The following is a 54,281-nucleotide window of genomic DNA, read 5'->3' on the forward strand; positions in this document are numbered from 1 at the left end:
CGCCAACCCGAAATCACCCGGCCGGTGAATAATCCGGGCCAATTCGCTTCATCGCAAAGCAGTCTGCGAAGACTTGCGTGACAAGCGCATACGGCTTGGCAAACGCCACATCATCGAAGCCCGCAACATCACCGTGACCGATGATGTCAGCATGACCGGCTGTGAAAATCTGATGGGGGCCGATTTCCGCAACGCCACCATCCGCGGCGATTTCCTGATGCTGAAACAGATCGAGGTTCAGTCGGTGGATCACGCGCTGAACATCGTGGCAGTGCGGCCAGCCAAAAGACCGCGCGGGCGCATCAATCTGGAAGGCGCCGAGATCGCCGGCAACTGCAACCTGATGTTTGATGGCGGGATGATTTCAGAAAGCGGCGAAGTGCACACTGCCGAGACCGCCGTCGTCGGGGTCGGCCCCAGCATCGAGGCCAAGCTCGCCCGGATTGGCGGCGAACTGCTGATCGCCGGCCATCCGTCACCCCAATTGACCAATGCCGGCCAATCAGGACAACCCGACAACAATCACAATGTCTTGCTGCACACGCCCGCCCTGATCAAGGCCAACGACGAGCTTGTGAAGGCGGACTGGCTGGCCGCCGAGCGGGCCAGCGCCCGTTCTGACCAGGCAGGGTCGCTCCACACATGGCTGGACGAACGCCGGGCACATCCCAAGATCGATCTGGCCAACGCCCGTGCCGCTTTGTTTACCCACATGCCCAATGCCTGGCCACGGCTGGACCGGCTAGATATCGTTGGTTTCCGCTATGAACGGGCAGGCCGCTTCGGTTCGCTGGCACCATTGCCCTATGTGCCCGGCACCAGCCCGGCCATCGATACACGGCCCCGCAACAGGAGGCGGGTTGGTTACGCCTTTTTTGCCATCGTGGTTTTCCTGGGCTTGAGCCTGGGCTTTCTCGCCGGCTTGGACGAGCTTGTGGGTGCGTCCAATCTGTTTTGGACGATCTTGATTTTCTTGCTGCTGGCAGCCCAACTGGGGCTGCCGATCCTGACCCGGCCATTCCGGCGTCATTCTCGGCCGATTGGTCTGTCATGGCTGCGCCTGCAACGTTTGGCACGCAACGACTCCCGCGTTCAGGACGGCCGCGTCGCTGGATGGCGGGGCCGTCTGCCACGCGGCCCCAATGGGCAAACCGTTGCGCAGTGGCCGGCAAAGTCACCACGCGGTTCCGTGTATCAGTCGCTCGAACCCTATACCATTGCCGCCCGGGCCTTGCGCGAGGAAGGGCGCTGGATTTCTGCCAACCGCATCGAGCAACGCCGGCTGGAAGTGCGCACGGGACAATTGTCCTGGCGGCTTCACCTGTTTGAGAAAGTTGGCTTTTCACTGATTGGTGCCAGTGCGCGCTATGGCTTCAGCTATGTGCGGATGTTCTTCCTTTCCGCTTTTCTGCTGCTGGGCACGGCCATGATTGCCCATAATGCTAACCAACGCGGGCTGATGCAGCACAAGCTGGTAAAGGTTGAACTGCATCCGGCGGCCGGTTTGAACGATGCCCAATTGGCCTATTCGGCAAAGTTTGGTCATCGCGGCCATGTGGCGCTTGACCTGAACATTGGGGGGGCGCCTGCGGGCGATGCGGCCGCCTGTGACAAGCCAGGAGGCCGCTGTGAGGAGTTCAACAGCTTGGCCTTTGCCCGCGATCTGGTGCTGCCGGCCGTGTCTTCCGGTGCAGACGAGGAATGGGAAGCAAAACCCGGAGTGGCGGTGCCGTGGCTGTCGTGGCTGCCGTTCACCCTGCGGGAATTGTTCGATGTTGCCCATCTGTTGGGGCTTGGCTTCTTTGGCTTGCTGTTGCTGGGGGTGTCGGCGCGGATCAGCCTGTTGATCAACCGCTATTCCGAATGAGTATCAATGTGCGTGCCGGTTGGCCGCAGGCGGCTTGCATAAGTGGGTCGCCCTTGGCACTGACGAGAATATGCCAGCCCCGCCCACCCGCCGCTCCGCCAAACAGCGCCCGCTTTCCGGCGTGCTGATCAACGATGGCCGGCGGGAGGCGGTGGTGGTGACGGCGCTGGAAAAGCGGTTGCTGATCAATGTCGAGGCCGACATCAGCGCCATTCCCCTGGCCCGGGTGCGCCGCGATGACGGGCTGTGCCTGCGCCGCACCGACAAACAGGATTGGCAGATCAGGTTCGATGCCATGCCGCCGCCGGACAGCTGGGTGCATGATCTGCCGCTGTTGTCGCCGGCCAATCCGGTGCGCCGGGCGGTGATGATCCTGCTGCTGCTGCTGGGGCTGATCGCGGCGTGGCTGTGGAACAGTGACAGCAAATTGCCGGTTATGGGCGAGCTTCCCAGCCCCGGCGCCATCGTCAAACCGGTGGTGCCGGCGATCCAGCTGGCATGAGCGGACCACGATTTCTTGACCACAAGGGCGTGCGCCTGGCCCACCGCTTCGGGCCGGGCACCGGTCCGCTGATCGTGTTCCTGCCCGGTTACATGAGCGACATGACCGGCGCCAAGGCGCAGGCGGTCAGCGATCATGCGCGGGCCAACGGCCGGGCCTGTTTGCGGCTGGATTACAGCGGCTGCGGGGCGAGCGGGGGCGATTTTCTGGACGGCAGCATCGGGCGCTGGACCGATGATGCGCTGGCGCTGATCAACCATGTCTGGCCCGCCGGCAAGGTCGTCCTGGTGGGTTCGTCGATGGGCGGCTGGATCGCGCTGCTGGCCGGGCTGGCGCTGCAGGACCGGCTGGCCGGGCTGGTGGGCATTGCGGCCGCGCCGGATTTCACCGTGTGGGGCCTGACCGTGGGGGAGGCGGAGCGGCGACAGCTCGAAAGCCAAGGCTATTTCACCCGCCCGTCCGACTATGGCGAACCCTATCGTTATTCCCGCGCCCTGATCGCCGATGCGCCGCAACGGCTGCTGCTCGATGGCCAGATCGGCATCACCGCGCCGGTGCGGCTGTTGCACGGGATGGCCGATGATGCGGTGCCCTGGCGCCTGTCGCTCGACATCGCGGCCCGCATCACCGGCGGCGATGTTCAGGTGCGGCTCATCAAGGATGGCGATCATCGTCTGTCGCGCGAAACCGATATCGCCATGCTTATCGCCACCGTGCAGGACTTGTTGTGAAAAATCTGTTGCTTGTGGGCCTTTTTGCTGCCGCCCCGGCGCTGGCGGCCCCGTCTGACCCGACCCGCTATGCCGCCTGCATCCAGCTGGCGGGCAAGGACCCGGCCCGCGCCCTGCAGATGGCCCACGGCTGGCGGCTGGAAGGCGGCGGCGTGGCGGCGCGGCATTGCCTGGCTGTGGCCCAGATGCGCGCCGGCCATCACGAGGCGGCGCTCAAAAGCTATGAAGCGGCCGGCATGGCCAGCGAGGATGCCCGGGATCCGCAGACGGTGCCGCTGTGGCGCCAGGCCGCCGAAGCCGCGATGATCGCCGGCAAGCCGGCCGATGCTCTTCGCTTCCTCACCCGAGCCCTGGCGCGGCCGGCCGGCAGCGAGCTGTCGCCCCGGGCCGAGGCGGATCTGCTCACCTTCCGGGCCGAGGTGCAGGTGGAACTGGGCCAGGCAGCCCCGGCCATGGCCGATCTCACCCGCGCCACCGAATTGTCGCCGGAATTTTTCATGCCCTGGCTGTTGAAGGCAACGCTGGCGCGGCGCAGCGGCGATCTGGCCACCGCCGAAGTCGCGCTGGTGAAGGCGGCCGATCTGGCGCCGCAATCGGCCGATGTCGAGCTGGAGGCCGGCAATCTGGCGGCGGCCAAAGGCGACACCAAGCTGGCGCGCCAGGCGTGGGAGGCGGCGGCGGCCGACGGGCTGGGCACGCCGGCCGGGGCCGCGGCAACGGCGGCACTGGGCCGCATCGCGCCGGAACTGCCGGAAAAACCCCTGACGGGCGATGTGTCACCTGCTACACCACGCTGATGGCACGCTCTGATTTCCGTTTCGTCTGGCACCAGCGCGCCCGCTATGCCGAGGTGGACGCGCAGGCCGTGGTGTTCAACAGCCGCTATCTTGAATATTTCGATATCGGCATCACCGAGTATTTCCGCGCCGTCGGCCTGTATCCCGAACCGCAGCTGAAGGGCGCGCCCGAACTGCATGTGGTGAAGGCGGAGGTGACCTATCACGCCCCCGTGCTGCTCGACGAGATGATGGCGATCGGCGTGCGCTGCGAGAAGATTGGCCGTACCTCCCTCACGTTCGCGTTTGAAATCCATGGCGAAGGCGGGGAGGATCTGCGCGCCAGCGGCATCGAGGTTTCGGTGCATGTCGATGAACCGCGCGGCCGGCCAACGCCGGTGCCGGATGCGGTGGTGGCGCTGTTTGAAGCCTATGCAGGCAGGGTGCTGAAATGAAATATCTCCACACCATGATCCGCGTTTCGGATGTGGCCGAAACCCTGCGCTTTTTCGAACTGCTGGGCCTGAAGGAACTGCGCCGGTACGACAATGAGGCCGGCCGGTTCAGCTTGATCTTCCTCGCCGCCCCAGGCGATGAAAGCGCCCAGATCGAGCTGACCCACAATTGGGACGAGGCCGGCTACACCGGCGGGCGCAATTTCGGCCATGTCGCCTATGCCGTTGAAAATATATATGAAAGTTGCCAGCGCCTGATGGATGGCGGTGTGGTGATCAACCGGCCGCCGCGCGATGGCCGCATGGCCTTCGTGAAATCGCCGGATGGAATTTCGGTGGAGCTGCTGCAGGCCGGGCCCGCCCCGGCCCCGGCCGAACCTTGGGCTTCGATGCCCAATATCGGGAGCTGGTAAGATGCTGGACGTGATTGGTGTGCCGGTGCTGAGCGACAATTATGTCTGGCTGGCACATGATACGGACACCGGGGAAACGGCAGTAATCGATCCAGCCGTCGCCGGCCCGGTGCTGGAAGTGGCGACAGCGCGCGGCTGGAAGATCACCCAGATATTGAACACCCACTGGCACCCCGATCATGTGGGCGGCAACAGCGATATCGTGGCGGCCACTGGTGCCATCGTCACCGGGCCGAAGGGCGAAGCCGAGAAGATCCCGCATATCAGCCGCGCCGTGGCGGAAGGCGACGAGGTGCGCATCGGCAACCATGTCGGCCGGGTGATCGATTGCCCCGCCCACACCGCCGGCCACAATGCCTATGCCTTTGATGGCGCCCTGTTCTGTGGGGACACGCTGTTTGCCATGGGCTGCGGCCGTCTGTTTGAAGGCACGGCCGAACAGATGCACAGCGCGCTCGCCAAGTTCATGGCGCTGCCGCCGCGCACGCTGGTCTATTGCGCGCACGAATATACGCAATCCAACGCCCGCTTTGCCGTGACGGTGGAGCCGGAGAACCAGGCGCTGCTGAAGCGGGTGGAGGCGGTGGACCGGCTGCGCGCGCGCGGTGAACCCACCGTGCCGTTCAGCCTGGCGATGGAGGCGGCAACCAACCCGTTCGTGCGCGCCGGCAGCGTGGAGGAACTCGCCCGCCGCCGCGCCGCCAAGGACAATTTCCGCGGTTGAGCATGTTCAGCAGCGATAAAGGGGGCGTGTGACACGGATATGGCCATGATCAGAACCGCGCTTTTGCTGTTCGCACTGGTCGTGGCTGTTCCGGCCCGGGCCGATGATGATGCGGCCAAATCGGCCATCAAGGATTGCCTGCCCACCCGCAACATCCAGCAGGCCCAGGCCGGCATCGACCGGCATTGGTATGTGCGGCTGCGCGATGGCAGCTGGTGGCGCAACGCCATGATGTGCCCCGGCCTGGCGCCGCGCAGGGCGCTGGTGCACAGCAGCCCGATTGGCAGCCAATGCCGTGGCGACATTGTTCAGGTGGTGGATTTCACCATGGGCGGGGTGAATTTTGGCGCCTGCGGGCTGGGCGATTGGGAACGCGTGGCCGGCCTGCCAACCAAGCCGGCCAAGCGGGACGAGCGCAAGGACGATTGACTGCCGCTCAACAGCACCCACCGCCGCCGGGGTTGGGGGCCATGGCCGCCAGCGCATCCAGCGCCGGGCTGCTGCCATAGGTGCGGGCCTGTTCCATGGTGTGGAACGCTTCCCACACCACGCCCTACGGGTCGCTGGTCCAGCTTTTTTCCGACCGGGCGTAACAGCAGGTGGTTTCGCCTTCGGCCAGCACCGGGCGCGCGGCCGCGTTCAGCCGGCCGGTCACCTCGGCCAGTTCGTCGGGCGTTTCGGCCTGGATGCCCAGATGCTCGATGCCCGGCGTGGCATGGCCTTGGCTGATGGCAAAATTCACGCGCGGATCATCCAGCATCCATTTGGCATAATCATCGCGCACCAGCGTCGGCCCCGTGCCAAACAGGGCCGAATAAAAGGAAATGGATTCAGCCAGATCGGTCACGCCGACATGCACATGCAAACGCTTCATTGACATGCTCCCGGTTGGCAGGCGCTCTCGGCCGGCGGGGCGAGGCCCCGGCAGCAATCCTCGGTGAGGAAATCGATCAGCGCCCGCATGGCGGCGAAATCCGCCGCATAGATGAGGCTGCGTCCGGCCCGGCGCACCTGCACCAGCCCGGCCTGTTCCAGCAGCCCCAGATGATGCGAAAGGCTGGACGGCGGCACCGCCAGCGCCTGGGCGATATGCCCGGCCGCCAGCCCGTCGGCCCCAGCCACCACCAGCGTGCGGAACACGGCGAGGCGGCGATCATGGGCTAGCGCGGCGAGCGCGGTGACGGCAGTGGCAGACTCCATCGGCTTTCCTTTCGACAAGAATCGAAATATTCGACAATTGTCGAAACGTCAAGCCCGTTCAGGCGCGTGCGTCGAGCCGCGCCTTTATCGCATCCCAGATGCGCGCCGGCGTGTTGGTGCCGTTGAACCGGTCGATGGCGCGGATGCCGGTGGGGGAGGTGACGTTGATTTCGGTGAGGAAGCCGCCGATCACATCGATGCCGACAAAGATCAGCCCGCGCCGTTTCAGCTCCGGCCCCAGCCGGGCACAGATTTCCTGTTCGCGCGGGGTCAGGTCGGTGGGCTGGGCGCTGCCGCCGGCGGCGAGGTTGGAGCGGATTTCGCCCTTTTTCGGCAGGCGGTTGATGCCGCCGGCCGCCTCGCCATCCACCAGCACGATGCGCTTGTCGCCGTCGGCCACGCTGGGCAAAAAGGCCTGCACCATGAACGGCTCGCGCCACACGCTGCCGAACAATTCCACCAGTGCGGGCAGATTGCCGTCCTTCTCATCGATCAGGAACACCGCGGTGCCGGCATTGCCATAAAGCGGCTTGACGACGATGGCGCCGTGGCGGGCGCGGAAATCCATCGCCTCCTCAAGGCTTTTGGTCACCAGTGTCGGCGGCATGAGATCGGGAAAGCGCAGCACGAACAGTTTTTCCGGCGCATTGCGCACCTCGGCCGGGTCGTTGACCACCAGCACCCGGTCCTGGATCTGCTCCAGCAAATGGGTGGCGGTGATATAGCCCATGTCGAACGGCGGATCCTGGCGCATCAGCACCACATCGGCCTCGTCCGCCAGATCGACGGTGCGCGCTTCGCCCAGCCATTCGAAATGCGCACCCGGCTGGTTGATCACCTTCAGCGGCCGCGCCTTGGCCCGCACCCGGCCGTTTTCGGCCGAAAGATCGCCGGCCAGATAATGCACCAGCGTGGCGCCGCGCGCCTGGGCTTCCAGCATCAGGGCAAAGGTCGAATCACCACCGATGTTGATGGTTTCGATCGGGTCCATCTGAACCGCGACACGCAAGGTCATGGCTGTTGCTTTCTGTCAGCTGTCGGAACGGGCGAGGGCGGCGAGCATGGCGCGGATGCGCTGGATCATCGCCGGATCATGGGTGGTTTCCAGCATCGCGGTCAGGCTGGCGCGGGCGGCGGCCATGCGGCCGATGCGCTGTTCCAGCTGCGCCCGTTCCCACCACAGGGCCGACAGGCGGGGCGCGATCATCGTCATGCGTTCATACAGGGTCAGTGCGCGCAGCACCTGGCCCGACAGGCGTGCCCGGCTGGCCTGGTTGGATATCAGCCGCACCAGCATCTGCCGGTTGCTCATCGGCGGAAAGCGGCCGGCAATGTCGCTGCTGCCGCCGCTGCGGGCGATATCGGCGGCGCGCGCGGCCGACACCGTGGCGCCATGATCAAAGGGATCGATCAGCGCCGCCGATCCGCCGCCGTGCACCGCCACCAGCACATGCCCGGGCAGGGCCAGCGCCTCGGCCCGCCAGCCGACCCGGCGGCACAGCGCGACATAGAGGATCGACAGGCTGATCGGCAGGCCGCGCCCGCGTGTCGCCACGGCCACCAGATCGGCGTTCAATGGATTCTCATAATCCTGGGTGTCGCCCGACAGGCCCGCTTCGCCAGCGATCAGGCCAGCCAGCCGCAGGGCGCGGCCCTGGCCGGTGGCCGGCGCCAGATCGCGCTGCAGCGTGATGGCCCAGCCCTGCACCAGCCGGCGCAAGCGCGGCGCATCGGCGTTGGGCCGATCGGCCAGCGACAGGGCGATGCCGGCTTCGATCAGATCGATATCCGCATCATCCATCAGCCCGATTGTGGCAAGTTCCATCATCACTCGTCCCGCCAGATGCCGATCAGGTGCCGGGGCAGGGCCCAGGGCCGGATCAGCACCGCATCATGCCGGATCGCTGCGCCCGGCCAGCCGAATCGGGGGCTGAGCCAGCGCGCCGCCGCCTGGCACCGCCGCTGCGCCGCAGGATGCAACGCCGCCAGCACGGAGTCGAGCGTGGCCCGCGCCTTCACCTCCACAAACACCAGCGTGTCGGCGGTGCGCATCACCAGATCGATTTCCCCACCCGGCGTCTGCACACGCCGGGCCAGCAGGCGATAGCCCTTTGCAATCAACCAGATGGCAGCAATCTGTTCCGCCCGGCGGCCCCAGCGTTCGCGCGCCCGGCGATCAGCCATGGCGGATGGCCAGCGCCCGGGCATAGACTTGCGCGCGCGGCAGGCTCAGCGCTTCGGCCACCTGGCGGGCGGCGTCCTTGACGCTCAGGCTGGCCAGCGCAGTGCGCAGCGCCGAATCAATGTCGGCAGCCTCCGGCGCGGCGGCCGGCAGCGGCGGGCCAACCAGCACGACCAGCTCGCCCTTGGGCGGCGCATCGGCCCAGCGTGTGGCCAGGTCAGCCAGGTCGCCGGTCACCATCTCCTCGAACTTCTTGGTCAATTCCCGCCCCACCGCCGCCGGCCGGTTGCCCAGCCCGGCCAGCAGATCGGCCAGGCAAGCCGCCAACCGCGGCCCCGATTCGTAGAAGGCCAGTGTGGCCGGCACGGCAGCCAGCTCGGCAATGGCGCTGGCGCGGGCGCCGGCCTTGGCGGGCAGGAAGCCGGCAAAGAGGAAGCGATCCGTGGGCAGGCCGGCGATGGACAGGGCGGCAATCACCGCCGACGGGCCGGGCACCGCCACCACATTCACCCCGGCGGCGCGGGCATCGGCCACCAGCTTGTAGCCCGGATCGGAAATCAGCGGCGTGCCGGCATCCGAAACCAGCGCCACCGGCCCGGCCAGCGCATCGGCGATCAGGCCGGGACGCACGGCGGCGGCATTGTGATCATGATAGGGCGTCAACCGCGCCTTGATCCCGAAATGATTGAGCAGCTTGGCGGTCACCCGCGTGTCTTCGCAGGCAATCCGGCTGGCGCAGCGCAGCACCATCAGGGCGCGCGGGCTGATATCGCCCAGATTGCCGATCGGGGTGGCCACGATATAAAGGCCGGCAGGCAAGCTGGCATCGGCTGGCGGATGGGAACTGGAATCGTGCACCACAGCATCAAGAGCGTGAACCGGCGCGGCTGGCAAGCCTTGCGCGCCGCCAGCCTGGGCCTGGCCCTGCTGGTGGCGGCCTGCTCCACCCCCAAGAAGGCCGCTCCGGTGGTGGCCCCGCCACCGCCGCCGGTGGTCGCGCCCAAGCCGGCGCCGCTGCCAGAGGCGCGGCTGAACAAGGTGGCGCTGCTGGTGCCGCTGTCGGGCGCCAATGCGGCACTGGGCGAATCCATCGCCAACGCCGCCGCCATGGCCATGGCCGATCTCGGCAAGCCGCAGGTGCAGCTCGTCACCTACGACACGGCCGCCGGCGCCGGCGAGGCAGCGGCGCGGGCCATGGCCGATGGCGCCGGCCTCATCCTGGGGCCATTGCTGGGCAGCGAGGTGCCGGCGGTGCAGGCGGCGGTGGCCGGCCGGCCGGTGCCGATCCTGTCCTTCTCCAACGATGCCGCCGTGGCTGGCGGCAATGTGTTCGTGCTGGGCTTCCAGCCGGGGCAGGCGATTGCCCGCGTTGTCAGCTATGCCCGGATGCGCGGTGTGGAGCGCTTTGCCGCGCTGGTGCCGCAGGGCGTCTATGGTCAGCGCGCGCAGCTGAGCTTTGTGAAGGCGGTCAATGATGCCGGTGGCCGCTCCACCGCCGTCGTGCCCTACACCCGCGAGCCGGCCAAGCTGCTGGCCGCCGCCCGCCTGGTCACCAATTATGATGCGCGCGTGCGGGCCAGCGGCAAGCCGATGATCCGCCCCGATGGCACGGTGGCGCGGGTGGCCGGCGCGCTGGCGCCGGTGCCGTTCCAGGCGCTGCTGGTGGCTGATTCGGGGGCGGCCACTGCGCGCTTCCTGCAGCCGCTGTCACGCTTTGGCGCCGGGCCGGGGCAGGTGGTGATCCTGGGCACCGAATTGTGGAACAACGAACCCGGCCTCGCCGCCGTGCCGGCGCTGAAGGGCGCGCTCTATGCCACCGTGCCCGATGCCCGCTTCAACAGCCTCGCTGCCCGCTATCGCGCCAAGCATGGCGGCAACCCCTCGCGCCTGGCTTCGCTGGGCTATGATGCGGTGCTGCTGGCGCACGGGCTGGCAGCGCGCTGGCCCTATGGCCAGGCCTTCCCGCGCGCCAGCCTGCTCGCCCGCGACGGCTTTTCCGGCATCGATGGCGCCTTCCGCTTTACCGCCAGCGGCGTCGTCGAGCGCGGGCTGGAGGTGGACCAGCTCGGCAGCGGAACCGTGTCGCCGGCACCGGCGAGCTTCTGACCCACAAGATCCTCCCCCTCTGGGGGAGGTGCCGACCGCAGGGAGGCGGAGGGGGCCTGCAAGCGCGGTCCTTGCCGCCCCCTCCGCCCTGCGGGCACCTCCCCCAGAGGGGGAGGATGTCTAGCGCGCAATCTGGGCCAGCACGGCATTGGCCAGCGGCCAGCCGGCGCGGGTCAGGCGGATGCCGGCGTCGCTCACCGCCAGCAGCCCCTGATCAGCCAGCCGGTAGGCGGCGGCCATGTCCACCGCATCCGCGAGCGCCGTCCCGGTGCGCACCGCAAAGCGGGCGGCGTCCAGCCCTTCGGCCAGCCTGAGGCCCATCACCAGCGCCTCGGTCGCCCGCTCCGTCGCGGTCAGCGCCGTCTCGCTTTCCATGCCGTGCCCGGCCTCGCGCACGCCGGCCAGCCAGGCTTCCGGCTTCTTTCGCCGAAGCGTCGCAACGCCCGCGCGGCGGCCATGGGCGCCCGGCCCGATGCCGGCATAATCGCCATAGCGCCAATAGGTGAGATTGTGCCGGCTCTCACGCCCCGGTGCCGCGTGGTTGGAAATTTCATAGGCCGGCAGGCCCGCCGCTGCCATCATCTCCTGGGTGATGGCGAACAGATCGGCGCTGGTGTCCTCATCGGGCATCAGCAACTCGCCGCGCGCGAACAGCGCGGCAAAGCGGGTGCCCGGCTCGATCGTCAGTTGATAGAGCGACAGGTGTGTGGTGCCAAAGCCGAGTGCGCGGGTGAGTTCGGCCGCCCAGGCCTCCCGCGTCATCCCCGGCCGGTCATAGATGAGGTCGAAGCTGACCCGGCCAAAGGTCGATTGCGCCACGTCGAGCGCGGCGAGCGCAGCGGCCAGATCATGCGGCCGACCGAGCAGCTTCAGCGCCGCATCATCGAGCGCCTGGACGCCCAGCGACAGGCGGTTGACCCCGGCCGCCGCAAAGCCGGCAAAGCGCCCCGCCTCGACGCTCGACGGGTTTGCCTCCAGCGTGATTTCCAGGTCGTCGGTGGGCGGCCAGTGCCGCTGCGCCGCCGCGATGATGGCGGCCACGGTTTCGGGCGGCATCAGGCTGGGGGTGCCGCCGCCGAAGAAGATGCTGGCCAGTTGCCGGCCGGGCAGGCGCGCGGCCTCGAAGGCCAGATCGGCCAGCAGCGCGTCGCGCCATGCCGCCTGGTCCACGGATTCGCGGACGTGGCTGTTGAAATCGCAATAGGGGCATTTGGTGACGCAGAACGGCCAGTGGACGTAGAGCGCGACGGGGGGGAGAGCGGCCATGCGTGCGACCATCACAATCCGCTCATGCCGAGCTTGTCGAGGCACCGGCCACGTGCGGAGCGTGCCTCGACAAGCTCGGCATGAGCGGGTTTGGACATGGTGGCGGGTCAGGCCGGACGCGCCGGCAGCAACGCCACCAGCTGCCGGAAGGCCCGCGCGCGGTGGTTGTCGGCCTCCTTCTCGGCCCGGGTCATCTCGCCATAGGTCTGCGCCTGGCCGTCCATCAGGAACATCGGGTCATAGCCAAAGCCATTGCCCCCGCGCGGCGGCCATACCAGCGTGCCATCCACCCGGCCTTCCACCACCTCGCTGTGGCCATCGGGCCAGGCGACGCACAGGGCGCAGATGAAATGGGCGGTGCGGGATTTGTCGCCCAGCTCGTCATTCACCCGCGCCATCGCCACCGCGAAGTCTTTCCCTGGCCCGGCCCAGCGCGCCGAATAAATGCCGGGCGCGCCGCCCAGACCATCGACACACAGGCCGCTGTCATCGGAAATCGCCGGCAGGCCGCTGGCGGTGGCGGCGGCCAACGCCTTCAGCCGGGCGTTGCCGATGAACGTCGTTTCCGTCTCATCCGGCTCGGGCAGGCCCAGGCTGCCGGCCGAAACCACCTCCAGCCCATGGGGCCCGAGCAGTTCGGCCAGTTCCACCACCTTGCCCGGATTGTGCGTGGCCAGCACCAGCTTGCCCGGCGCCAGCTGCCTCACCGGCCCACCGCCTGCAATTGCGCCGCAAACACCTGGTTGCAGCCGATGCGGGCGAGGCGGAGCAGGCGCAGCAGCGTTTCCTCGTCGAACGGCTCGCCCTCGGCGGTGCCCTGCACCTCGACGATGCCGGCCTTGTTGGTCAGCACGAAATTGGCATCGGTGCCGGCGGCGCTGTCTTCGGCATAGTCGAGATCGAGCACCGGCGTGCCGTTGTAGACACCGCAGCTGATCGCCGCGACCTGGGTGGCCAGTGGATCACCGGCCAGCGGGGTCGCCTTGTGGATGGTGTCGATGGCCAGCCGCAACGCCACCCAGGCGCCGGAAATGGCGGCGGTGCGGGTGCCGCCGTCGGCCTGGATCACATCGCAATCCAGCGTGATCTGGCGTTCACCCAACAGCGTGAGATCAGTGACGGCGCGCAGGGAGCGGCCGATCAGGCGCTGGATTTCCTGGGTGCGGCCCGATTGCTTGCCCTTGGCGGCCTCCCGGCTGCCGCGGGTGTGGGTGGCGCGGGGCAGCATGCCATATTCGGCCGTCACCCAGCCCTTGCCGCCGCCGCGCAGCCAGGGCGGCACCCGCTCTTCCACGCTGGCCGTCACCAGCACATGGGTCTGGCCGAATTTCACCAGGCACGATCCTTCGGCATGGGCCGAAAAACCGGGGATCATCTCGATCGATCGCATCTGATCGGGGGTGCGGCCGGAGGGGCGCATGGACACTGCCTTTCGTTTGAATGTTGCAGCTGGCCATATGGCGTGGGCCGAAGGAAGGGAAGCACCCATTGCGCAGCACCCGCGCTGTGCATAAATTGCCCTCATGCAACAGGCCCCGTCGCTCACCGAACTGAACGACCGCGCGCGCGAGATTTTTCGCCAGATCGTCGATGCCTATCTGGCCTCCGGCGCGCCGGTGGGCAGCCGCACCCTGTCCAAGGGCGGCGGCCTCGGCCTGTCGCCGGCGTCCATCCGCAATGTCATGCAGGATCTGGAGGAGCTGGGCCTGCTCGCCGCGCCGCACACGTCGGCCGGGCGGCTGCCGACCGAACTGGGTCTCAGGATGTTCGTCGATGGCATGATGCAGGCCGCCGAAGTGTCGGACGAAGACCGCGCCAAGCTCGAATCTGGCCTCGCCCCCGGCATGGCGATGGAGGAGGCGCTGGCCCGCACCACGGCGGCGCTGTCGGGCCTGTCCCATTGTGCCGGCCTGGTGCTGGTGCCGGCGCGCGAGCTCATCATTCGCCAGGTCAGCTTCGTGCCGCTGTCGCCCACCCGCGCGCTGGTGGTGCTGGTCGGCGCCGATGGCAGTGTCGAAAACCGCCTTCTCGATCTGCCGCCCGGCGTGCTGCCGGCCACGCTGGAGGCTGCGGCCAACTATATCACCACCCGGCTCGCCGGCCTGACGCTGGGCGAAGCGGCCCAGCGGCTTTCGACGGAAATTGCCCGCGACCGGGCCGCGCTCGATGCCCTCACCCAAAGTGCGGTGTCGGCCGGGCTGGCCGTCTGGTCATCCGATGCCGCCGCACGCCCGGTGCTGATCGTGCGCGGCCAGGCCAATCTGGTCGAAGGCCAGATGGACATGGACCGGGTGCGGCAATTGCTGGACGATCTCGAAGACAAGGCTGAACTCATTCGGCTTCTGGATGGCGCGCGCGGGGCCGAGGCAACGCGCATCTTCATTGGCGCTGAAAGCCGGCTGTTCTCGCTGTCCGGCTCCAGCGTGATCGCCGCACCCTATCGCGGCAATGATGGCAAGGTGATCGGCGTTGTGGGGGTTATCGGGCCGACCCGGTTGAACTATGCGCGTGTCATCCCCATGGTGGATTACACAGCCCGAACCCTGAGCAGATTGGCATCATGACCGACGTGACCGAGAACAACGAACAGCCCGAAACCAGCGAGACCGCCGATGCCCCCGAAAGCCAGCTTGATCTGGCCGAAGCGCTGCTGGCCAAGGATCAGGAAATCGCCGATCTGAAAGACCGGGTGATGCGCGCGCTGGCCGATGTGGAAAACACCCGCCGCCGGCTGGAGCGCGACAAGGCCGAGGCGATCCAATATGCCGTCACCGGCTTTGCCCGCGAGATGCTGGCCGTGGCCGACAATCTGCGTCGTGCCGTCGCCGCCCTGCCGCCCGAAGGCTTTGACCAGGTGCGCACCGGCATCGAGGCGACCGAGCGCGAGCTGCTGGCGATCTTTGGCCGCCAGAACATCGCCCGCATCGAGATCACCAGCGGCGAGCCGCTTGATCCCAACCGCCACCAGGCGATGATCGAGGTACCGAGCGCGTTTGATGCCGGCACCGTGGTCGCCGAGCTGGCCAGCGGCTGGACCATCCGCGACCGCCTGCTGCGCCCGGCGATGGTAAGCGTGGCGCGTAGCTCGGATTGAGGCCCGGAAGCCTCTCCTCCCGTCAGCGGGAGGGGAGGCATCCGCTCACAAGGTCCAGCTTAATTCCTTCTCCGCCGCGCGCTTGTCCAGCTCAGCGCGGCTGATCTTTTCGGATGCCGATTTCAGCTGGCCGCAGGCGGCCATGATGTCCCGCCCGCGCGGGGTGCGCACCGGGGCGGAGATGCCGGCCTTGAAGATGATGTCCGAAAAGGCCTTGATCCGCTCGTTGGACGAGCATTCGTAGAAGCTGCCCGGCCACGGGTTGAACGGGATCAGGTTGACCTTGGCCGGCAGGCGATATTTGCGGATCAGCCGCACCAGCTCGCGGGCATCCTCGTCGCTGTCGTTCTTGCCGGCCAGCATGACATATTCGAACGTGATCCGCCGGGCGTTGTTGGCGCCCGGATAGGCGGCGCAGGCCTCCAGCAGCTGCTCGATGCCATATTTGCGATTGAGCGGCACGATCTCGTCGCGGATTTCCTTGGTGACGGCGTGCAGCGACACGGCGAGGTTCACGCCAATCTCGTTGCCGGCGCGCACCATCATCGGCACCACGCCGCTGGTCGACAGGGTGATGCGCCGCTTGGACAGGCCCAGCCCCTCGCCATCCATGACGATCTGCAGCGCCGCCTTCACATTGTCGAAATTATAGAGCGGCTCGCCCATGCCCATCATCACGATGTTGGTGAGCATGCGGCCTTCCGGCGTGTAATTGTTGCCGGGATTGTGGGCGCCAGGCACCCACACATCATCATCGTCATCATCGGCGACATCGTTGGCGAGCGGGCGCACGATCGGCACCGGCGTGGCGCCCGGCCATTCGCCCAGCGCGTCGCGCGCCAACATCACCTGGCCGACGATCTCGGCCGGGGTGAGGTTGCGCACCAGCTTCATCGTGCCGGTGTGGCAGAAACGGCAATTGAGCGTGCAGCCAACCTGGCTCGACACGCACAGCGTGCCGCGCGTCGCATCCGGGATGAACACGCATTCGGCTTCCTCGCCATCGGCAAAGCGCAGCAGCCATTTGCGGGTGCCGTCGCTGCTGGCCTGCGCCGTCACCACTTCCGGGCGACCAACCACGAAATGGGTCGCAAACAGCGCGCGATGATCCTTGGCGATATTGGCCATGGCGCCAAAATCGGTGGCGCCACGGTGATAGATCCAGTGCCACAGCTGGCGGCTGCGCATGCGGGCGGTCTTGGCATCAAGGCCAATGGCTTCCAGCGCGGCGGCAATCGCCGGCCGGTCCAGCCCGACCAGATCGGTCTTGCCGTCTGGACGTTGCGGCGTCTTGCGCGGCACCACCAGGGGGTCCGACGGGCCGGGAACATGACCAATGATCTGCATCGCGCGGCCTATAGGCCACAACGGCCGGGTTGCAAAGCCATGGGCGCCAGGCGAGGCTCGGCGATGTTACCACTTTGACAGAAAACGCCGGGTGGTTAAGAACACGCATCATAGCAATGGAGGGTTCATGTTCGCTCGTATTGCCGCTGCTTTGCTTGGTGCCGCAATTGTGTCTGGACCCGCGTTTGCCACCAGTCCGCTGCCGTCGTTCCGCTTCACCAGCCTGCGTTCGGGCACGTTGGGCATGGAGTTTGTGAATGGCATCAACAACAATGGCCTGATTGTCGGTTTCCGGGCCAGCACGCCGCAGGGCGTGATCCTCTCTCAGAATGGCACCCGGACGCTGGTGCCTGATGGGTCGTTGCGGCCAGATTCGCTCAATCTCTCCGGCCAGATTGCCGGTACCCAGTTCACGGGCAACGGATTTCGGGCCTTTGTCCGCAATCCGGATGGCAGCATGACCTTCATCGAAGACCCCCAGGGCCGATCAACCGACGCATTTGGCATCAATGATGCGGGTAAGGTCCTGGTCAACGTCAGCGGACCCAATGGCTCGGCCGGTGCCATGCTGTGGCAGGCAGGCAATGTCACCCCGATCATCGGACCCGGCGGAAACCAGCCAACGGCGACAGACGTGAACAACAGCGATGTCGTTGTTGGCAACGTCCGCACGCTGACGGGCGAGACGCAGGCCTTTCGCTGGGAAGCTGGCGCCATGACCATCCTGGGTTCCCTTGGGAACAGCGACTCCTATGCGTCCGACACATCAATGACCAGGGCGATATTGTGGGTGTGACGACCACCAATGCTGGCGTCTGGTCAGCCTTTGTGTGGCGCAATGGCGTGATGAACGCCCTGTCACTGCCCGGCATGGCCACTTCGGCCAGCGCCATCAACGCCAATGGCTGGGTGGTTGGGTCTTACGACCCCGATGGCTTCAGCAGTCGCGCCCAGCTGTGGATCAATGACCAACCGGTTGATCTGATCGGGCTTGTGCCGGCCTTGGCAGATTTCAGCAGCAGTTTCGCTGTTGGCGTGAATGATGCCGGACAGATCGTGGGCTATGGCTATCGCAACGGCCGCGAAACGGCCTTCTTGCTTGATCCGTCAAGCCACGGCGCTGTCCCCGAGCCGGCAAGCTGGGCGATGTTGATCGCCGGCTTTGGCCTGATCGGCGCTCTCCAGCGTCGCCGGTCAGTCCGCCTTCATGTGATGCAATCCCTGCACCATGGCGCCGGCGGTGCGCATGCGTTCCACGGCGGCGCGGCGCATGATCTGGCGCGGTGAGTGAAAATAGGCCGAAGGCGTCATGCCCATATAGGCCTTGAACTCACGGTTGAAGTGCGGCTGGTCGAAGTAACTGCCGTCGAGCAGCGTGGCCAGCGGTTGATCCAGCCGGTCGCCAATATCGGCCAGCGTGCGCAGGAAGCGCTGGCGGCGCAACAGCCGCTTGGGGGGGAAGCCGAACACCCGCTGGCACAGGCGCGCCAGGGTGCGCTCGTTCAGGCCCAGGCTGGCGGCGAAATCATGGGCGGTGCCGATCTCGCCATCCACCAGCGCCGCCTCCACCGCGGCGATCAGCGGGTCTGGCGGCGGCGCGGCAGCCGCGCGGCCGGTGAAAAACCCATCGAGCAACGCCACCGAAGCGGACCAGTCCGCTGTTTGGAATTGCTGCCACAACTGGTCAGCCGCCGCCCCATACACATGGCCCAGATCGCACACCCGGTTGGCATGGCGGTCCGCCGGCTCGCCGATCAGCTGTGCCCAGCCAAGCGCGGTCAGCCCGATCCCCAGGCTGGCGGCATCGCCCGGTGTGCGCACCATGCCGGTGCGGTCGGTCGGCCCGAACAGGCTGGCGCGTTCCGGCATCGGATCGTTGCAGCCCGGCCGTGTCACCGTCCACTGGCCGCGGATCGAAAAGCGGATATTGCCCCATTCGGGGTGCAGATAATCCTCCAGCGGGGCGGGGGCGACCACCCGGTAATAGGTGGTGATCAGCGGCCGCAGCGCCGGCGCCGGCAGGGCAAAGCACACCTGTGGTTCGGCTGGCGCTGCCGCCAGCGGCTGGGATTGCCGGGCCGGCGCAAGCGCCGCCCCTTCGTCAAGCGCTCCACGCGCCACCCGTGCCAGCATCATGTTCATCGCGACCCCCCTTGTTGATGCAACACTGGGCGTCCGGGTGGCGGCTGCGATCCCCCTTTTGATTACTCCTGGCTCACATCGCGCTGATGCCGCCATCCACATAAAGGCCATGGCCGGTCACCATCTTGGCCTCGTCACTGGCCAGATAGACGGCGGCCCAGGCAATATCATCGGGTTCGCCCACGGCCCCCAGCGGGATCTGGCGGCCCAGCTTGGCCAGGCCCGCCTCGCGGCCCAGCGCGCTTGTGATGCCATCCAGGATCGGCGTGTCGATGAACACCGGGTGGATGCTGTTGCAGGTGATGCGATATTGCTGCTTCGCGCAATGCAGCGCCACCGATTTGGTCAGGTGGCGCACGGCGGCCTTGGCGCTGTTGTAGGCGGCCGAATTGTGCGCCGCGATCACGCCGGCGATGCTGGACAGGTTGATGATGCTGCCGCGCACCCCGGTTTCGCGCACGGTGCGGGCCATCACCGGCAACGACAGCTTGCAGCCCAGGAACACGCTGTCCAGATCGATCGAATGCACGCGCTTCCAGGTGTCGAAATCGGTGGCTTCCACGGTCGATCCACCCGCGATGCCGGCATTGTTGACCAGCACATGGAACCCGCCCCATTTTTCTTCGGCAAAGGCGATGGCGGCGGCCCAGTCATCCGGGCTGGTCACATCATGGCGGCAGGCCACGGCGGCATCCCCGATGCTGGCCGCCACCGCCTTCACCCCGGCCTCGTTGATGTCGGTCAGCACCAGGCGGGCGCCTTCCTGCGCCATGCGCCGGGCCATCGCCTCGCCCAGCCCCTGTGCGGCGCCGGTGATCAGCGCGATCTTGCCTGCCAGACGGTTCATGCGTGTCTCTCCCCAGATGGTCTTTGCCGCACGCTGCCCCGGCTGGCGGCCCGGCGCAACCTCTCAACTGCACTGCCAGTGTGACACGTGTGCAACACAGGCCGATGTTTGCGTGCGCACGCAAATGTCGCACTTTCACAAGCGTGCAAAGTGGGTTAGCATTTCCTGTCACAAATTTGAGCCGGACTCCACCGGCCAGTCGCATCACCACTTGGGAGATTGTCATGCGCCAATTGCTGCTTGCCACCACCGCCGCCCTGCTGCTGCCTGCCGCCGCCCTGGCGCAAGAGGCGCAGCCGGCGCAGACCGCGCAGGACGATGTGGTGGAATCGGGTGAAATCATCGTCACGGCCACCCGCCGCTCCGAAGGCCTGTCGAAGATCCCGATCGCGGTCACGGCCGTCACCATGGAACAGCTGCGCAATTCGGGTGGCAACGACATCCGCCAGATCGCCCAGCTGGCGCCGTCGCTGCTGGTGTCGTCGGCCACCAACGAATCCAACGGCGCGGCGCGTGTGCGCGGCATCGGCACCGTCGGCGAGAACCCGGGCCTCGAAAGCTCGGTCGCGGTGTTCATCGATGGCGTCTATCGCAGCCGCACCGGCGTTGGCCTCACCGATCTGGGCGAGCTGGAGCGGATTGAAATCCTGCGCGGCCCGCAGGGCACGCTGTTCGGGCGCAACGCCTCGGCGGGTCTGATCAGCATCACCACCGCCCAGCCCAAGTTCGAATTTGGCGGCATCGTCGAAGCCACCTACGGCAACTACGACAACAAGCGCCTGATGGGCAGCCTGACCGGCCCCATCCTGGGTGACAAGCTGGCCTTCCGCATCGATGGCCTGTGGAACGAGCGTGACGGCTTCCTGCGCGATGTCGTGTCGGGCCGCACGCTCGCCGATCGCAACCGCTGGCTGCTGCGCGGCCAATTGCTGGCCAAGCCGACCGAGGATCTGACCATCCGCATCATCGGCGATTACAACAGCAAGGACGAGGAATGCTGCGGCGCCGCCTTCCTGCCGGCCAACAATCTGGTGCGCGACGCCCAGGGCAATGTGAACACGACACCCAGCACCATCCTGGGCATCGTGCGCGGGTTGGGCGGCACCATCCCGCTGCCCACCGATGGCAGCCGGTTTGTCCGCGACACCGCCATCACCCGTGGTGAAGGCTATTTCCAGGCCACGCGCGATTGGGGCCTGTCTGGCGAAGTCAACTGGGCGCTGGGCGGTGTGAACCTCACCTCCATCACCGCCTATCGCCAGTTCAAGAACAAGGCTGGCCAGGATCTCGACTTCAACAGCCTCGATATCCTGCGCCGCCGCGATCAGGACCGCAAATTCAGCACCTTCACCCAGGAACTGCGTCTGCAGGGCACCGCCTTCAACGATCGGCTCGACTGGCTGGTGGGTGCCTATTACGCCGATGAAATCCTGTCGGCCGATGATGATGGGAAATATGGCAACGACTATGAACGCTATGCCAACTGTGTGCTGGCCGATACATTTGCCCGTGCCACCGGCCAATTGGGCCTGATCAACACGGCGGACAGCAGCTGCTTCAACCGGCCGCTCGCCGCGGGCCTTGCCAGTGCCATCGGCGGCTCCACCGGTGCCCAGATCGCGGCGCTGTCGGGGCAGGGTGCCCTTATCCCCGGCCGGCCGATCGATACGCGTGGCGGCTTCTACAACATCGCCTCGCAGATCGGTTATGTCACCCCGGCCGGCCAGAATCTGATGAATGGCACCGGCGTCGTGAACAATGAATTCCGCCAGCGCAGCCGCAACTATGCCTTCTTCACCCACAATGTGATCAAGCTGATCCCGGACAAGCTGAGCCTGACGCTGGGCCTGCGGTACACCAACGAGCAGAAGTTCCTCGACACGCGGTTCAACGCCAACAACGGCTTCTGCGCCGCCCTGCGCGCCTCGCCGCTGGCGGCGCTGGCCAACCTGCCGTGCGTGGTCAATGGCACCGCCGGCCCCGGTTTCAACCGCACCGCTCCGGGCGCCACCCTGAACGAGGATCGCGTGACCGGCACCGCCGTGCTCACCTTCACGCCCAGCCGCGAGGTGCTCACCTACCTGTCCTACTCGCGTGGCTACAAGGCGGGTGGCTTCAACCTCGACACCTCGGCACTGGTGGCCAACAATCCGCGGCCGACCGATCTGCTGTTCAATGCCGAAGATGTGGACGCCTATGAAATCGGTGCCAAGCTGAACTTCAAGGGTTTCCGCCTCAATGCCGCGCTGTTCTATCAGGAATTCAGCAATTTCCAGCTGAACACCTTCAACGGCGTGAACTTTGAGGTGGCCAATGTCGGCGGCTGCCAGGATGATCTGGGCGGGCGGGATCGCGATCTCACCGCCGGCAATTCCACCTGCCCGGCCGATCGCGTCGGCCCCGGCCTGATCTCCAAGGGCATCGAACTGGAAGCCTTCCTCAACCCGGTGCGGCACGTCAACATCGGCCTTGGCTATACCTATGCCGAAAGCCGCTATGCCCGGAACATGACCGGCACCAACGGCAGCAGCCTGGCGCCCACGCTGTTCCAGCTGCCGGGTCAGTTGCTGTCCAATGCCTCGCCGCATGTGGTGACCACCAGCTTCAGCTGGACGCCGCCGATCAACGACACGCTGTCGGCGCTGGTCTATGTCGATTATCGCTACATGTCGAAGTTCAACACCGGTTCCGATCTGGATTTCGAAAAGGAAGAGCCGGGCTTTGGCGTGATGAACGCGCGGCTTGGCCTCTATGGCAAGGATCGCATCTGGGGCGTTGAGTTCTGGGCGCAGAATCTGCTGAACACCCAATATGCCCAGGTTTCGGCGGATGCGCCGCTGCAGGGCGGGGCGACCTTCCGCCAGGTGGCCCGCGGCTTCGCGCCCAATGCCAACGGCCTGTTCATCGCTTTCCCGGGCGAGCCGCGTACCTATGGCATCACCCTGCGCAGCATGTTCTGATCGCCACCGGGCGCGAAAATAGCGCAGCTATTTTCCGACTCCGGCAAGATCGGCCAGCGACAAAAAAGGGCGGCCCCAACAGGCCGCCCTTTCTTTGTGTCGTCTGACGGCGCGGCTTTGCCGCGACGGCCCTCTGCCGCGACGCCCTTGCTTCCTTCTTCCTTCCCCAGAACCCCCAACCCTTGACGCCAACCCCCGACCGCCATACCTCGCAGCCCATGGCCATCCTCCCCATCATCGAAACGCCCGATCCGCGCCTGAAGCAGATCAGCAAGCCGGTCGAGACCGTCACCGACGCGCATCGCACCCTGATCGCCGACATGTTCGAAACGATGTATGACGCGCCGGGCATCGGCCTTGCCGCCATCCAGGTCGGCGTGGCCGAACGCATCCTGGTGATCGATCTGCAGCCCGAAGAAGACGGCACGCCCGATGATGCCCGCCCCGAAGACATCAAGCGCATGCGCGAACCGCGGGTGTTCATCAATCCCGAGATCACCTGGGAATCGCCCGAACTGTCGGTCTATTCCGAAGGCTGTTTGTCGGTGCCCGAAATGTACGCCGATGTGCAGCGCCCGGCCCGCATCCGGGTGACATGGCTCGATGAACAAGGCCAGGCCCATGATGAGGAGCTGGACGGCCTGCTCGCCACCTGCCTGCAGCATGAGATGGACCATCTGAACGGCGTGCTGTTCATCGATCACCTCAGCAAGCTGAAGCGCGACATGCTGCTGAAGAAGCTGGAAAAACTCCGCCGCGTCCGGGGTTGAAGCTCCTCCCCCAGAAGGGGATGATCATTCACCGCTTCAGCGCATCCAGGATCATCCGCGCCGCATCCTCCGGCGGCTTCACCTTGGCCGGGTCTTCGCCCGGATAGGCGCGGGCGCGCATCGTGGTGCGGGTGGCGCCGGGATCGATGATGTGGGTGCGGATCTGGCTGATGTTGCCAACCTCGGCGCCATAGGTGGCGACCAGATTCTCAAGCGCCGCCTTGGTCGCGGCATAGCCGCCCCAATAGGCGCGCGGCTTGGACCCGACCGAGGAGGTGACCGCCACCACATCGCCGGCCGCCGACTGGCGCAGCCAGGGATCAAATGCCGCCAGCAACCGCCAGTTCGCCGTCAGGTTGATGGCGATCAGCTTGTCCCACTCCTTGCGGTCCAGGTGGGGCACAGGGGCCAGTGTGCCGAGCTGCGCCGCATTCAGGATCAGCGCGTCGAGCCGGCCCCAGCGCGCACCGACGGCGTTGCCCAGCCGGTCGATGGCATCAAGATCATTCAGGTCAAAGGGCGCGATGGTGGCGGTGCCGCCGGCGGCATGGATCCTGTCATCCACCTGGCCCAGCGCGCCTTCGCTGCGGGCGGTGAGGATGACATGCCAGCCTTCGGCGGCCAGCAATTCGGCAGTCGCCGCGCCAATGCCACGGCTGGCCCCGGTGACGAGGGCGATCTTCTTGTCGGTCGTGTCGGTCATTGGCGGGCCTTAGGCTGGGCGGGGCAGGGGGGCAAGCATGATCCTCCCCAAACTTGTTTGGGGAGGGGGACCGCCGGAACGGCGGTGGAGGGGTGTGTGGCGCCAGAGCCCCTCCGTCTCAGCCCCTCCGCTTCGCTGCGCTCGGCACCTCCCCAAACATGTTTGGGGAGGACCTTAGATCACCCTTTCCGCCAGCAGGCTCAGCTGGTCCGGCACCTCCACCTCTTCCTGATCGGTCAGGCGGGTGGGGTAATCGCCGGTGAAGCAGGCATCGCAATATTGCGGGGCATGCTCGTCGCGCACCGGCTCGCCGACGGCGCGATACAGGCCGTCGATCGACAGGAAGGCCAGGCTGTCCACCTTGATGAAATCGCGCATGCGCTCGACATCCATCTGCGCGGCCAGCAGCTTGGCGCGTTCCGGCGTGTCGACCCCATAGAAACAGCTGTGCCGATACGGCGGGCTGGCGATGCGCATGTGCACCTCCTCCGCCCCGGCCTCGCGCAGCATCTGCACGATCTTCACGCTGGTGGTGCCGCGCACGATCGAATCATCGATCAGCACGATGCGCTTGCCGGCGATCAGCGCGCGGTTGGCATTGTGCTTCAGCTTCACGCCCAGGTTGCGGATCTGGTCGCCGGGCTGGATGAAGGTGCGGCCGATATAATGGCTGCGGATGATGCCCAATTCGAAGGGAATGCCGCTCTCCTGGGCATAGCCGATGGCGCCGGGCACGCCGCTGTCCGGCACCGGCACCACCATGTCGGCCTCCACCGGGTTCTCGCGGGCGAGCTCCGCGCCGATGCGCTTGCGCACTTCATAAACGCTGCTGCCGTCCATCATCGAATCGGGCCGGCTGAAATAGACATGCTCAAAGATGCAGGGCCGCGCCCGCTGCGGCGCAAACGGCCGGATCGAGCGCAGGCCACGCCCGGTGATGATGATCAGCTCGCCTGGCTCCACCGAACGCAGGAAGGTCGCGCCCACCATGTCGAGCGCCACGGTTTCGGAGGCGAGGATATAGCTATCGCCCAACCGGCCCAGCACGAGCGGCCTGATGCCCAGCGGATCGCGGCAGGCCAGCATGCCCTCGGCGGTGAGGCAGATCAGGCTGTAGGCGCCCTCCACCCGCTTCAGCGCATCGATGAAACGGTCGAGCAGGGTGCGATAGGACGAGGTGGCGACGAGGTGGATGATCACCTCGGTATCGCTGGTCGATTGAAAGATCGCGCCGCGCCGCACCAGCTCGCGCCGCAGGGTCATCGCGTTGGAAATATTGCCGTTGTGGGCAACCGAGAAGCCGCCCGATGCCAGTTCGGCAAACAGCGGCTGCACGTTCCTGAGCGCGGTTTCGCCGGTGGTGGAATAGCGGTTGTGGCCGATGGCGATCTCGCCCTTCAGCTTGTTGATCACCGCATCATTGTCGAAATTGCCCGCCACATGGCCCATGGCGCGGTGGGTGTGGAAATCCTTGCCATCGAAACTGGTGATGCCGGCGGCTTCCTGGCCGCGGTGCTGCAGCGCGTGCAGGCCCAGCGCCACCAGCGCGGCGGCACCTTCTGCGCCATAAACGCCGAACACGCCGCATTCCTCGTGGAGATGATCCTGTTCCCACGGGTCGGTGGTGAGCATCTGGTCCATGTGGGCGGCCTTTGTCTTTCGGCAGATGCCGCGCCATATAGGTCGGAGCCGGGGCTTTGTCGCCCCCCGTGTTGTGATGAAAGTGTCACATGAGCCATTCGCTGGACGAAAGCCTGGAATTCCAACCCCGCTGGGGCGCCGATGGCCTGTTGACGGCCGTCGCCGTGGACGCCCAATCCGGCGCCGTGTTGATGGTCGCCCACATGAACCCCGATGCGCTGGCCGCCACGCTTGCCACGGGCGAGGCGCATTACTGGAGCCGCAGCCGCCGCGAATTGTGGCACAAGGGGGCGACCAGCGGCGCCATCCAGCGCGTGGTCGAAATCCGCGTGGATTGTGACCAGGATTGCCTGCTGCTGCTGGTCGAACCGGCCGGCCCCGCCTGCCACACCGGCCGGGTGAACTGCTTCTACCGCCGGCTCGATGGCGGGCGGCTGGTGATGCTGTGATGTTGCCAAGGGTCCTTCTTGCAGGGGCGACCGGGCTGATAGGCGGTCTGGTGCTGGCGCGCTGCCCCGATGCAATCCCGGTTTCGCGCCGACCCATCCCCGGCCGGCCCGGCGTGGTCGCCGATTTTGACGATCTTCCGCCATTGCCCCCGGCCCAGGTCGCGGTCTGCGCGCTCGGCACCACCCGCGCCAAGGCCGGCAGCGACGCCGCCTTCCGCGCCGTCGACCACGACGCCGTCCTCGCCTTCGCCCGCGCCGCGCAGGCTGCCGGGGTCACCCACTTCATCCTGGTCAGCAGCGTCGGCGCCAACCCGAAGTCCGGCCTGCTCTACCCGCGCACCAAGGGCGAAGTGGAGGCAGCCCTGGCCGCCATGGCCTTCACCCGCCTCGACATTCTCCAGCCCGGCCTCCTCATCGGCCCCCGCAGTGAACGCCGCCCAGTCGAGCGCTTCCTGCAAGCCGCCGCTCCGCTGATGGACCTCGCCCTGCCGCGCCACCTCGGCAGCTTGCCGGCACAGGCAGTCGCGCAGGCGATCGTAACGCTGACCCAGCGCAGCGAACCCGGCGTCTTCCGCCACACCAACCGCAGCATCTCAGTGAGCGCGGCGACGCTGCGCTGACTGTCTCATGCAATATTGGAACCATTTCAATTGGTTTGCAAGTTGTGGTATTTGGCGATAATATTGGGTTTTAGCAGAAAATAGGGCGTATGCAGTGGATTATCTTTCTGATGAAGATGGAGACTATACCTCTGTCCGAGAGATTCCTTATCGATCACTGGTTAAACTGCTTGCTGCCATTGCGGCTGCTGCTGGGTTGTTTTTCATAACGTTTCATTCGGCTGCCTGGATGGTTGGAATGCCAGGACCATTCCTTGGATTCGGGAGCGGCTCGCGATTCCAGGACATAGCCATCAGCAGCTTCGTAATTTCCGTGTCGGTCTTCCTGTTCTCCCTTTTCGGGTTGGTTGCCCTGAAGATCATGGCCGCCATTGATCGGCTCAATCTCAAGCTAAAGATGCGTTAGTTCCGCCACAGCAACCGCGCCATCGCCAGCTTGACCTTTACGTAAACGTCAACTACCCCTCATTCCGATGAGCAAGCCGGCTGAGGTTTCCCGCACGGATGATGAGGCAGCGGCCCTGCTGCATGCCTTTGCCACCGCGCCCGCCCCGCCGGCCGCCGGCGATGCCAGCCATTTTTCGATCACCGAACTGGCGCTGGCGTTCAACATCACGCCGCGTGCCATCCGCTTCTATGAGGATCAGGGCCTGATCGCGCCGGAGCGGCAGGGGCAGAACCGCATCTATTCCCGCCGCGATCGCGCCCGGCTGGCGTGGATCCTGCGGGCAAAGAATGTCGGCTTCTCCCTCGCCGAAATCCGCGAGATGATCGATCTTTATGACGTTGGCGATCACCGCCAGACGCAAAAGCGCGTCACCCTGGAAAAATGCCGCGCCCGCATCGCGCTCCTCACCGAACAGCGCGCTGATATCGATGCGACCATCCAGGAACTGCAACAATTCTGCGACATCGTCGAACAATCATTGAAAGCCTGAGAACGAGCCCGCCATGCCCTTCTACCGCGCCCCCGTCAAAGACACGCTGTTCGTGCTGGAGGCCGTGGCCGGCCTCTACAACCAGTCCCATGTGCCGGGGTTCGAGGCGGTGTCGCCCGATCTGGTCGAGGCCGTGCTCAATGAAGGCGGCAAATTCTGCGCCGAAGTGCTGGCGCCGCTCAATCTCCCCGGTGATCAACAGGGCTGCACCCGCCATCCCGATGGCAGCGTGACCGCGCCCGATGGCTTCAAGGCGGCCTACAAGGCGTTCTGCGATGGCGGCTGGGGCGGCCTCATTGCCTCCGAACATCATGGTGGCCAGGGCCTGCCCTACACCATCGGTGCGGTGATGCAGGAATTCATCGCCGCCTCCAACATGGCGTTCGGCATGTATCCCGGCCTGTCCGAAGGCGCGCAGGCCGCCATCGAGGTGGTGGGCAGCCCCGAGCAGAAGGCAAAATGGCTGCCCAACATGGTGCAGGGCCGCTGGACCGGCACCATGAACCTGACCGAGCCGCACTGCGGCACCGATCTTGGCCTGATCCGCACCCGCGCCGAGCCCAATGCCGACGGCAGCTATGCTATCACCGGCACCAAGATCTTCATTTCGGCCGGCGAGCATGACCTGTCGGAAAACATCATCCACCTGGTGCTGGCGAAAACCCCCGGCGCGCCGGACAGCGTGAAGGGCATCAGCCTGTTCATCGTGCCCAAGTTTATTGTGCATGATGATGGCAGCCTGGGCGCCCGCAACGCCGTGTCGTGCGGCAGCATCGAACACAAGATGGGCATCCACGGCAACGCCACCTGCGTGATGAACTATGATGGCGCCACCGGCTATATGCTGGGGGAGGAGATGAAGGGCCTCGCCGCCATGTTCATTATGATGAACGCAGCGCGGCTGGGGGTCGGCATCCAGGGCCTCGCCCAGGCCGATGCCGCCTATCAGAACGCTGTCGAATACGCCAAGGGCCGTCTGCAGGGCCGCAGCCTGACGGGGCCGAAGAACCCCGAGGGCAAGGCCGATCCCATCATCGTCCACCCTGATGTGCGCCGCATGCTGATGGACGCGCGCGCCTTCACCGAAGCCATGCGCGCGCTGGTGCTGTGGGGTGCCATCCGGGTCGACCTGTCGCGCAAGGCCCCCGACGCCGCCGAGCGGGAGATGGCCGATAACCTGATCAGCCTGCTCACCCCGGTCATCAAGGGCTATGGCACCGATCGCGGCTATGAAGTCGCCACCAACTGCCAGCAGGTGCTGGGCGGCCACGGCTATATCGCCGAATGGGGCATGGAACAGTTCGTGCGCGATGCCCGCATCGCCATGATCTATGAAGGCACCAACGGCATCCAGGCGCTTGACCTGGTTGGCCGCAAGCTGGGTGCCAAGGGCGGCCGCGGCACCCAGGCCTGGCTCAGCCTGGTGGGCAGCGATCTCGCAGCGGCCGCTGCGGACGACCGGCTGGCCTTCCTCACCGCCCCGCTGGGCAAGGCGCTGGCTGACGTGCAGGCCGGCATCATGTGGCTGTTGCAGAATGGCATGGCCAACCCCGACAATGCCGGGGCCGGCGCCACCGCCTTCATGCGCATGCTGGGCCATGCCGCGCTCGGCCATATGTGGCTGAAGATGGCGATGGCGTCGCAGGCCGCGCTCGATGCCGGCACGACCGATCCGGATTTCCACACCGCCAAGCTGATCACCGCCCGCTATTTCGCCGCGCGCGTGCTGCCCGAAACCGCGTCCCTGCGCGCCCAACTGGAAGCCGGGGCCGACGTGGTGATGGCGCTGCCGGAAGCGATGTTCTGACACTGCTCCCCTCCCGCTTGCGGGAGGGGTCGGGGGTGGGAATGAACCCGCAAGCCCCCACGCGTAGAAGTCCCACCCCCAGCCCCTCCCGCAGGCGGGAGGGGAGCCAAGAAGGGAAGAGAAAATGACCGAAGCCTATATCTACGACACCGTCCGCACCCCACGCGGGAAGGGCCGCAAGGATGGCAAGCTGCACGAAATCACGCCGGTGCAACTGGCCACCCAGGTGCTGCAGGCGGTGCGCGACCGCAACAATATCGACACCGCCGATGTGGACGATGTGGTGCTGGGCTGCGTCTCCCCGGTGGGCGAACAGGGCAGCGACATCGCCCGCATCGCCGTGCTGAACGCCGATTATGCCGAAACCACCGCCGGCGTTCAGATCAACCGCTTCTGCGCCTCTGGCCTGGAGGCCACCAACATGGCCGCCGCCAAGGTGATGACCGGCGAAGCCATGTTCGCCATCGGCGGCGGCGTAGAGTCCATGTCCCGCGTGCCCATGGGCAGCGATGGCGCCGCCTGGGCCACCGATCCGTCGGTCGCCTTCAAGACCTATTTCGCGCCGCAGGGCATTGGCGCCGACCTCATTGCCACCAAATATGGCTTCAGCCGCAATGATGTGGATGCCTATGCGGTGGAATCGCAGCGCCGCGCTGCCCAGGCGTGGAGCGAAGGGCGGTTCAAGCGCTCGATCATGCCGGTGAAGGATGTGATCGGCGAAGTCGTGCTCGCCCATGACGAGCATATGCGCCCCAACACCGACATGCAATCGCTGGGCGGCCTTGCCCCCAGCTTCCAGGCCATCGGTGAGGCGATGCCCGGCTTCGATGCCATCGCCCTGATGCGCTATCCGGAGGTTGAGAAGATCAACCATGTCCACCACGGCGGCAACTCGTCCGGCATCGTCGATGGCGCCGCCGCCATCCTGATCGGCAACAAGGAGATGGGCGAGAAATATGGCCTGAAGCCCCGCGCCCGCATCCGCGCCATGGCCAGCATCGGCAGCGAGCCGATGATCATGCTCACCGGCCCGGAATTCGTCGCCAACAAGGTGCTGGCCCGCGCTGGCATGACCAAGGATGACATCGACCTGTTCGAACTCAATGAGGCGTTCGCGTCGGTCGTGCTGCGCTTCATGCAGGCGCTCAACATCCCGCATGACAAGATCAACGTGAACGGCGGCGCCATTGCCATGGGCCACCCCCTGGGCGCCACCGGCGCGATGATCCTGGGCACCGTGCTCGACGAACTGGAACGCACCGGCAAGGGCACCGCGCTGGTCAACCTGTGCGTGGGTGCCGGCATGGGCACCGGGACGATTATTGAGAGGGTGTAAGCGGCGCGCGGTTTGGAAGGCGTTTGCAACGCAAACGGCTGAAAACCGCCGACTCGCGTCACCCTCGGCCGGCGGGCCGCCTTTCGGCGGCTTTGCCGTCGAACAGGCGGCCCGTTCGACGTCACGGGCCAGGAACCAAAAGCGGAGCAACCAACAATGACCACCGCAATCCACACCGAACTCGATGCCGACGGCATCCTCACGCTCACCATCGACGTGCCCGGCCAGTCGATGAACGTCATCACGCCCGAAGTGCAGGCTGATCTCACCGCCGCCATCGAACGGCTGAAGACCGACGACGCCGTGAAGGGCGCGGTGCTCACCAGCGGCAAGGCCAGCGGCTTCATGGCCGGCGCGGACCTCAAGGGCATGGGCGCGCTGATGGGTGGCGGCAAGCTGCCCGAGGGCAAGAGCCGCATGGCCGCCCTGTTCGATGCCGTGTTCGGCCTCAACCGGCTGCTGCGCGATCTGGAAACCTGCGGCAAGCCGGTGGCGGCGGCCGTCAACGGCCTCGCCTTGGGCGGCGGCCTCGAATTCGTGCTGGCCTGCCATTACCGGGTGATTGCCGACAATCCCAAGATCACGCTGGGCCTGCCGGAAATCATGGTCGGCCTGTTCCCCGGCGCCGGCGGCACCCAGCGGCTGCCGCGCCTGATGGGCGTGCAGGCCGCGCTGATGTATCTGCTGCAGGGCAAGAACATGAGCCCGCAGGAAGCGCTGGGCTTTGGCGTCGCCCAGGAAGTGGCGCCGCTGGCCGAGATCGTCGCCCGCGCCAAGGCCTGGGTGAAGGCCAACCCCAATGGCGGCGTGCAGCCGTGGGATGCCAAGAATTTCAAGATGCCCGGCGGCCCCGCCACCGCCTTGAACCCCAATTTCGCGCAGATGTTCGTGGGCGGCAACGCCATGACCCATGTGAACGCCGGCGACAATATGAACGCCCCGCGCGCCATCCTGTCGGCCGTCTATGAAGGCGTTCAGGTGCCGATGGACCTCGCCATCCGCATCGAGAGCAAATATTTCGCCAAGGTGGTGGCCGACCCGCAAGCCGGCAACATGATCCGCAGCCTGTTCGTCTCGAAACAGGCCGCCGAAAAGGGCGCGCGCCGCCCGAAAGACGTGCCGCCCGCGCCGACGAAGAAGGTCGCCATGCTCGGCGCCGGCCTGATGGGCGCCGGCATCGCCATGGTCTCGGCCCAGGCCGGGATCGAGGTGGTGCTGCTCGACACCACCCAGGAAGCCGCGGAAAAGGGCAAGCAATATACCGCTGACCGGCTGGCCAAGAAGAAGACGCCGGCCGACAAGGCGCAGGCCATTCTCGACCGCATCAAGCCGACCACCGATTATGCCGATCTCGCCGGCTGCGACCTGGTGATCGAGGCGGTGTTCGAAACCCGCGAGATCAAGGCCAAGGTGACCCAGGCCACCGAGGCCGTGCTCGGCCCGGATGTGATTTTCGGTTCCAACACCTCCACCCTGCCGATCACCGGCCTGGCCGAGGCGTGGAGCAAGCCGGAAAACTTCATCGGCATCCACTTCTTCTCGCCGGTGGAAAAGATGCCGCTGGTGGAAATCATCGTCGGCAAGAAGACCGGCGCCGCCGCCATCGCCAAGGCGCTGGATTATGTCGCGCAGATCCGCAAGACTCCGATCGTGGTCAACGACAGCCGCGGTTTCTACACCTCGCGCTGCTTTGGCACCTATGTGCAGGAAGGCCTGGCGCTGCTGGGCGAAGGCACCGTGCCCGCGCTGATCGAGAATGTCGGCAAGCAGATGGGCATGCCGGTCGGCCCGCTCGCCGTGAACGACGAGGTTGGCCTCGATCTCAGCTACAAGGTGGCGCAGCAGACCAAGAAGGATCTGGGCGATGCCTACAAGGGCGGTCCGGGCGAGACCGTCATCGAAAAGATGAACGAAATCGGCCGCTTCGGGCGCAAGAATGCCAAAGGCTTCTATGTCTATCCCGAAGGCGGGGCCAAGAAGTACCTCTGGCCCGATCTGGTGCAGACGGTCGCCGGTGGCCTTGCCGATACCCAGCCTGATGCCGCCGAGGTGAAGGAACGCCTGCTCTATCGCCAGCTCGTCGAATGCGCGCGCTGCATGGGCGAAGGCGTGCTGGAAACCCCGCAGGATGGTGATCTCGGCGCCATCTTCGGCTGGGGCTTCGCGCCCTTCACCGGCGGGCCGTTCAGCGCGATGGACACGATCGGCATCGCCAATGTGGTCGCCACGCTGGATCGTCTGGCCCAGCGCCACGGCGAACGCTTCGCCCCGCCGCAATATCTGCGTGACATGGCGGCCAAGGGCGAAAGCTTCTACGGGCTGGCGGCGAAAAAGGCGGCCTGAACATCCTCCCCCTCTGGGGGAGGTGGCGCCGAAGGCGACGGAGGTGGCCGGCAAGCGCGGTCCTCTCTGCCCCCTCCGCCCTTCGGGCACCTCCCCCAGCGGGGAAGGATCATCTCTTGCGCATCTTGGCACACCACGGCACCCTCTGCGCCAAACAGAGGGCCCCGCATCATGTCCGTCGCCGCGCCGTTCGCCCTGCCCAACGGGCAGTCGTTCCGCAACCGCATCGCCAAGGCAGCGATGACGGAGGGGCTGGCCTTCAGGGATGGCCTGCCCAATCCGGCCCACGACAATCTTTACCGCCGCTGGGCGGATCGCGGCTGCGGCCTGCTCATCACCGGCAATGTCATCATCGATCGCGGCCATCTGGAGCGGCCGGGCAATGTGATCGTCGATGGCCCGCTTGGGTCCGACGGCAAGGCCGCCTGGGCGCGCTGGGCGGCGGCGGCAACCAGCAGCGGCACCCAGGCCTGGGTGCAGATCAACCACGCCGGCCGCCAGACCCAGAAAAGCGTCAACCCCCACCCGCGCGCGCCGTCCGCCGTGCCGCTGGCGCTGCCCGGCGGCCAGTTCGGCATGCCGGTGCCGCTCACCGGTGTGGAAATCCCCGATCTCATCGCCCGCTGGGCCAACGCCGCCGCCATCGCGCGCGAAGCCGGCTTCACCGGCGTGCAGGTCCATGCTGCCCACGGCTATCTCATCAGCCAGTTCCTCTCCCCGCTCGCCAACCAGCGGCGGGATGAATGGGGCGGCGCCCTTGAAAACCGCGCCCGCTTCCTCACCGAAACCGTCAAGGCCGTGCGCGCCGCGGTCGGCAGCGATTTCACCCTGTCGGTCAAGCTCAACAGCGCCGATTTCCAGAAGGGCGGCTTTGCCTTTGACGAATGCATCACAGTCGCCGGCTGGCTGGCCGATCTCGGCGTCGATTGCCTGGAACTGTCGGGCGGCACCTATGAACAGCCGGCGATGATGGACATGGAAGGTCTCACCCCGCGCGAGGAGCCGAAGCAAAGCTCCTCCCGCCAGCGTGAGGCCTATTTCGTCCAACTGGCCAAGGCGCTTATGCAGGCGAAAACCCCGCCGCTGATGGTCACCGGCGGCTTCCGCACCCTGAATGCCATGGAAGATGCCATCGCCAGCGGCATCGCGCTGGTCGGCGTCGGCCGGCCGCTGTGCGCCGAACCCGATTGCGTCACCGAGCTTGTCGACGGCCATATCGAGGAGCTGCCGCGCTTTGAAGACCGGCTGGCCATCGGCCCCGGCTGGCTGGGGCCAGCATCGCCGTTCAAGCTGGTGCGCACCATCAACGGCTTTGCCGCCCAGGCCTGGTATTATCAGCAGATCAGGCGCGTCGCCGCCAATGGGGCAGCTGAAAAGCTGAACCCGTTCAAGGCCTTCCTCGCTGAAGACAAGGAAAACAAGGCGCGGGCTTAGCCGCCCGGCAAAAACTCCGGCACCGACAGGTAACGCTCGCCCGTGTCATAGTTGAAGCCGACCACCCGCGACCCCTTGGGCAGTTCCTTCAGCTTCATCGCGATGCCCGCCAGGGTGGCACCCGAGGAGATGCCCACCAGCATGCCCTCCTCCTTGGCGGCGCGCAGGGCCCAGGCCTTGGCGTCGTCGGCCTCCACCTGCACCACCCCATCGAGCACGCTCATGTCGAGATTCTTCGGGATGAAGCCGGCGCCAATGCCCTGGATCGGGTGCGGGGAAGGGGAGCCGCCGGAAATCACCGGGCTGGCCGCCGGTTCCACCGCAAACACTTTCAACGCCGGCCAATGCTGCTTCAGCACCCGGGCGGTGCCGCTGATATGGCCGCCGGTGCCAACGCCGGTCACCAGCGCATCCGGCGGGCTGTCGGCGAAATCGGCGATGATTTCCAGCGCGGTGGTGCGTTCGTGCACGGCGATATTGGCCGGGTTTTCAAACTGCTGCGGCATCCAGGCGCCGGGCGTGGTGGCCACGATCTCCATGGCGCGGGCGATGGCGCCGTTCATGCCCTTTTCGCGCGGCGTCAGATCAAAGGTCGCGCCATAGGCCAGCATCAACCGCCGCCGCTCGATCGACATGCTCTCGGGCATGACGAGGATCAGCTTGTAGCCTTTCACCGCCGCCACCATGGCCAGGCCAATGCCGGTGTTGCCACTCGTCGGCTCCACGATGATGCCGCCGGGCTGCAGCGTGCCATCCGCCTCGGCCGCTTCCACCATGGCCAGCGCGATGCGGTCCTTGATCGATCCGCCAGGGTTCGACCGTTCCGATTTGATCCACACCTCCGCATCCGGGAACAATTTGCCCATGCGCACATGCGGCGTGCCGCCAATGGTCTCGAGGATGTTGCTGGCCTTCATGGGCGTTCCTTTCGCATGCAATCTAGGGGCCGAGCGGTCGCCCCTCAAGCCGGCTTCTGATCATCAAATCGGTCGGCCAGCCGCAATTGCGGGAAGCGCCAGGCCCACAGGATCGTCACCAGCACCGCGCCAATGCCGCCGGCCACCACCGATGGCACCGCCCCCAGATAGCGTGCCGCCAGCCCCGATTCCATTTCGCCCAGTTCGTTGCTGGCCGAAATGAACAAGCCCGACACGCTGGAGACGCGGCCGCGCATGTCATCCGCCGTGTGCAATTGGATCAGGCTGCCGCGCACAAACACGCTCACCGCATCGGCCGCGCCCAGCACGAACAGCGCCGCCAGGGACAGCGGGTAGGAGGTGGAGAGGCCGAACACCACGGTGGCCAGCCCGAACACCGCCACGCTGCCAAACATCACCGGCCCCACCCGCCGCTTCAACGGCCGGCTGGCCAGCAGCACCGCCACCAGCACGGCGCCTGCCGACGGCGCGGCCCGCAGCGGGCCCAATCCTTCGACGCCGACATGCAGCACATCGCGGGCATAAACCGGCAGCATGGCGGTCGCCCCGCCCAGCAGCACGGCAAACAGATCGAGGCTGATCGCCCCCAGCAGCACCCGGTTGTGCCGCACATAGGCAACGCCTTCGACCAGGCTGCGCCACGGGCTGATCGTTGCCGGGGCCGGGCGCGGCACCGGGCGGATGATCATCAGGCAGATCAATGTGATGGCAAAGGCGATGGTCGCCGCGCCATAGGCGGCCAATGGCGACACGGCATAAAGAAACGCGCCCAGCGGCGGGCCAAGCACCGCGCCCGATTGCCAGGAAATGCTGTTCAGCGCGATGGCCTGGGGCAGCAGCTCGCGCGGCACCAGATTGGGGGCCAGGGCGGCCATCGATGGCCCCTGAAACGCCCGGCCCACGCCCAGCAGCGCCGCCACCGTGAACAGCGCCGCCATCGAGGCAACCCCGCCGAACGAGGCCCAGGCCAGCACCCCGGCACAGCCCAGCTCCAGCGCCACGGCCGCCCGCGCGATGTGGCGCCGGTCCATCCGGTCGGCGATCACACCCACCACCAGCGCCAGGCAAAACAGCGGCAGAAACTGCGCCAGGCCAATCAGGCCCAGCAGGAAGGCGGCATCGTCCACACGGCGGGTGGCGCGCGCGATGTCATAGACCTGCCAGCCAATCACAATCACCATCATCATGCCGGCGATGGTCGCGAAAAACCGCGCCGCCCAGAACGCCCGGTAATCGCGGATCAGCAGGGGCGGCGGAATGCTGGGCATGGCCCAACCTTAGAAACTGGCCGGGCGGCTGGCAACCGCGGCCATGGCATCGCCACCGCTTTGTCAGCCGCCGCGCAATGGGTTATGCCTATGCCATGGCAACCCTGCGTCATCTTCCGGGCGTCATTCTCGCCCTCGCCCTGCTGATGGTGGGGGTGGCGCAATGGCTGCGGCCTGGGTCGGCTGGATGGATCGGTTTGGCCCTCTGGTGGCGATGCTTGCCCTGCTGCTGTCGCTGTTTGGCGGGTTCAACGCCTATGGTCTGGTGGGCGGCTTTTTCTTCGCGTCCGATTATCTGCGCTGGCCGCAGCTGGAAAGCGTGGCCTTTGCCGCCGTCGCCCTGTTGTTTGCCACCCGCGGCCTGGTGTCCACCCTGCTCGCCATGCTGACCGCCCACGATCCCGACGGACGTTAGGCCGCGAACGCATAAATATCACCCCCCGGGACGGGCTTTTCAGGCCCGAGGCGAGTGAGCAAGCGCATTGGCGGTAGCCGAAGCTACCGCCCAAGCGCGGCGAGCGCTGCTTCGGGCCATCACAGGGGGTGATATTCATGCGTTCACGGTCTAGGTGCCGGCATACCATTCATAACCGCGGTCGGGCCAATAGCCGCCCTTGCCCTGTCCGAAGGGTGCCAGACTGTCGGCCACCACGATCCGCATCAGATATTTGGCCTGCTTGTAGCCCAGTTGGCGCTCGACACGCAGCCTTATCGGCGCACCATGGGCGGTGTCGAGCGGCTGGTTGTTGAGGCTGTGGGCCAGGATCGTCTGCGGGTGGAAGGCATCAACCAGGTCGATGCTTTCATAATAGCGGCTCTTGGATTGGAGACCGCCCTTGCTGGCCTCCCCGCCATAATCATCGGCACACAGGAACACGATATAGCGGGCGCCGTCGCGCAGACCCGCGGCCTTCAGGATCGGGGCCAGTTGCGGCCCGGTCCATTGGCCGATTGCGCTCCAGCCTTCCACGCAGTCATGGCGGGTGATCTGGCTGCGCTGCGGCAGCCGTTTGAGATCAGCCAGGCTCAGGCTGAGCTCCCGGCTGACCAGTCCGGTCACCTGCAGTCGCCAATCGGCGAAGCCACCGGCCGCCAGCGCCTGCCATTCGGGGTTGGTGGGCAGTTTCGTGCCATTGGCCTTGAACACCGGCGAAATGTCCGCCGCGCTGAATTCGCGGGCCAGCCCGTCGCGGCCGACCAGCCGCTGCCAGCGCTGTGTCGCCTGTTCGCCGGATTTGATGACGGCCTGGGCGGTGGGATTGCGGGTGAGCGCGTCGCAACCGGCCAGCGCCAGGCTGGCGGGCAGGGCGGTCAGCAATTGGCGACGGGGCAGGATCATTTCGCGCCTCCGATCGTCAGGCGGCCGGTGATCATGGCGCCGATCTGCCGGATCGGACCCGACAGCAACACCAGCACCAGGTGAAGGGCCAGGAACCCGGCGATCAGGGCCATGGCGATGAAATGCACCGAGCGCGCCGATTGCCGGCCGCCCCACAGCGCATCGAGGAAGGGCCAGGCAGCGTCCATGCCCGGAGACATCGCCAGCCCGGTCAGGATGACGGTGGGAATGAGGATCAAGGTCACCCCGGCATAGGCGAGCCGCTGCAGCACTTCGTAGGAAAGGGCGGCCTCACCCTTGGGAAAGCGCAGCTTCGCATGTTCGACAATGTCGTGCCACAGATGGGCCGGGCTGAGCTGGCTGCGGCTGGGCAGTATGTCCCGCCACAGGCGGCCAGAGACGAGGCCATGGCCCAGCCAGGTGAGGCCATTCAGGATCAGCACCCAGGCAAAGAAGAAATGCCAGCTGCGCGCGGTGGCGAGGTCGCGCCCCGATGGCAGCGTGGCCCAGTGCGGAAAGGCAACGATGTTGGGTGCGCCCTTGGCCGAGGTGGAAACGCCCAGCAGGCCGCTGGTGTCAAAACGCTGATCGCCGATCTGCAGCCAGCCGCCGGGATCGCGCCACGGCGGCGATGCGCCGATTTCCAGCCATTGCCCGGCGCGGTGATCCACCGATCCGGCATCGCCCCAATAAAGGCGCGGATGGGCGCCAAAGATGTTGAGCCCGGTCATCAACAGCAGGATGATCGCCAGCGCGTTGGTCCAGTGGGTCAACCGCACCAACCAATGGTGGCGCAGCACGCGGCGTGGTGGCGGCGCCAGCATGCCCGGCGGCGGTGTGTCGAGCGGGGGAGCGGTGCTGGCCATGGTCATCCTCTCCTGCTGTTCGGGCGAAGTTGCCAAGGGGTTACATTGGGCCGCCAAATTCGCCATGATTTGCCCCATGCTGCGCATTTTTTCCGCCACCGGCAACCGCATCCTTGGCGATGGAGAGGCGCTGCCGGCCGATGCGGTGTGGATCGATCTGCTCAACCCGACCCCGGCCGAAGAGGCGCTGGTGGAAGCGGCGCTGGGCTTTGACGTGCCCACCGCCGACGACATGGCCGAAATCGAGACATCAAGCCGGCTCTATATCGACAATGATGCCATCGTGATGACGGTGACGCTGGCCACCGGCATCATCACCGAACATCCGGAAACCTGCGCGGTCAGCTTCGTGCTCGGTCGCCATCATCTGGTGACGGTGCGCTATCACGAGGTGCGCAGCTTTGACCGGTTTGCGGCGTTGGTGACCCGCAGCCCCGAAACCTGCGCCGGGCCGGCGATGGCGCTGATGGCACTGATCGATACGATCGTGGACCGGCTGGCCGATGGCTTTGAACATATCGGCCGCGAGGTGGACGCAATCTCGCGCGCCGCCTTTCGCCGGGTCGATGTGACCGAACCCGGCCGGCAGCAGCGCCGGTCGAACCTGGCGCTGCAGGCGCTGCTCACGCGGCTGGGCGGGGCGCAGGATGCGCTGTCAAAGGCGCGCGAATCGTCGGTGTCCCTCACCCGGGCGCTGTCGTTCCTGCAGTTCGCGGCACCGAAGGATGCGGGCCTTGCTGCCCAGATCAAGACGCAGCTGCGCGATCTGGCCAGCCTGTCGGACCAGGCGACCTATATTGGCGGCAATCTCACCTTCCTGCTCGATGCCACGCTGGGCCTGATCAGCATCGAACAGAATGCGGTGTTCAAGATTTTCTCGGTGGCCAGCATCATCTTTTTGCCGCCCACACTGGTGGCCGGCATTTACGGCATGAATTTCGCGCATATGCCGGAACTGCAGTGGCTGTGGGGCTATCCGATGGCGCTGGGCATCATGCTGGCGGCGGCCATCCTGCCCTATGCCCTGTTCCGCTGGCGCGGCTGGCTCTGACCCTCAAGGCGGATCGAGCGCGCAGCCATATTCCGGATCAAAGCGCGCGGTGCGGCTGGAGAGCAGCGGCACCCGGGCGGTGACGGTCCGCTTCGCCGTGTCATCCTCGATCTGGACCACCTCGGTGCCCGGCTCGCGGTCGGTCTCGCAACTGGCCATGTCGCGCCCGCCGACATAGCGGCAGGAACAGACGACATGGGCGATATAGCCGGTGGCGAGCTGGGCCTGCTTGCCAGTGGTGGAATATCTGAGGCCGAGCCAGCCGCCGGCCGCGAGGGTGAGGAGCAGCACCGGACCCCACACCAGCCAGCGGATGCGGCGGGTGGGAGCAGGCGGCGGCGATGACGTGTCACTTGCCAGCATGGGGGCAGGGCCTCTAGCGTGGGTTTCATGACAAGGTGCGCAATCCCGGCCCGGCTGGCAAGCCTGCTGCTGTTTCTCACAGCGGCCATGCCGGCGGCTGCGCAGCCCCTGGCCGTGCCGGCGCGGATTCCGGCCACGGCGCCGGTTTCGGCACTGCCGGCAGCCGATGCCTTCTTCACCGATCCCCGGCTCGGCGAAACCCGGGCGCTGATCGTGATGCAGGGTGGCCAGCGTATCTATGAACGTTATGGCACCGGCATCGGGCCGGGCACGCGGCTGATCAGCTGGTCGATGGCAAAGTCCATCACCGCCACCCTGATCGGCGAGCTGGTGGGCGACGGCAAATTGCAACTGGATGTGCCCGCCCCGGTGCCGGAATGGCGGGCCGACGCGCGCGGCAAGATCACGCTCAGGCAGCTGCTGCACATGGCGTCGGGCGTTAAGCATATCGAGGCCGGGCCGCAGCCCGAGATTGCCGACACCAACCGCGCGCTGTTTGCCGACACATCGGCCGATATCTACAAGGCGGCGGTGACCGAGCCGGCCGAGGTGCCGCCGGGCACGCGCTTTCAATACAACACGCTGACCAGCCATATCCTCGCCCGCATCGTGGCCGACAGCATCGCACCCGGTGCCGATCCGGCGACGCGGCGGGCGAAAACCCGCCAGTTCATCAATGATCGCCTGGCCGGGCCGGCGGGCATGCCATCGCTGCTGTGCGAATTCGATCCGGCCGGCACGCTTTATGGCGGTTCGCTCTGCCATGCGACCGCGCGGGACTGGGCGGCCTTTGGCCAGCTTTATCTGGATGGCGGCGTGGTGGCCGGTGTCCAGGTGGTGCGGCCCGATTGGGTGCAGTTCGTGCGCACCCCGTCGCCGGCCAATCCCGGCTATGGCGGGCAATTCTGGCTGAACCGCCGCCCGGCCGATGGCAAGGATCGCGCCCTGTTCTGGCGTGTCGGCCCGGCCGATGCCTTTGCCGCCATCGGCCATCTTGGCCAATATGTGATCGTGGTGCCTTCAAAACGGCTGGTGATCGTGCGGCTGGGCAAGACCCAGGATGATGTGCTGCAGCCGGTGCGCGATGGCCTGGCGCGGCTGGTGGCGAGTGTGCCCTGATGGCTGATTATCGCCTGATCGACATCAAGCTTGATGAACGCACCATCCTGTGGCGCAACGCCGATATCGAGCAGGAGCGGCGGGTTGCCATTTTCGATCTGCTGGAAGGCAATGAATTCAAGCCGGTGGCGGCAAGCGATGCCGGGCACCACGGGCCCTACAAGCTGCTGCTGGGCGTGGAGGATGGCCGGCTGGAGGTGACGGTTTCGGATGCCGAGGACCGGCCGGTGGACCAGTTCCAGGTTGCGCTGTCCCCGTTCCGGCGCACCATCCGCGAATATTTCGCCATTTGCGACAGCTATTATCAGGCGATCCGCCAATCCTCGCCCCAACAGATCGAAACCATCGACATGGCGCGGCGCGGCATCCACAATGATGCGGCCGAGCTGTTGAAGGAACGGCTGGAGACGCGCGCCATCGTCGATTTCGACACCGCGCGCCGGCTGTTCACCCTGATCTGCGTGCTTCATATCAAAGGCCACTGATGTCCGTTCTTTCCGACCGCTGGATCCGTGAGCAGGCCCAGGCCACGGGCATGATCGAACCGTTCGTGGAGCGGCAGACGCGTGGCGGCTGCATTTCCTTTGGCCTGTCGAGTTACGGCTATGACGCGCGGGTGGCGGACGAGTTCAAGATCTTCACCAATGTCGATTCGGCGGTGGTCGATCCCAAGGATTTCCAGGCCAACAGTTTTGTCGACCGCAAGACCGATGTGTGCGTGATCCCGCCCAACAGTTTCGCGCTGGCCCGCACGGTTGAATATTTCCGCATCCCGCGCGATGTGCTGGTGATCTGCCTGGGCAAGTCCACCTATGCCCGCTGCGGCATCATCGTGAACGTGACGCCGCTGGAACCCGGCTGGGAAGGCCATGTCACGCTGGAATTTTCCAACACCACGCCGCTGCCGGCCAAAATCTATGCCAACGAAGGCGCCTGCCAGTTTCTGTTCCTGAAAGGGAACGAGCCGTGCGAGACCAGCTATGCGGACCGCGCCGGCAAATATATGGGCCAGCGCGGGGTCACCTTGCCGAAGCTTTGAATTCAGGCTAAATCTGGCCAGAAAGGATCAAAAAATGGCCAGATATTCGGTGGTGGAAGCCAAGAACAATCTTTCCGCCCTGATCGATGCTGCGCAGGCCGGCGAGGAGGTGGTGATCACCCGCCATGGCAAGCCGGCAGCCCGGATGGTCCCATCCCGCGCGCCGGAGGAGGCTGAACCGCCATCGATGGCGGTGGTGCTCGATGAATTGCGCCAGTTGCGTGCATCGGTCCCGGCCACCGGCCTGTCGCGTGCGGCGCTGATCCGGCAATTGCGGGATGAAGGCTATTGAGCATCTACCTCGATGCCAGCGTGCTGGTGCCCCTGTTTCACGAAGAGGCCAGCACGGCGGCTGTGACGCGGTTGATGGCCGACCAGGCGCAATCGCCGATCATAAGCCGGTTTGCGGCTGGCGAAACGGCATCGGCGTTTTCACGATTGTGGCGCATGGCGCTGATCAACAGGGAAACAGCCGATGCCATGCTGGCCGGCCTGGATCGCCTGATCGCAAGTCGCGCTGCCGTGCCAACGCTGCATGATGCGGATATTGGCGCTGCTGCCGATCTGGTGCGACGATTCGCACTGAAACTGCGCTTGCCCGATGCAATTCATCTGGCCGTGTGCATGCGGCGCGGTCTCATTCTCGCCACGCTGGACGATCTGCTGGCCGACGCCGCCCGTGCCCTTGGTGTCGCGCATATTGTCCCCGCCTGATTTGCCGTTGGCCAAGGGGCTGGCGCCCCGCTAACGACGCAGCATGAACGCCGCGACCCCCACCATGCGCGATGGCCTGATCGCGGGCCTTGGCGCCTATGTGATCTGGGGCCTGATGCCGCTCTATCTGCGGCTGATGCAGGGTGTGCCGGCCGGCGATGTGCTGGGCCATCGCATCGCCTGGTCGCTGCTGGTGCTGTCGCTGGTGCTGGCCCTGTCGGCCGGCTGGCAGCGGCTGCGGCCGATCCTGGCCAACCGCCGCCTGCTGCTGCTGTTGCTCGCTTCGGCGCTGGCCATCGGGGTCAACTGGCTGGTCTATACCTGGGCGATCCTCGCCGGCCATGCGCTCGACACGTCGCTGGGCTATTTCATCAATCCGCTGCTCAACGTGCTGTTCGGTGTCGCGCTGCTGGGCGAACGGCTGTCGCGGTTGCAATGGGCGGCGGTGGCGCTCGCGGCAGCCGGGGTGGCGGTGCAGACCATCGCTTTGGGCTATCTGCCGTGGATCAGCCTGACGCTGGCGGTGTCCTTCGGCCTTTATGGCCTGTTCCGCAAGAAGGCGGCGGTGGATGGCCTGTCGGGCCTGTTTGTCGAAACCCTGCTGCTGGCGCCGCTGGCGCTCGGCTGGCTCGCCACCCGGCCCTACAGCCTCACGGATCTGCCCGGTTGGCAGCTGGCGGTGCTGGCGGCGAGCGGGGTGGTGACGGCGACGCCGCTGCTGTTGTTCGGCCGGGCGGCGCGGGTGCTGCCGCTGTCCACCCTTGGCCTGCTGCAATATCTGTCGCCCACGCTGGTGATGATCGAGGCGGTGACGCTGTTTGGCGAAACCCTCAGCCCGGCGCGGCTGGCGGCGTTCGGCTGCATCTGGGCGGGCCTGGCGCTCTACACCTGGAGCATGCGGCCAGTGGCGCAACCTGCCGCAACACGCTAAAGCCTGTTCATGGACAAGATCGTCATCCGCGGGGGCCGACCGCTCAAGGGCCGCATCCAGATTTCCGGCGCCAAGAACGCCGCGCTCACGCTGATGCCGTGCGCGCTGCTCACTGATGAGCCGCTGACCTTGCGCAACCTGCCGCGCCTGGCGGATATCGACACGTTCGGCCATCTGCTCAACAACCATGGCCTGTCCACCACCATCGAAGGCTCCAGCCCCGATGAATTCGGCCGGGTGATGACGGTCCGCGCCAACCGCATCACCTCAACCCTCGCTCCCTATGATATCGTGCGCAAGATGCGCGCCTCCATCCTGGTGCTGGGGCCGCTCCTGGCCCGCGCGGGCGAGGCGACCGTGTCGCTGCCGGGCGGCTGCGCCATCGGCAACCGCCCGATCGATCTGCACCTGAAGGCGCTGGAGCATCTGGGCGCCGAAATCGAGCTCGCCGCCGGCTATGTGAAGGCCACCGCGCCCAAGGGCGGGCTGCCGGGCGGCAAATATGTCTTCCCGATCGTGTCGGTGGGGGCGACGGAAAATGCGGTCATGGCGGCCGTGCTGGCCAAGGGCGTTTCCGTGCTGGAAAATGTCGCGCGCGAGCCGGAAATCGTTGATCTGTGCAACTGCCTGGTGGCGATGGGCGCCAAGATCCAGGGCATCGGCACCGAGAAGTTGACCATCACCGGTGTGAAGGAACTGCATGGTGCCACCTATGCCGTGATGCCCGATCGCATCGAGGCCGGCAGCTATGCCTGCGCCGCCGCCATCGCGGGGGGTGAGGTGGAACTGGTCGGCGCGTCGGCCGAGGATCTGGGCGTCACGCTCGACATGCTGCACGAAGCCGGCGTCGAAACCGCGCCGACCGCCGATGGCATCATGGTGCGGCGCACCGGCCAGATGAAGGGCATCAATGTCTCGACCGCGCCTTATCCCGGCTTTGCCACCGACATGCAGGCGCAGTTCATGGCGATGCTTACCGTGGCCGATGGGGCGTCGCTGCTGACGGAAACCATCTTCGAAAACCGCTTCATGCATGTGCCCGAACTGGCGCGCATGGGGGCGGACATCACGGTGCGCGGCCGCTCCGCCATCGTGCGCGGCGTGCCGAAGCTGTTTGGCGCGCCGGTGATGGCGACGGACTTGCGCGCCTCCATGAGCCTGGTGCTGGCCGGGCTGGCGGCGGAAGGTGAAACCACCGTCAGCCGCATCTATCACCTCGATCGCGGTTACGAGCGGCTGGAGGAAAAGCTGCAGGCGGTGGGCGCCGATATCGAGCGGGTTGGCGATGGCTGACCCCGGATCGCAGTCCGGGGCAAGCCGATTGGCGCTCCTCGGGCAGGAGCCGGACGACATCGCAACCTTTTCGGCGCTGTTGCAGGATGCCACGCTGCGGCTGGCCGATGTCGGCTATGATCGCAAGGCGCGGCGCCTGGCCTGCCTCGTCAACCGTTTTCGCCGTGAAGTTGATGCCCCCAGCCGCATCCGCTGCGCCTTCCGCATCGAAACCGTGGGCGCCGTGCAGCGCGCCGGCTGGCCGGCGGACCCGGAGGCGGTGACGGCGATCCTGTCGCTGGACAGGCAGGGCGACTGGCTGGTGATCACCTGTGCCGGCGGCATCGCCATCCGGGCGCGGGTGGAAGTGATCGAGCTGGTGCTGGAGGATATGGGCGAGCCGTGGGCGACGACGCGGGTGCCCAGCCACGATTGACGCGGCCCAACGCTTTGCATCCTGCAACGGCATTTTCGCATATTGCATCAACACAAATCGCGAAATGCGAAAATCGCGGCGGCGGCTGCCGGCCGGACAGGCTGATTGCTGACCAATCCAATTGGCACGGCTCTTGCCAATAGGTGGAGAGGGCCGTTGCACGGAGCGCATAGTGAAGGGCGTCATCTTTTCGGAAATGATCCGATGGGTCGAAGAATGCCTTTCGCCGGCGGTGGCCGACCGGATGATTACTGGCGCGAATTTGCCAAACGAGGGCAGCTACACCTCGGTCGGCAGCTATCCGCACCAGGAAGCCTTGGCGATGATGGGTCAACTCGTCGAGATCACCGGTCGGCCAGCGCATGACCTGTGCCATGATTATGGCTATTGGCTCGCCACCCGCTTCGTGCAGCTTTATCCGCAGATGTTCAACGGCTACACCGATGCCCTCACCCTGTTGCGCGATATCGACAACAAGCACAACACCGAGGTGGTGAAGCTCTATCCCGATGCCCGCACCCCGGCGATCATTGCCAGTGTTGATGGCGAGGATTTGGTGATTTCCTATGCCTCGCATCGGCCATTTGCCGATGTGGCATGGGGATTGGTGCATGGTTATATTGCCTATTGTGGCCAAACCGCCCAGTATATCGTCACGCGCGACGAGACCACACCCGGACCGCACGCTGCCCGCTTCGTCATCAACCGGGCTTGAGCGCCGCGGTGATGCGGCACTAGAGTGCGCCGTGTGCAGGGAGCATGAGCGTGGCGGCTGGTTTTGACCCACGGATCGCCAATCTGGAGGCCGAGATCGAGCTGCTGAGTCGCAGGCTCGCCCGCGCCGAACGCGCCCGCTCCGAAGCCGAAGCCCTGCTCGAAGACAAGAGCCGCGTGCTGGCCAACGCCAACCGCGAATTGCGCGCCAATCGCGAACTGCTGCGCGGCCAGCTTGATCAACGCACCCGCCAGCTGCTCGATGCCCAGCGGGTCGCGGGCTTTGGCACCATGGTCTGGGATGTGGAGCGCAAGGTCGGCGAACTTTCCCCTCATGCCCAGGCCCTGCTCGGCATGCCGGGCGTTGATGAAATCGACACGCTGAGCATCTTCGATCACCTCACCCACCCAGATGATCGCCAGCCATTGCGCGATTATGCCACCCTGATGATCCGCCGCGCCGTGGCATTGCGCGCCAATCCGCTGGCCGAGGCGCCAGCCTGCCCCAGGGGCCATGCCGCCACCGAACATTGCGCCACCTGCCGCGACCGCCGCCAGTGTGATGACATGTTCGAAGTGCGCATCCAGCCGGGCGGCGGTGTTGAGCGCAACCTGCGCCTCAAGGCCCAGGTGCATATCCCGGCCAATCTGGGCAAGGTGCTGGTGTTCCTCACCATCCAGGATGTCACCGCCGAGCTGGCTGCGGCCCGTGAAGCCGAACGGCTGCGCCTTCAGGATCAGCAGCGCCTGGCAGACCTCGAAGCCCTGACCCGCGATCTGGAACAGGCACGCCAGGCCGCCGAACAGGCCAATGCCGCCAAGAGCCGGTTCCTGGCGATGATGAGCCACGACATCCGCACGCCGATGAACGGCGTGATCGGCATGCTGCAATTGTTCGATGATGCCGGCTTGACCGAGGACCAGCGCCGCACCATCAGCCATGTGCGCGCCAGCAGCGAGCAGTTGCGCATGTTGCTGGACGACATCATCGATCTGGAGCGGGCCGAATCCGGCAAGCTCACCCTCAACCCGCAACCGCTTGGCCTGTCGGAATTCCTGCACGATGCCATCGGCTTCTGGCAAAAGGTCGCGGCCGAAAAGGGCCTGGAGATGACGCTCGAGCGTGCCGCCTTCATTCCCGGTCAGAAACTGGTGGAATGGGTTCTGGCTGATCGATACCGCCTGCGCCAGCTGGTGGACAATATGCTGAGCAATGCCATCAAATATACGCGGGCCGGCAGCATCCGCATCCGCATGGGCAATATTGCACCGGGTCGCGCCCGCTATGAGGTGATCGATACCGGCATCGGCATTCCAGAAGCCCGGCGCCGCGAATTGTTCGAGGATTTTGGCCAACTGCGCATGGATGGTGTGGGGGAGGGTGGCGCCGGTCTCGGTCTTGCCATTTGCCGCCGCATTGTCGAGCTGATGGGCGGCACCATCGGCGTGGATGGCAATGAAGATGGCCCTGGCAGCCGTTTCTGGATCGAATTGCCAATCACCCATATCCCGCCGCCACAACAACCCAGCCGCCCGGCCTCGCTTCTGCTGACACGGCCTGATGGCGGCCGTCCGCGTATCCTTGTGGCAGAAGACTTTGAAACCAACCGCATCGTGGCGCGTGGCCTGCTCGGCCGGCTGGGCTGTGATGTCGAACTGGTCAACGATGGCGAAGCCGCCGTTGACCGCGCTGCCATCGGCGGCATCGATCTGGTGCTGATGGACATATCGATGCCGGTGATGAGCGGCATCGAGGCGACCCGCCAGATCCGCGCCCTGCCGGGGCCGGAGGCTACCGTGCCCATCCTGGCGCTGTCGGCCTATTCCCGGCCTGAGGAACTGGAGCCAATCCTTACCGCCGGCGCCTGCGGCCACGTCGGCAAGCCGATCCGCATCGAGGAACAGCACATGGCCATCGCCCGCATCCTGCTACCGGGAGCTTGCCCGGATGCCTGATCGCCAGCGCCCGGACGATTGGGCCATCGACATCGAACAGGTGACGGCCCTGTTCGCCGATCTTGACCGGGATACCCGCACGCTGTTGCTGGATGCCGCCCAGCGCGATCTGGCCGAATGGACCGACCGGCTGGTGGTGGCGTGGGATAGCGGCGACGAGGAAGGCCAGCGCCGCGCCCGCCATTCCCTGAAGGGCCTGTGCGGCAATTTCGGTGCGTCCGGGCTGCTGGCCCTGTGCGAGGCCGATCTCTCCGAGCCCGGTGTTGCCAACCGCCTGCAATCGGCCCGCGCCGCCACTGCCGCCGCCCTCGCCAACCTGGTCGCCGAACTGCCTCAATAGGCGCCCCGCGCCGTCAGCACCGCCGGCACTGTCTGCAGGATCAGCATGAGATCGGTCAGGAAATTGCGGCCTTCCAGATAGGCGATGTCCAGCTCGGCCTGGCGTGCAAAGGGGATTTCGGCCCGGCCGCTCACCTGCCAGGTGCAGGTCAGGCCCGGGCGGCCGGCGAGGCGGCGGCGCTGGGCCGGGGTATAGTCCAGCACCTCGCGCACCAGCGCTGGGCGCGGGCCCACCACCGTCATGTCGCCGGCCACGATGTTGATCAGCTGCGGCAGTTCATCGATCGACAGGCGGCGCAGCAGCCGGCCCACGCGCGTCACCCGCGGATCATCGCGCATCTTGAAGCTGGTGCCGGCCCGATCCGACAGGGCACGGATCGCCGCCAGCCGGGCTTCGGCATCGACATGCATCGACCGGAATTTCCACATCGAAAACGGCCGCCCGCCGGCCCCGATGCGGGTCTGGCGGAAAAACACCGGGCCGCCATCTTCCAGCCTTATGGCCAGCGCCACGGCGGCAAGGATCGGCGCCAGCACCAGCAGCGCCAACCCGGCCGACAAGAGATCAAAGGCCCGCTTGCCAGCCAGCGAGGCGGCGCGGTCCAGCCCGCGCGCCGCCCAGCCATGGGCCAGGGCCCGCGCCACAAACAGCGGATTGCCGATGACATAGCGGCGGAACAGCCGGCGCGGTTCCTGCAGCAGGCGCCACACCCATTCACAGCCCACCGCCCGGAACGCCAGCGGCGCGCGCGGGATGGCACCGGAATAATAATCAACCAGCCCGCCCACGCCCATGACGATGCGGGCATTCAGCCGGTGACGCACCTCGGCAATCCAGGTTTCCTGCAACGGCACGCCAAAGCCGACCAGCAGGATGGCGGCGCCCGATGCATTGATGCGATCGATCATCGCATCATCCTGCGCCCGATCGAAATAGCCGTTGGCGGTGCCGGCAACGCGCAGCTGCGGTTCGGCCGTGGCCATGGCGCGGGCGGCGGCAGCGGCCACCCCCGGCTTGCCGCGCAGGAAAAACACCGATTGGCCGCGCCGGGCGGCGTGATGGCACAGGTCGGGCAGCAGATCGGTGCTGTTCAGATTGTCGCCCATCGGCTGCCCGGCGAGCTTTGCCGCCAGCTTCAGCCCGCTGCCATCGGGCAACAGCATGTCGGCCGCGGCCAGCGCCTGGCGATAGGCCGGATCATGCAGGCTGTTGATGCAATGCGCGTTGACGAACTGGATGGTGGCACATTCGCCGGCCTGCGCCATCGCGGCCAGCTCCTCGGCCATCGCCGCCCGGCGGGCGTTGACCAGTTCCAGATCGAACAGCCGGGTCGGCTGGCCCTGATCAAGACGGGCACGCCACGGATTGGCTACCGCCGGCGGCAGCAAGGCATCAGACGGGGTGCGGAAATTCCTGAACATGCGGGGCTCCTGGTTGAACTTGGCCCCTGCAGTGCATGCACCGTGCCAAAATGGCACATTTTAAGGTTAATCAAGCACTTGGGTTAACCATCCGGTCCCGCCCCATTTGCCGTTTCGCAATCCGCCATGCCGGGCCCGCTGCAATTCGCGTCGTCCCGCTGCAAAATGCGAAAATCCCGGGCCGTTGCCGTGCCGGCTGATGATTTTCACCTTGAATTTCAACAATAGAGGCAACTGGCACACATCTTGATTAACCATGGCACCACCCTGCGTTCAGGAGCCATCTTCCCGTGCCACGTCCCCTTCGGCCTGCCCTTGCCACCGCCCTCACCGGCCCGCTGATGCGCGGCCTGGCGGCGTTTGGCAGCGCCGAAATGATCGGCCGCATCGTGCGCCTGCTCACCACATTGGTTATTGCACGGCAATTGTCGCCGGCCATCGTCGGCACCGCCGCGCTGGCGCTCAGCCTGTTTGAACTGTGCCGGGTGTTCATGAACATCGGCGCTGGCCAGCGCATCATCGCCGCCAGCGCGGCCGAACTGGCCGCCACCTGCAACAGCGCCCACCGCCTGTTCTGGGCCTGGTCGCTGGTGGTGGCGGCGGTGCAGCTGCTGATCGCCGCCGTGCTGGCGCTGGGCTTTGGCCAGGCCGATGCCGGCTGGATGCTGGCGGCGTTCGCGCTGGTCTATCCCTTCATGCCCGGCGGGCTGGTGCAGGTGCATCTGGCCATGCGCGAAGGCCGCAACGCCGGCATTGCCCGCACCGCCGCCATCCAGGTGGTCGCCGATCAGCTGCGCACCGCCGCGCTGCTGCTGGCTTGGCCCAGCCCGTGGGCGGTCGTGCTGCCGAAACTGCTCACTGCGCCCGTTTGGCTGGTGCTCACCCGCCGCAACCGGCCGTGGGCCCCCGATGCCGCCCAGGGTCTTGCCCCGCTCACCGGCCTCGTCCGCTTTGGCGGCGGCGTGCTGCTGGCCGATGCCCTCGCCGCCCTGCGCACCCAGGCAGACAATCTGATCATCGCGGCCACGCTCGGCCCGGTGGCGCTGGGCAGCTATTATTTCGCCTTCAACGCCGGGCTGGGCATTGTCACGGCGCTGGCCGGTGCCTTTGGCACCGTGGCCTTCCCGCTGCTGTGCCGGGCCGATGATCCGGTCCGCGCCCTGCGCGGCCAGCTGCTCGGCGGGCTGGCGCTGTTCGCCACCCTGATCGCCGTGCAGGCGCTGGCCGCGCCCTATTATGTGCCCATCCTGTTTGGCGCCCATTGGGCCTTTGCTGCCCCGCTGGTTGCCATCCTGTGCGTTGCCGGCATCGGCCAGCTGGTCGCGGTGATCGCCGCCAACTGGCTGCGCGCCAATGGCGCCAGCGCCCGCGACGCGCTGCGCAGCCTGTGGGTCTGTGCCGCAGCGCTCGGCGGCCTGTGGATCGGCGCGCAGAGCGGCAGCATCACCGCCGCCGCCACCGGCCTCGTGGCCGGCACGCTGGTCGCCAGCCTCATCACCCTCATCACCATCCTGCGGCCAGCCCTGGCCTCCCCCCACCAGGAGCAACCGGCATGAGCCTGATCCCTGCCATCCCCGCCATTTCGATCGTGCTGCCGGTGTACAACGCCGCCGCCACGCTCGCCGCCACGGTCGCCAGCGTGCAGGCACAGAGCCGCATCGATTGGGAATTGATCATCATCGATGATGGCTCGCGCGACGACAGCCTGATGACGGCGCTGGCGCTGGCCCAGGCCGATCCGCGCATCCGCCTTCTCTCCAAGGTGAATGGCGGCGTCGCCAGCGCCCGCAACATGGGGGTGGACGTGGCCTTGGCACCGCTGGTCGCCTTCATCGATGCCGATGATCTGTGGGCGCCCACCAAGCTGGAACAGCATCTGGCCGTCCATGCGGCCGATCCGGCGCTGGCCGGCAGTTTTGCCCGCATCGCCTTCGTGCCGGAGGGTGGCGACGCCATTGCCGCCGATCAGACCCAATCGCGGCTGCCGGCCGGCCTGCTGGGCCTGATGGATGTGCTGGGGGACAATCCGGTGTGCACCATGTCTAACCTGGTGGTCAGCCGCGCCGCCTTCCAGGCCGTAGGCGGCTTTGATCACCGCCTTCGCCATGCCGAGGACCAGGCGCTGATCGCGACGCTGATCGCGGCGGGTGACCGGCTGGCCGGTATCGATGCCGTGCTGGTGGGCAATCGCTTCAGCCCCGATGGCCTGTCAATGGATCTGGAAGCGATGCACGCCGGCTGGCGCCAGGTGGCGCAGCGCCATCTCGCCGGCCGCGCGCTGGCCCGGATGGAGGCGCTGCACCGCCGCTACCTCGCCCGCCGCGCCCTGCGCTCCGCCGGGCCCGGCCGGCAGGCGCTGCGCCATGTCCGCCACGGCCTCGCCCGTGATGCCCGGGCCTTTCTGAGCGACCCGCGGCGCGGCCTGGCCACCATTGCCGGCGCGCTCGCCGCCCCGCTGCTGCCGCGCCCGCTGCGCGCCCACATCTTTGCCTGATTCAAGCGACAGGAACCCACGCCAATGACGATTGCGCCCATCCCCGCCACGCCGGCCATCTCGGTCGTGATGCCGGTCTACAATGTCCGCCGCTATGTCGCCGAAGCCGTGCAATCGGTGCTGGCCCAGACCATGGCCGATTTCGAACTGATCATCGTTGATGATGGCGGCACCGACGACAGCATCGCCATCTGCCGCACGTTCGATGATCCGCGCATCCGCATCGTGGCGCAGGCCAATCGCGGCCTCGCCGGCGCGCGCAACACCGGTATCCTCGCCGCGCGCGCGCCGATCATCGCCTTCCTCGACAGCGATGATCGCTGGCTGCCGGAAAAATTGGCGCTGCACCTGGTGCATCTTTCGGCCAATCCGGATCTTGGGCTGTCCTATTGCCCATCGCGCTTCATCGATGAACAGGGCCAGCAGCTGCGCCTCAAGCAGCAGCCGCGCCTTGACGGCATCACGCCGGAGCAGATTTTCTGCCGCAACCCGGTGGGCAATGGTTCGGCGCCGGTGATCCGCCGCAGCGCGCTGGAGGCCGTGGCCTTTGATCACCCCAGCGAGCGCGGCCGCGTCTGCTTCTTTGATGAAGGCCTGCGCCAATCGGAAGACATTGAAATGTGGCTGCGCCTGGCCATCCTCGGCAATGTGCGTTTTGCCGGCATCGCCCCGGCGTTGACCGAATATCGCATCGCCAGCGGCGGCCTGTCGGCACAGGTGGTGCGCCAGTATCAAAGCTGGCTGGCCGTGGTGGAACGGCTGCAGGCCTATGCCCCCGATTTTGCCACGCGCCATCTGCCGCGCGCCCGCGCCTATCAGCTGCGCTATCTCGCCCGCCGCGCCGTGCAGCTGGGCGATCACACAATGGCGGTCACCCTGCTCAAGGAAATGCTGGCCAGCAGCCGCCGCCCGCTGGTGGAGGAACCGGTGAAATCGCTGGTCACCATGGCGGCCGCCCTTGCGGGCCGCGCGCTGGGCCCGGAACGCTTTGCCCGGCTGGCCAGCATCGCCGCCGGTGGCCGGCTGGCCGCCTGATGCGCCCGCGTGTCGTTCACCTGCTCGATGATTTTGCGCTGGGCGGCGTCACCCGCGGCCTGGCCATCTTCAACAGCCCGGAAGTGCAGGCCGTGGCCGATTGCCGGGTGCAGGATATCGCCCCCGATGCCATGCTGGCCCCGCGGCTGGATGCCGATGTCATCATCATCCATTTCCCGCCCAACTGGCAGCGCCTCGCACTGCTGGCCAGCCTGCGCCGCCGCAATCCGCACGCGCGCATCATCCATGTCGAGCACAGCTATACCGGCGCCGGGGAAGCCTTGAAAGTGCGCCGCACCGGCCGCTTCCGGCTGATGCTGAAACTGGCGTTC

Annotated in this window: 60 protein-coding genes and 1 pseudogene (1 of these 61 running past the window's edge); 40 read left to right on the forward strand and 21 right to left on the reverse strand. The window is 66.3% G+C overall.

Annotated elements, in window-relative coordinates; genetic code table 11:
• The first annotated feature begins 133 nt into the window (after positions 1-133).
• From CHU93_RS11035 to CHU93_RS11070, 8 genes are all read left to right on the forward strand, one after another.
• Positions 134-1,867 carry a hypothetical protein gene (locus tag CHU93_RS11035; protein ID WP_133064383.1) on the forward strand — a complete coding sequence of 578 codons (1,734 nt, stop codon included), beginning with the start codon at positions 134-136 and terminating at the stop codon, positions 1,865-1,867.
• 70 nt (positions 1,868-1,937) lie between these two features.
• Positions 1,938-2,369 (forward strand): hypothetical protein, encoded by a 432-nt coding sequence (locus tag CHU93_RS11040; RefSeq protein ID WP_094474099.1) that lies wholly within the window; start codon positions 1,938-1,940, stop codon positions 2,367-2,369.
• The gene (locus tag CHU93_RS11045) at positions 2,366-3,100 is read left to right on the forward strand and encodes an alpha/beta fold hydrolase (RefSeq protein ID WP_094474100.1); all 735 of its coding nucleotides are present in this window, start codon (positions 2,366-2,368) and stop codon (positions 3,098-3,100) included. Before CHU93_RS11040 ends, CHU93_RS11045 begins: the two co-directional genes overlap by 4 nt.
• Positions 3,097-3,897 (forward strand): tetratricopeptide repeat protein, encoded by an 801-nt coding sequence (locus CHU93_RS11050; RefSeq protein WP_094474101.1) that lies wholly within the window; start codon positions 3,097-3,099, stop codon positions 3,895-3,897. The genes CHU93_RS11045 and CHU93_RS11050 overlap by 4 nt, the downstream gene beginning before the upstream one ends.
• A complete protein-coding gene (locus CHU93_RS11055; RefSeq protein WP_094474102.1) occupies positions 3,897-4,331 on the forward strand; it encodes an acyl-CoA thioesterase in 435 nt (144 codons plus the stop codon). Before CHU93_RS11050 ends, CHU93_RS11055 begins: the two co-directional genes overlap by 1 nt.
• Positions 4,328-4,744 (forward strand): VOC family protein, encoded by a 417-nt coding sequence (locus CHU93_RS11060; protein WP_094474103.1) that lies wholly within the window; start codon positions 4,328-4,330, stop codon positions 4,742-4,744. The genes CHU93_RS11055 and CHU93_RS11060 overlap by 4 nt, the downstream gene beginning before the upstream one ends.
• A 1-nt stretch (position 4,745) precedes the next feature.
• The gene (gloB, locus tag CHU93_RS11065; protein WP_094474104.1) at positions 4,746-5,468 is read left to right on the forward strand and encodes a hydroxyacylglutathione hydrolase; all 723 of its coding nucleotides are present in this window, start codon (positions 4,746-4,748) and stop codon (positions 5,466-5,468) included.
• 45 nt (positions 5,469-5,513) lie between these two features.
• Positions 5,514-5,897, forward strand: a complete 384-nt coding sequence (locus CHU93_RS11070; protein ID WP_133064384.1) for a hypothetical protein — start codon at positions 5,514-5,516, stop codon at positions 5,895-5,897.
• Between the two features lie 124 nt (positions 5,898-6,021).
• On the opposite strand, the gene CHU93_RS11075 is transcribed toward CHU93_RS11070, so the two are convergent.
• The 6 genes from CHU93_RS11075 to rsmI are packed head-to-tail and all read right to left on the reverse strand — an operon-like array spanning position 6,022 to position 9,708.
• Positions 6,022-6,342: a VOC family protein gene (locus CHU93_RS11075; RefSeq protein ID WP_423825905.1), complete on the reverse strand. Its 321-nt coding sequence runs from the start codon at positions 6,340-6,342 to the stop codon at positions 6,022-6,024.
• Complete coding sequence (locus tag CHU93_RS11080) at positions 6,339-6,668, reverse strand: ArsR/SmtB family transcription factor (protein WP_094474106.1); 330 nt, start codon at positions 6,666-6,668, stop codon at positions 6,339-6,341. The genes CHU93_RS11075 and CHU93_RS11080 overlap by 4 nt, the downstream gene beginning before the upstream one ends.
• Before the next feature lie 58 nt (positions 6,669-6,726).
• The gene (gshB, locus tag CHU93_RS11085; RefSeq protein ID WP_094474107.1) at positions 6,727-7,683 is read right to left on the reverse strand and encodes a glutathione synthase; all 957 of its coding nucleotides are present in this window, start codon (positions 7,681-7,683) and stop codon (positions 6,727-6,729) included.
• 15 nt (positions 7,684-7,698) lie between these two features.
• Complete coding sequence (locus CHU93_RS11090; protein WP_094474108.1) at positions 7,699-8,496, reverse strand: transglutaminase family protein; 798 nt, start codon at positions 8,494-8,496, stop codon at positions 7,699-7,701.
• Positions 8,496-8,852: a YraN family protein gene (locus CHU93_RS11095; RefSeq protein WP_094474109.1), complete on the reverse strand. Its 357-nt coding sequence runs from the start codon at positions 8,850-8,852 to the stop codon at positions 8,496-8,498. The genes CHU93_RS11090 and CHU93_RS11095 overlap by 1 nt, the downstream gene beginning before the upstream one ends.
• Positions 8,845-9,708 (reverse strand): 16S rRNA (cytidine(1402)-2'-O)-methyltransferase, encoded by an 864-nt coding sequence (gene rsmI / locus CHU93_RS11100; protein WP_094474110.1) that lies wholly within the window; start codon positions 9,706-9,708, stop codon positions 8,845-8,847. The genes CHU93_RS11095 and rsmI overlap by 8 nt, the downstream gene beginning before the upstream one ends.
• On the opposite strand from rsmI, the gene CHU93_RS11105 reads away from it, so the two are divergent.
• Entirely contained in the window at positions 9,688-10,956 is a 1,269-nt protein-coding gene (locus CHU93_RS11105) for a penicillin-binding protein activator (RefSeq protein ID WP_094474111.1), read from the forward strand. The genes rsmI and CHU93_RS11105 overlap by 21 nt on opposite strands.
• A gap of 120 nt (positions 10,957-11,076) precedes the next feature.
• Here the strand turns inward: CHU93_RS11105 and hemW are convergent, their stop codons facing one another.
• From hemW to rph, 3 genes are all read right to left on the reverse strand, one after another.
• On the reverse strand, positions 11,077-12,222 hold the full coding sequence (gene hemW, locus CHU93_RS11110) for a radical SAM family heme chaperone HemW (protein WP_243375572.1): 1,146 nt from the start codon (positions 12,220-12,222) through the stop codon (positions 11,077-11,079).
• 107 nt (positions 12,223-12,329) lie between these two features.
• Positions 12,330-12,920, reverse strand: coding sequence for an RdgB/HAM1 family non-canonical purine NTP pyrophosphatase (gene rdgB, locus CHU93_RS11115; protein WP_094474185.1), 591 nt, complete (start codon positions 12,918-12,920; stop codon positions 12,330-12,332).
• Positions 12,921-12,925: 5 nt separating this feature from the next.
• Positions 12,926-13,642 carry a ribonuclease PH gene (gene rph / locus CHU93_RS11120; protein WP_086116037.1) on the reverse strand — a complete coding sequence of 239 codons (717 nt, stop codon included), beginning with the start codon at positions 13,640-13,642 and terminating at the stop codon, positions 12,926-12,928.
• A gap of 103 nt (positions 13,643-13,745) precedes the next feature.
• Here rph and hrcA point away from each other — a divergent pair, with 103 nt between their 5' ends.
• Both hrcA and CHU93_RS11130 read left to right on the forward strand, forming a co-directional pair.
• The gene (gene hrcA / locus CHU93_RS11125; RefSeq protein WP_094474113.1) at positions 13,746-14,786 is read left to right on the forward strand and encodes a heat-inducible transcriptional repressor HrcA; all 1,041 of its coding nucleotides are present in this window, start codon (positions 13,746-13,748) and stop codon (positions 14,784-14,786) included.
• Positions 14,783-15,316, forward strand: a complete 534-nt coding sequence (locus tag CHU93_RS11130) for a nucleotide exchange factor GrpE (protein WP_094474114.1) — start codon at positions 14,783-14,785, stop codon at positions 15,314-15,316. Before hrcA ends, CHU93_RS11130 begins: the two co-directional genes overlap by 4 nt.
• 45 nt (positions 15,317-15,361) lie before the next feature.
• Here CHU93_RS11130 and rlmN read toward each other — a convergent pair whose 3' ends face one another.
• Positions 15,362-16,663: a 23S rRNA (adenine(2503)-C(2))-methyltransferase RlmN gene (gene rlmN / locus CHU93_RS11135; protein WP_086116040.1), complete on the reverse strand. Its 1,302-nt coding sequence runs from the start codon at positions 16,661-16,663 to the stop codon at positions 15,362-15,364.
• Positions 16,664-16,754: 91 nt separating this feature from the next.
• Here rlmN and CHU93_RS11140 point away from each other — a divergent pair, with 91 nt between their 5' ends.
• Both CHU93_RS11140 and CHU93_RS18270 read left to right on the forward strand, forming a co-directional pair.
• Positions 16,755-17,459, forward strand: coding sequence for a hypothetical protein (locus CHU93_RS11140; protein ID WP_165768703.1), 705 nt, complete (start codon positions 16,755-16,757; stop codon positions 17,457-17,459).
• 314 nt (positions 17,460-17,773) lie between these two features.
• Positions 17,774-17,857: pseudogene (locus tag CHU93_RS18270) on the forward strand (PEPxxWA-CTERM sorting domain-containing protein); the annotation flags it as partial.
• Here CHU93_RS18270 and CHU93_RS11150 read toward each other — a convergent pair.
• Positions 17,858-18,805: an AraC family transcriptional regulator gene (locus tag CHU93_RS11150; RefSeq protein ID WP_165768705.1), complete on the reverse strand. Its 948-nt coding sequence runs from the start codon at positions 18,803-18,805 to the stop codon at positions 17,858-17,860.
• A gap of 73 nt (positions 18,806-18,878) precedes the next feature.
• Entirely contained in the window at positions 18,879-19,652 is a 774-nt protein-coding gene (locus tag CHU93_RS11155; protein ID WP_094474118.1) for a glucose 1-dehydrogenase, read from the reverse strand.
• Positions 19,653-19,876: 224 nt separating this feature from the next.
• On the opposite strand from CHU93_RS11155, the gene CHU93_RS11160 reads away from it, so the two are divergent.
• Complete coding sequence (locus CHU93_RS11160) at positions 19,877-22,612, forward strand: TonB-dependent receptor (protein WP_243375575.1); 2,736 nt, start codon at positions 19,877-19,879, stop codon at positions 22,610-22,612.
• A 218-nt stretch (positions 22,613-22,830) separates the two neighbouring features.
• Positions 22,831-23,382, forward strand: a complete 552-nt coding sequence (gene def / locus CHU93_RS11165; RefSeq protein WP_094474119.1) for a peptide deformylase — start codon at positions 22,831-22,833, stop codon at positions 23,380-23,382.
• A gap of 28 nt (positions 23,383-23,410) precedes the next feature.
• On the opposite strand, the gene CHU93_RS11170 is transcribed toward def, so the two are convergent.
• Complete coding sequence (locus tag CHU93_RS11170) at positions 23,411-24,085, reverse strand: SDR family NAD(P)-dependent oxidoreductase (protein ID WP_086116045.1); 675 nt, start codon at positions 24,083-24,085, stop codon at positions 23,411-23,413.
• Positions 24,086-24,259: 174 nt separating this feature from the next.
• The gene (gene purF, locus CHU93_RS11175) at positions 24,260-25,717 is read right to left on the reverse strand and encodes an amidophosphoribosyltransferase (protein ID WP_094474189.1); all 1,458 of its coding nucleotides are present in this window, start codon (positions 25,715-25,717) and stop codon (positions 24,260-24,262) included.
• A gap of 98 nt (positions 25,718-25,815) precedes the next feature.
• Between purF and hisI the strand changes: the two genes are divergently transcribed.
• From hisI to CHU93_RS11210, 8 genes are all read left to right on the forward strand, one after another.
• Complete coding sequence (gene hisI, locus CHU93_RS11180; protein WP_094474120.1) at positions 25,816-26,175, forward strand: phosphoribosyl-AMP cyclohydrolase; 360 nt, start codon at positions 25,816-25,818, stop codon at positions 26,173-26,175.
• Positions 26,175-26,795, forward strand: a complete 621-nt coding sequence (locus CHU93_RS11185; RefSeq protein WP_207759268.1) for a Rossmann-fold NAD(P)-binding domain-containing protein — start codon at positions 26,175-26,177, stop codon at positions 26,793-26,795. Before hisI ends, CHU93_RS11185 begins: the two co-directional genes overlap by 1 nt.
• Positions 26,796-26,889: 94 nt before the next feature.
• Positions 26,890-27,201 carry a hypothetical protein gene (locus CHU93_RS17325; protein WP_133064387.1) on the forward strand — a complete coding sequence of 104 codons (312 nt, stop codon included), beginning with the start codon at positions 26,890-26,892 and terminating at the stop codon, positions 27,199-27,201.
• 67 nt (positions 27,202-27,268) lie between these two features.
• Positions 27,269-27,733, forward strand: coding sequence for a MerR family transcriptional regulator (locus CHU93_RS11190; RefSeq protein ID WP_243375578.1), 465 nt, complete (start codon positions 27,269-27,271; stop codon positions 27,731-27,733).
• Positions 27,734-27,746: 13 nt separating this feature from the next.
• A complete protein-coding gene (locus CHU93_RS11195) occupies positions 27,747-29,540 on the forward strand; it encodes an acyl-CoA dehydrogenase C-terminal domain-containing protein (RefSeq protein ID WP_094474121.1) in 1,794 nt (597 codons plus the stop codon).
• Positions 29,541-29,664: 124 nt separating this feature from the next.
• Complete coding sequence (locus CHU93_RS11200) at positions 29,665-30,876, forward strand: acetyl-CoA C-acetyltransferase (RefSeq protein ID WP_094474122.1); 1,212 nt, start codon at positions 29,665-29,667, stop codon at positions 30,874-30,876.
• Between the two features lie 156 nt (positions 30,877-31,032).
• Positions 31,033-33,219, forward strand: coding sequence for a 3-hydroxyacyl-CoA dehydrogenase NAD-binding domain-containing protein (locus CHU93_RS11205; RefSeq protein WP_094474123.1), 2,187 nt, complete (start codon positions 31,033-31,035; stop codon positions 33,217-33,219).
• Between the two features lie 171 nt (positions 33,220-33,390).
• Complete coding sequence (locus tag CHU93_RS11210) at positions 33,391-34,653, forward strand: oxidoreductase (RefSeq protein ID WP_094474124.1); 1,263 nt, start codon at positions 33,391-33,393, stop codon at positions 34,651-34,653.
• Here the strand turns inward: CHU93_RS11210 and cysK are convergent.
• Positions 34,650-35,570, reverse strand: coding sequence for a cysteine synthase A (gene cysK, locus CHU93_RS11215; RefSeq protein ID WP_094474125.1), 921 nt, complete (start codon positions 35,568-35,570; stop codon positions 34,650-34,652). The genes CHU93_RS11210 and cysK overlap by 4 nt on opposite strands.
• 44 nt (positions 35,571-35,614) lie before the next feature.
• On the reverse strand, positions 35,615-36,859 hold the full coding sequence (locus CHU93_RS11220; protein ID WP_094474126.1) for an MFS transporter: 1,245 nt from the start codon (positions 36,857-36,859) through the stop codon (positions 35,615-35,617).
• 163 nt (positions 36,860-37,022) lie between these two features.
• Between CHU93_RS11220 and CHU93_RS11225 the strand changes: the two genes are divergently transcribed.
• Positions 37,023-37,274 carry a hypothetical protein gene (locus tag CHU93_RS11225; protein WP_094474127.1) on the forward strand — a complete coding sequence of 84 codons (252 nt, stop codon included), beginning with the start codon at positions 37,023-37,025 and terminating at the stop codon, positions 37,272-37,274.
• Between the two features lie 150 nt (positions 37,275-37,424).
• Here the strand turns inward: CHU93_RS11225 and CHU93_RS11230 are convergent, their stop codons facing one another.
• Entirely contained in the window at positions 37,425-38,198 is a 774-nt protein-coding gene (locus CHU93_RS11230) for a molybdopterin-dependent oxidoreductase (protein WP_094474128.1), read from the reverse strand.
• Positions 38,195-39,064 carry a cytochrome b/b6 domain-containing protein gene (locus CHU93_RS11235; RefSeq protein ID WP_243375582.1) on the reverse strand — a complete coding sequence of 290 codons (870 nt, stop codon included), beginning with the start codon at positions 39,062-39,064 and terminating at the stop codon, positions 38,195-38,197. Before CHU93_RS11235 ends, CHU93_RS11230 begins: the two co-directional genes overlap by 4 nt.
• 64 nt (positions 39,065-39,128) lie before the next feature.
• Here CHU93_RS11235 and CHU93_RS11240 point away from each other — a divergent pair, with 64 nt between their 5' ends.
• The gene (locus CHU93_RS11240; RefSeq protein WP_165768706.1) at positions 39,129-40,115 is read left to right on the forward strand and encodes a magnesium transporter CorA family protein; all 987 of its coding nucleotides are present in this window, start codon (positions 39,129-39,131) and stop codon (positions 40,113-40,115) included.
• 3 nt (positions 40,116-40,118) lie between these two features.
• Here the strand turns inward: CHU93_RS11240 and CHU93_RS11245 are convergent, their stop codons facing one another.
• Positions 40,119-40,478 carry a hypothetical protein gene (locus CHU93_RS11245; RefSeq protein WP_165768707.1) on the reverse strand — a complete coding sequence of 120 codons (360 nt, stop codon included), beginning with the start codon at positions 40,476-40,478 and terminating at the stop codon, positions 40,119-40,121.
• A 27-nt stretch (positions 40,479-40,505) separates the two neighbouring features.
• Here CHU93_RS11245 and CHU93_RS11250 point away from each other — a divergent pair, with 27 nt between their 5' ends.
• From CHU93_RS11250 to CHU93_RS11300, 11 genes are all read left to right on the forward strand, one after another.
• Positions 40,506-41,597 carry a serine hydrolase domain-containing protein gene (locus tag CHU93_RS11250; protein ID WP_094474130.1) on the forward strand — a complete coding sequence of 364 codons (1,092 nt, stop codon included), beginning with the start codon at positions 40,506-40,508 and terminating at the stop codon, positions 41,595-41,597.
• Positions 41,597-42,082 carry a UPF0262 family protein gene (locus tag CHU93_RS11255; RefSeq protein WP_086116058.1) on the forward strand — a complete coding sequence of 162 codons (486 nt, stop codon included), beginning with the start codon at positions 41,597-41,599 and terminating at the stop codon, positions 42,080-42,082. The genes CHU93_RS11250 and CHU93_RS11255 overlap by 1 nt, the downstream gene beginning before the upstream one ends.
• Positions 42,082-42,636, forward strand: a complete 555-nt coding sequence (dcd, locus tag CHU93_RS11260) for a dCTP deaminase (RefSeq protein WP_086116059.1) — start codon at positions 42,082-42,084, stop codon at positions 42,634-42,636. Before CHU93_RS11255 ends, dcd begins: the two co-directional genes overlap by 1 nt.
• A gap of 34 nt (positions 42,637-42,670) precedes the next feature.
• The gene (locus tag CHU93_RS11265) at positions 42,671-42,928 is read left to right on the forward strand and encodes a type II toxin-antitoxin system Phd/YefM family antitoxin (protein WP_094474131.1); all 258 of its coding nucleotides are present in this window, start codon (positions 42,671-42,673) and stop codon (positions 42,926-42,928) included.
• A complete protein-coding gene (locus tag CHU93_RS11270) occupies positions 42,925-43,350 on the forward strand; it encodes a type II toxin-antitoxin system VapC family toxin (RefSeq protein ID WP_094474132.1) in 426 nt (141 codons plus the stop codon). Before CHU93_RS11265 ends, CHU93_RS11270 begins: the two co-directional genes overlap by 4 nt.
• A 43-nt stretch (positions 43,351-43,393) precedes the next feature.
• Positions 43,394-44,281 carry an EamA family transporter RarD gene (rarD, locus tag CHU93_RS11275; RefSeq protein ID WP_086116062.1) on the forward strand — a complete coding sequence of 296 codons (888 nt, stop codon included), beginning with the start codon at positions 43,394-43,396 and terminating at the stop codon, positions 44,279-44,281.
• A 9-nt stretch (positions 44,282-44,290) separates the two neighbouring features.
• The gene (murA, locus tag CHU93_RS11280) at positions 44,291-45,574 is read left to right on the forward strand and encodes a UDP-N-acetylglucosamine 1-carboxyvinyltransferase (RefSeq protein WP_094474133.1); all 1,284 of its coding nucleotides are present in this window, start codon (positions 44,291-44,293) and stop codon (positions 45,572-45,574) included.
• A 28-nt stretch (positions 45,575-45,602) separates the two neighbouring features.
• Positions 45,603-45,989: a DUF2948 family protein gene (locus CHU93_RS11285; protein ID WP_165768708.1), complete on the forward strand. Its 387-nt coding sequence runs from the start codon at positions 45,603-45,605 to the stop codon at positions 45,987-45,989.
• Between the two features lie 172 nt (positions 45,990-46,161).
• Positions 46,162-46,704, forward strand: a complete 543-nt coding sequence (locus tag CHU93_RS11290; RefSeq protein ID WP_094474135.1) for a heme NO-binding domain-containing protein — start codon at positions 46,162-46,164, stop codon at positions 46,702-46,704.
• Between the two features lie 50 nt (positions 46,705-46,754).
• Positions 46,755-48,659, forward strand: a complete 1,905-nt coding sequence (locus CHU93_RS11295; RefSeq protein WP_165768709.1) for an ATP-binding protein — start codon at positions 46,755-46,757, stop codon at positions 48,657-48,659.
• The gene (locus tag CHU93_RS11300) at positions 48,652-48,999 is read left to right on the forward strand and encodes an Hpt domain-containing protein (RefSeq protein ID WP_094474138.1); all 348 of its coding nucleotides are present in this window, start codon (positions 48,652-48,654) and stop codon (positions 48,997-48,999) included. The genes CHU93_RS11295 and CHU93_RS11300 overlap by 8 nt, the downstream gene beginning before the upstream one ends.
• Here CHU93_RS11300 and CHU93_RS11305 read toward each other — a convergent pair.
• A complete protein-coding gene (locus CHU93_RS11305; protein ID WP_094474140.1) occupies positions 48,993-50,420 on the reverse strand; it encodes a WecB/TagA/CpsF family glycosyltransferase in 1,428 nt (475 codons plus the stop codon). The genes CHU93_RS11300 and CHU93_RS11305 overlap by 7 nt on opposite strands.
• Positions 50,421-50,486: 66 nt before the next feature.
• On the reverse strand, positions 50,487-50,678 hold the full coding sequence (locus tag CHU93_RS17330; RefSeq protein WP_133064389.1) for a hypothetical protein: 192 nt from the start codon (positions 50,676-50,678) through the stop codon (positions 50,487-50,489).
• Positions 50,679-50,710: 32 nt separating this feature from the next.
• Here CHU93_RS17330 and CHU93_RS11310 point away from each other — a divergent pair, with 32 nt between their 5' ends.
• The 4 genes in view from CHU93_RS11310 to CHU93_RS11325 are tightly spaced (at most 24 nt apart) and all read left to right on the forward strand, a layout consistent with a single transcriptional unit that may run on beyond the window.
• Positions 50,711-51,976: an oligosaccharide flippase family protein gene (locus tag CHU93_RS11310; RefSeq protein ID WP_133064390.1), complete on the forward strand. Its 1,266-nt coding sequence runs from the start codon at positions 50,711-50,713 to the stop codon at positions 51,974-51,976.
• Entirely contained in the window at positions 51,973-52,914 is a 942-nt protein-coding gene (locus CHU93_RS11315; RefSeq protein WP_094474144.1) for a glycosyltransferase family 2 protein, read from the forward strand. Before CHU93_RS11310 ends, CHU93_RS11315 begins: the two co-directional genes overlap by 4 nt.
• A 24-nt stretch (positions 52,915-52,938) precedes the next feature.
• The gene (locus tag CHU93_RS11320; protein WP_094474146.1) at positions 52,939-53,949 is read left to right on the forward strand and encodes a glycosyltransferase family 2 protein; all 1,011 of its coding nucleotides are present in this window, start codon (positions 52,939-52,941) and stop codon (positions 53,947-53,949) included.
• On the forward strand, positions 53,949-54,281 hold the beginning of the coding sequence (locus tag CHU93_RS11325) for a glycosyltransferase family 4 protein (RefSeq protein WP_094474147.1). 660 nt of this gene lie beyond the right edge of the window; 333 of the gene's 993 nt are visible here — the first part of the coding sequence; its start codon is at positions 53,949-53,951; its stop codon lies beyond the right edge, outside the window. Before CHU93_RS11320 ends, CHU93_RS11325 begins: the two co-directional genes overlap by 1 nt.

This window comes from Sandarakinorhabdus cyanobacteriorum (genome assembly GCF_002251755.1).
GTDB lineage: Bacteria > Pseudomonadota > Alphaproteobacteria > Sphingomonadales > Sphingomonadaceae > Sandarakinorhabdus > Sandarakinorhabdus cyanobacteriorum.

What these genes read in the sequence shown, in the direction of transcription:
- CHU93_RS11040 (WP_094474099.1), top strand. Translation starts at nt 1,938, where the DNA reads ATGCCAGCCCCGCCCACCCGCCGCTCCGCCAAACAGCGCCCGCTTTCC.
- CHU93_RS11045 (WP_094474100.1), top strand. Translation starts at nt 2,366, where the DNA reads ATGAGCGGACCACGATTTCTTGACCACAAGGGCGTGCGCCTGGCCCAC.
- CHU93_RS11055 (WP_094474102.1), top strand. Translation starts at nt 3,897, where the DNA reads ATGGCACGCTCTGATTTCCGTTTCGTCTGGCACCAGCGCGCCCGCTAT.
- CHU93_RS11060 (WP_094474103.1), top strand. Translation starts at nt 4,328, where the DNA reads ATGAAATATCTCCACACCATGATCCGCGTTTCGGATGTGGCCGAAACC.
- gloB (WP_094474104.1), top strand. Translation starts at nt 4,746, where the DNA reads ATGCTGGACGTGATTGGTGTGCCGGTGCTGAGCGACAATTATGTCTGG.
- CHU93_RS11070 (WP_133064384.1), top strand. Translation starts at nt 5,514, where the DNA reads ATGATCAGAACCGCGCTTTTGCTGTTCGCACTGGTCGTGGCTGTTCCG.
- CHU93_RS11075 (WP_423825905.1), bottom strand. Translation starts at nt 6,342, where the DNA reads ATGAAGCGTTTGCATGTGCATGTCGGCGTGACCGATCTGGCTGAATCC.
- CHU93_RS11080 (WP_094474106.1), bottom strand. Translation starts at nt 6,668, where the DNA reads ATGGAGTCTGCCACTGCCGTCACCGCGCTCGCCGCGCTAGCCCATGAT.
- gshB (WP_094474107.1), bottom strand. Translation starts at nt 7,683, where the DNA reads ATGACCTTGCGTGTCGCGGTTCAGATGGACCCGATCGAAACCATCAAC.
- CHU93_RS11090 (WP_094474108.1), bottom strand. Translation starts at nt 8,496, where the DNA reads ATGATGGAACTTGCCACAATCGGGCTGATGGATGATGCGGATATCGAT.
- CHU93_RS11095 (WP_094474109.1), bottom strand. Translation starts at nt 8,852, where the DNA reads ATGGCTGATCGCCGGGCGCGCGAACGCTGGGGCCGCCGGGCGGAACAG.
- CHU93_RS11105 (WP_094474111.1), top strand. Translation starts at nt 9,688, where the DNA reads ATGGGAACTGGAATCGTGCACCACAGCATCAAGAGCGTGAACCGGCGC.
- hemW (WP_243375572.1), bottom strand. Translation starts at nt 12,222, where the DNA reads ATGGCCGCTCTCCCCCCCGTCGCGCTCTACGTCCACTGGCCGTTCTGC.
- rph (WP_086116037.1), bottom strand. Translation starts at nt 13,642, where the DNA reads ATGCGCCCCTCCGGCCGCACCCCCGATCAGATGCGATCGATCGAGATG.
- hrcA (WP_094474113.1), top strand. Translation starts at nt 13,746, where the DNA reads ATGCAACAGGCCCCGTCGCTCACCGAACTGAACGACCGCGCGCGCGAG.
- CHU93_RS11130 (WP_094474114.1), top strand. Translation starts at nt 14,783, where the DNA reads ATGACCGACGTGACCGAGAACAACGAACAGCCCGAAACCAGCGAGACC.
- rlmN (WP_086116040.1), bottom strand. Translation starts at nt 16,663, where the DNA reads ATGCAGATCATTGGTCATGTTCCCGGCCCGTCGGACCCCCTGGTGGTG.
- CHU93_RS11150 (WP_165768705.1), bottom strand. Translation starts at nt 18,805, where the DNA reads ATGAACATGATGCTGGCACGGGTGGCGCGTGGAGCGCTTGACGAAGGG.
- CHU93_RS11155 (WP_094474118.1), bottom strand. Translation starts at nt 19,652, where the DNA reads ATGAACCGTCTGGCAGGCAAGATCGCGCTGATCACCGGCGCCGCACAG.
- CHU93_RS11160 (WP_243375575.1), top strand. Translation starts at nt 19,877, where the DNA reads ATGCGCCAATTGCTGCTTGCCACCACCGCCGCCCTGCTGCTGCCTGCC.
- def (WP_094474119.1), top strand. Translation starts at nt 22,831, where the DNA reads ATGGCCATCCTCCCCATCATCGAAACGCCCGATCCGCGCCTGAAGCAG.
- CHU93_RS11170 (WP_086116045.1), bottom strand. Translation starts at nt 24,085, where the DNA reads ATGACCGACACGACCGACAAGAAGATCGCCCTCGTCACCGGGGCCAGC.
- purF (WP_094474189.1), bottom strand. Translation starts at nt 25,717, where the DNA reads ATGCTCACCACCGACCCGTGGGAACAGGATCATCTCCACGAGGAATGC.
- hisI (WP_094474120.1), top strand. Translation starts at nt 25,816, where the DNA reads ATGAGCCATTCGCTGGACGAAAGCCTGGAATTCCAACCCCGCTGGGGC.
- CHU93_RS11185 (WP_207759268.1), top strand. Translation starts at nt 26,175, where the DNA reads ATGTTGCCAAGGGTCCTTCTTGCAGGGGCGACCGGGCTGATAGGCGGT.
- CHU93_RS11190 (WP_243375578.1), top strand. Translation starts at nt 27,269, where the DNA reads ATGAGCAAGCCGGCTGAGGTTTCCCGCACGGATGATGAGGCAGCGGCC.
- CHU93_RS11195 (WP_094474121.1), top strand. Translation starts at nt 27,747, where the DNA reads ATGCCCTTCTACCGCGCCCCCGTCAAAGACACGCTGTTCGTGCTGGAG.
- CHU93_RS11200 (WP_094474122.1), top strand. Translation starts at nt 29,665, where the DNA reads ATGACCGAAGCCTATATCTACGACACCGTCCGCACCCCACGCGGGAAG.
- CHU93_RS11205 (WP_094474123.1), top strand. Translation starts at nt 31,033, where the DNA reads ATGACCACCGCAATCCACACCGAACTCGATGCCGACGGCATCCTCACG.
- CHU93_RS11210 (WP_094474124.1), top strand. Translation starts at nt 33,391, where the DNA reads ATGTCCGTCGCCGCGCCGTTCGCCCTGCCCAACGGGCAGTCGTTCCGC.
- cysK (WP_094474125.1), bottom strand. Translation starts at nt 35,570, where the DNA reads ATGAAGGCCAGCAACATCCTCGAGACCATTGGCGGCACGCCGCATGTG.
- CHU93_RS11220 (WP_094474126.1), bottom strand. Translation starts at nt 36,859, where the DNA reads ATGCCCAGCATTCCGCCGCCCCTGCTGATCCGCGATTACCGGGCGTTC.
- CHU93_RS11225 (WP_094474127.1), top strand. Translation starts at nt 37,023, where the DNA reads ATGGCTGCGGCCTGGGTCGGCTGGATGGATCGGTTTGGCCCTCTGGTG.
- CHU93_RS11230 (WP_094474128.1), bottom strand. Translation starts at nt 38,198, where the DNA reads ATGATCCTGCCCCGTCGCCAATTGCTGACCGCCCTGCCCGCCAGCCTG.
- CHU93_RS11235 (WP_243375582.1), bottom strand. Translation starts at nt 39,064, where the DNA reads ATGGCCAGCACCGCTCCCCCGCTCGACACACCGCCGCCGGGCATGCTG.
- CHU93_RS11240 (WP_165768706.1), top strand. Translation starts at nt 39,129, where the DNA reads ATGATTTGCCCCATGCTGCGCATTTTTTCCGCCACCGGCAACCGCATC.
- CHU93_RS11245 (WP_165768707.1), bottom strand. Translation starts at nt 40,478, where the DNA reads ATGCTGGCAAGTGACACGTCATCGCCGCCGCCTGCTCCCACCCGCCGC.
- CHU93_RS11250 (WP_094474130.1), top strand. Translation starts at nt 40,506, where the DNA reads ATGACAAGGTGCGCAATCCCGGCCCGGCTGGCAAGCCTGCTGCTGTTT.
- CHU93_RS11255 (WP_086116058.1), top strand. Translation starts at nt 41,597, where the DNA reads ATGGCTGATTATCGCCTGATCGACATCAAGCTTGATGAACGCACCATC.
- dcd (WP_086116059.1), top strand. Translation starts at nt 42,082, where the DNA reads ATGTCCGTTCTTTCCGACCGCTGGATCCGTGAGCAGGCCCAGGCCACG.
- CHU93_RS11265 (WP_094474131.1), top strand. Translation starts at nt 42,671, where the DNA reads ATGGCCAGATATTCGGTGGTGGAAGCCAAGAACAATCTTTCCGCCCTG.
- rarD (WP_086116062.1), top strand. Translation starts at nt 43,394, where the DNA reads ATGAACGCCGCGACCCCCACCATGCGCGATGGCCTGATCGCGGGCCTT.
- murA (WP_094474133.1), top strand. Translation starts at nt 44,291, where the DNA reads ATGGACAAGATCGTCATCCGCGGGGGCCGACCGCTCAAGGGCCGCATC.
- CHU93_RS11300 (WP_094474138.1), top strand. Translation starts at nt 48,652, where the DNA reads ATGCCTGATCGCCAGCGCCCGGACGATTGGGCCATCGACATCGAACAG.
- CHU93_RS11305 (WP_094474140.1), bottom strand. Translation starts at nt 50,420, where the DNA reads ATGTTCAGGAATTTCCGCACCCCGTCTGATGCCTTGCTGCCGCCGGCG.
- CHU93_RS17330 (WP_133064389.1), bottom strand. Translation starts at nt 50,678, where the DNA reads ATGGTTAATCAAGATGTGTGCCAGTTGCCTCTATTGTTGAAATTCAAG.
- CHU93_RS11315 (WP_094474144.1), top strand. Translation starts at nt 51,973, where the DNA reads ATGAGCCTGATCCCTGCCATCCCCGCCATTTCGATCGTGCTGCCGGTG.
- CHU93_RS11320 (WP_094474146.1), top strand. Translation starts at nt 52,939, where the DNA reads ATGACGATTGCGCCCATCCCCGCCACGCCGGCCATCTCGGTCGTGATG.